This is a genomic window from Flavobacterium sandaracinum (assembly GCF_004349135.1).
In the GTDB taxonomy this organism is placed as follows: domain Bacteria; phylum Bacteroidota; class Bacteroidia; order Flavobacteriales; family Flavobacteriaceae; genus Flavobacterium; species Flavobacterium sandaracinum.
Window position 1 is genome coordinate 57,672 of the sequence record NZ_SMFN01000008.1, and the last position, 57,671, is coordinate 115,342.

The following is a 57,671-nucleotide window of genomic DNA, read 5'->3' on the forward strand; positions in this document are numbered from 1 at the left end:
TTGTCCTTAGGGATATATTCGACTCGATAAAACAACATTGAACCATAATCAATATAAACCAAAACGATACAAACAATAGCTATCGCAAATATTACGATGGAAATTTGATTGGTATTGAGCTTTATATTTTGAACGTTTATGATTTTGATCCGCTGCTTCGCTAAAGTAAAATACGACTTATTCAAAAAGGAATATATAAAAACGCCTATTAAAAAAAGTAAAAGCATTTTTATGTAAACTAAAAAGGTTCGGTTAAACTTATTTTTTCCAATAAAATCAAATTGAAAAAAATTAAATTTCTCATACCTAGGATAGAAATTATGATATAGAACCGTTGAAACTAAAACCCCAATAAAGAATAACACAAAAACATCAACAGGAGACAGCAAAAATATTTTTCGCTTCCAATAGAGCATCCCTACCAGCAAGAACAAAAAAAATAAAATTACGATCATCATTCTATGTTTTGGAAATACTAGCTTCTTTCAAGCGCTTTAATTGCAGCGTTTGTATTGTAAAAATTGGCTGTATGTCCTACAATATACATATAGAGCTCGCCCTCTTTCTCGTCCATTAAGGAAATTTGAGGACTCGATTCTGGTCCTTTGAATACTTTAATAGAATACGTTGGTGTTTTGTAAACTGGAATACTATCCGCATTTGTAGCTTCATACCATCCAGAAGCATTCTTTCCTACAAATACCTTTCCTGTTAACCGGTTTAAAACGACTAAGGTATACTCATTAGCCTCTACTTGATAGAGTTCCATTTGATATTTTTGTTTGTTTACAATTTCTTTTAGACTGAAAGAATCCGCTTTCTTTTCCTCCTCTTTACAGGATACTGCCAATACTAAAACAAATATCAAATAAATATACTTTTTCATTTTTTAGTTTTTTTTAATTCAGATTTTGTACAAATATAGTAGCTATTTTTAATTTTCATTATTAAAACACATTATAATCATCACCTTTTAAAATCGTTTCCTGTATCTTATTTTAGGTTCTAATTACAATAACGTTTTCTTTTTAATAGCAAAATAAAAAATAAGTAAAACCATAATTATATCAACACTAATACGAAGAATGACTAAATTTTTAAAACTCATTTGTCCCATAAAGTACAGCAACAATACTACAAAAATATAAATCAAACAAGAAAAAACAAGCGCGTAATTATATTGTTTTAATGCCCCAAAAGCTACTAATGAACAACTTCCTATGATGATGGAACTACTGATTACTGGTATCAATACTACCAATGATTTTAGTAAATAGGCATATTTCCCCATAGGAATCCCGCCAAAAAAGATCATTAATTCTTCGGAAAAATAATAAATACTTCCTGCAAAGAACAAAGCACTGCAGATTGTAAAAAGAACTAGTTTTTGTAAAAATAGTTTATTCCTTGTACGCACAATAGATGGAAAAACAGCTTGTTGAATGACTTCAAAAGGAAAAATAAAAGCGAAAATTATTTTAGAAGCTATGTCAAAACCGGAGACTAAATTTTTAGAACAGAAATAACCAATTAAAAAGATGGTGCCAAAATTTAAAAAAAGTGTTGAAAATCGTCCTAAAAAAAATAAGTAGCCTTCTTTTAGGTAAAATTTCAAAGTCGTTAGGGGAACGATTATGAATTTAAAGTTGGATACTTTTTTCAAGAAATAAAATCCCAACCCTCCCCAAACTAAGTTCGAAACTACCAAAATAAATATATAGACTAAGATATGATTTGCATTTTTCACAAACAGTATCGTAAGAATAACCAATAAAGATCTGGAAATAACACTTACGATGGCAATGGGTTTCATTTTTTCGATTCCTTGAAAATACCAAATTGGAAATAAAATTTCTCCAATTCCCATCAGTAACATAAAAAATAGCAGATGGATAACTTTTGCTATTTCATCATTAAAAGAAAATAACCCCAGCAGTAAAAAACCAAAGACAAATAATCCTGTTTTTATGGTTAAAATGGCAGAAATAATTTCGTCTATCTTAGCCTTATTTTGTTTGTTTTCAACAATATATTTTGCCACATACATGTCAAACCCAAAATTAACTAGTATTAAAAAGTATTGCGTAAATGAATCAACCCAAGTAAGAATGCCATAGCCTTGTTCTCCTAAAGTCCTTATTAAATAACCCAACAAGATATACTTTGAAAGTATATTGGTAAACTTAATAACACTAAAATAAAAAAAGTTATGTGCAACTTCATTACTTAATGATAGGTATATTTTTCTCCACATTTACTTTCAAATTAGTTGTGTTTCCTTAGACTAAATTGTTTCTTCCCATGTTTTAATTTCAATATCAAATGTCTTTTTGATCTTGCTTTTATCTAAAACACTGTAGCGAGGTCTGTACGCAGGGGTTGGATACTTAGAACTTGGTATTGGTTTTAAATCAATTTTGATGTTGTTGACTTCAAATATTTTTTGGGCAAAATCAAACCAGCTGCAGGCTCCTTCATTACTGAAATTGTAAATGCCATAGGTGTTAATTTCTGGGTTTTTATTAGTAAACAAAATAATCTGTACCAATACATTCGCTAATTCCACCGCATGTGTAGGTGTTCCTATTTGATCATCAACTACCGCTAATTCGTTTCTTTCTGTGGCTAATCGCAACATGGTTTTCATAAAATTATTCCCAAATTGCGAATATACCCAAGATGTTCTTACGATAAAATAGTCTTGTAAAATGCTTTGAATAGCTTTTTCTCCGTCTAATTTAGTTTGTCCATAAACGCTTTTTGGATTGGGAATTGCGTCTTCGGTGTAAGGTGTTGTTGCATTTCCATCAAAGATAAAATCCGTAGAGACATGAATTAATTTGGTTTTGAACTCTTTACAGGCTTCTGCTAAATTTTTAGCACCGGTCAAATTGATTGCAATCGCTTTATCAGGTTCACTTTCGGCCTTATCAACGGCGGTGTATGCAGCTGTGTTAATACAAAAATCAGGTTTAATTGTGTTGAAAACGGACGCTATTGCTACTTTTACAGTAATATCGAGTGCTTTAGAATCACAAAAAACAAAATCAATTTGAGGGTATTTATCGGCAACAAATTGAAGGGACTGCCCTAATTGTCCATTCGCACCTGTTACAAGCACTACCAAGCGCATTTCGCATTCTCTAAGGTTGGTAACAAGTGGTCCTTTTCAGAAATAACTAATTCCGATACCGGAAATTGCCAATCTATATTAAGTTGAGTATCGTTATAGCTAATTCCTCCTTCTGAATCCTTGTTGTAAAAATTATCACATTTATAAAAGAACGTGGCGGTTTCACTTAGTACTAAAAATCCATGCGCAAAACCCCTTGGCACAAAAAACTGCTTTTGATTTTCGCCAGAAAGTACCACTGAAATGTGCTGTCCAAAAGTCAAAGAATCCGGTCTAATATCGACCGCAACATCTAAAACTTCGCCTTGTAAAACGCGTACTAATTTAGCTTGTGCATGAATTCCAGTTTGATAATGCAATCCTCTAAGCACACCTTTAGTTGAAAAGGACTGGTTGTCTTGGACAAAATGAACTTCTTGATGGACTCCTTCTTGAAAGGTATTCTCGTTGAAACTTTCCATAAAATAGCCCCTTTCATCTTTTATGATTTTAGGTTCTATAATATAACATCCTTCGAGTGTAGTAGGTATAAATTTCATAAATTATTTTAAATAATATCTAACAAATGCGTGCCATAGCCACTTTTTAGTAACGGTTGTGCTATTGCTTTTAACTGTTCGGCATTGATATACCCCATGGTATAAGCAGCCTCTTCAATAGAGCCTATCTTGAGTCCTTGGCGCTCTTCAATAACCTGTACAAACTGGGATGCCTGCATCAAAGAATTAAATGTTCCCGTATCAAACCAAGCTGTTCCTCGGTCCAGAATGCTGACTTTTAGTTTTCCTCTCCTAAGATATTCCTTATTCACATCTGTAATTTCAATTTCTCCGCGTTGACTCGGTTTAATATTGGCTGCAATTTCAACAACGTCATTGTCATAAAAATAAATACCTGGTACTGCATAATTGGATTTAGGCACCAACGGTTTTTCTTCAATAGAAAGCACTTTACCATTAGTATCAAAATCAACTACGCCATAACGCTCTGGGTCATTGACATGATAGGCATAAATAATCCCACCTTCTGGATCATTATTAGCTTGCAGTAAATCAGACAAACCCGTTCCGTAAAAAATATTGTCTCCTAGAACCAGGGCTACTTTATCTTTGCCAATAAAATCCTTGCCTATGATAAAGGCTTCTGCTAAACCGTTTGGGTGTTCCTGAACAGCGTATTCAAAACGACAGCCCAACTTAGATCCATCACCAAGCAATTGTCTAAATAGTGGTAAATCATGCGGTGTAGAAATAATAAGTATTTCTCTAATTCCTGCCCACATCAAGGATGATAGTGGATAGTAAATCATGGGTTTGTCATAAATAGGCATCAATTGTTTGCTTACGGCTAACGTGAGTGGATGCAAACGGGTTCCTGATCCTCCTGCTAATATTATTCCTTTCATAGATTGCAACTTTAGTTTAAATTAATTTGCTTTTTGTTGTGCCTTTAACACTTGCTTTTTATAAAAAGCGATAAAAAATGAAGTAGAAATGAAAATAAAAATAAATAAAAACGGCAGTATTAATTTCATTTTGCCATTAATAGAGGCTGTATTTTCAATATTTATGGCGGTGCTATTCTCTTTTATGATTTTATCCGAAGTTAACAACGCAATTTTTAAGTTTCCAATTTCTGTAAGCAATGATTCTTTCGTTTTAATGACATCATTCAGTTGCGTATTTTCATTGTAGTACACTAATTTATCACTTTTTTGATTGTTTCCAGCTGTAGCATTCGAAAACTCGTTTAATATTCCGTCTATTTGAGAAACAATTCCCTGGTTGGTCTTTATCCTTTCTTGAATATTAATCACGGACGCTTTCTGAATTTTAGTATAGTAATCGCTCGTGTTCAAATAGTTTAAAATCGGTTGTATCCCCTTTTCATTATTAGTTATTCCCTTTGTTAAAAAAGTAATGGTATGAAAAGTATAATTCTTACTGGTGGTCGTTTCCTTCACAATGGATTTTAAATCTCCATCTTCTGCCATTAACTTTAGCAGTGCAAAATTTTGATCGCTGTTATTGATAAAACTATAAACGTCGACAATGGGTTCAATAGAAATTTTTGTTATTTTAGTTGGCTTTAGAATACCGATTGCTTTTAAAAAAACCGTATCTCTTTCTTTTACTTTAGCTGCTAATAAATCAATTTTTGCATATAAATAATCCGTACTGCCAAAATTAGGAGCTACAATAACCTCACTTTTATAACTCTTATTTCTTTGGTCTATAAAAAGTCCTAGGGCAAGACCAACTACAAACAAAATCAAAATTACTCGTACATTCTTTACAAAAAACCCAATACATCTGAATAAGAAAGTATTAAAATCTTGTAGCAAATTGCCAATTTTTTTTGAAATTTGAGTTAAATCTATTTCTTGTTCTTCTGAATTATTGGGCACGTTTGTACTCATTTATAGTATTATTTTGCGTTGAAAATTTGTTCCAATATTTTAATGGTAATCAAATAAGTTGGCTTTACACCCGTAGTTCCTAGTCCTCCTGAAGCTAATGTACTTCCGGTTTCCAAAGGATTATCAGAGGCATAATACGCATATCTTACCTTAACATCATGAGGAACACTCTTTCTGATTTTTGAAGCAGATTGAATTGCTTTTTGATAATAAGAACCTTCCATTTCCAATCCAATAATTCCCCAAGTCGATTCATGGAAAAACTTCAATAAATCTCTATTTTGCAATGAAGTTCCCAAAACGGTAACCATTGGTCCAGCAAAAACAGCAATGTCGTTTCCTTCAAACATTGCAGCAGTCAATTCATTTTCGAAAAAATAATTATCCGCCGTTCCTTCATTGATGTGTGCATTCGGAATCATAATGTCTCCTTTTCCACCTTCCAGAATTCCTGCTTTCCCCATGATAGAAACCGATTCCACATTCAATAAAGTGTCTTTTTTAAACGGTTTCAACAGCTCGTCAATGGTTTCATACGCTTGTTCTCCAAATGCGTAATCCATAACGATAAGCACTGGTTTTTTATCTCCTGTATTTGCCGTAGGAAATGACGTTTTTGCCCAATCCATTTTGGCAGTATCAAAAATTTGCACATCAATATTGGTTCCTGACGTATCCGGCAACGAAATCATTCCGCATTTCAACGCCACTTCTTCCACTTGGTTTCGAACCGCATTAGCGCCGGACTTACTCAATTCCTCATAAATAAAGAAATCCGATTTGTCTTTGAACTTGGTTTTCAACACTTCCGTTGCAAAAATAGAGTTCATCACACTGTGCATGTTCGCACTGATTACGTGAATTGGACGGTCTAAAAGTTGGTTTTCTTTCAAAACTTCCTTGATGTTAGTGGCCCAAATTTCCCCGTGAATGTGGTGTCCCAAACGCTCTCTTAAAATAGGACTAAATGTGATGGTTCTCTTATTATCGTCTACAATTTCTTCGATGGCTAGTTTTCCCAACCAAAAGATGACATGCAAGAAACGATCTGGCGCAGCAGCTGAACCAAAAGCATCATAGATATCCAATACTTCCTCAAACGTTCTTCCCAGAATATTAGCAGCATGGGAAATCGCTTTCTCTTTTTCTACCAAAGTCAGTTTCTTCTTTTGAGAAACTGCTTGTTCCAGTTTGAACCAGTCGCGGGAAACTTCACCGGCATCATCTAGTAAAACTCGGTTTCTAATTTTGTGTGATTCGATGAAAATAAACGTCAAATGCGTCAGAATATCATAAATATCCGAGCGTCCTCTTGTAATCTCCACATTCATTTGTTCCTCATCGATACGGTAACAATTACGACGTCTTTTTGGCGGTACAATCGCCTGAAAATGCGATTTAGAATAGCCTTCATCCGATGTTAAATTGATAAATCTACATTCTTCAATTCCAACTGGAAGACGTTCTATAACATATAAAAGTCCGTTCAATTCTACCTTTTCTTCGGCAATATTTCCATAAATTTCTGGTCGCAATGCTAATAATGCTTCTCGCAACGTATCCCCTGAAATTCCCATAGGTTTGTAAAATCCCCTATTGAAAAGGTGGCGCATTGTAATGTACATTTTTTCAATTGCTGCCGATGATTCTTGCGCTCTGGAACGTGATATATTTTTTGTTTCTTTCATTTTCTACTTATTTTCTAACCTGCAAAGGTAAGACATTTATTCTCTTTTTAACAAATCCACAATGTTTCTATCATTAGAAAGCCGCGGAATTTTATTTTGTCCGCCCAGTTTACCAATCGATTTCATATAGTCTTGAAAACCGTTTTTAACCACTTTGGTAACCACCACTTTTCGCAACACTTTGCCCACAATCAAATCATCATAATACATATTCTGTTTTCGCATAGCATTGTCTAGTGCTTCCGCAAAAGATACGCTGTCTTCCGGTTCGTTCTCAAATTCAATAAACCATTCATGATACGGCAATCCTTCTGCGGGAGTGATTTGTGGCGACACGGTAAATTCATTGATGCGAATATCTGTACCAAGAATTGCTTCCTGCAACGCACTTTCCACTTCTTTACCAATGACATGCTCTCCAAAAGCCGAAATATAATGCTTGATTCTTCCCGAAACAATGATTCGGTACGGTTTTAAACTGGTAAATTGAACCGTATCGCCAATATTATAACCCCAAAGTCCCGCATTGGTTGAAATGATCAAAACATAATTCACTCCCAATTCTACTTCGCCAATCGTATAACGTTTTGGCTTTTCATTAGAGAATTCATCCGATTTTATAAATTCATAAAAAATTCCGGAGTTTAAAAGCAGTAACATGCCGCGTTCCTTTTGCGAATCTTGGTACGCAAAAAACCCTTCCGAAGCCGGAAATAACTCAATACTGTCTACTTTTCGTCCAATAAGATTTTCAAATTTGGCGCGATACGGTTCATAATTCACGCCGCCGTAAATAAACAAATTGAAATTTTTGAAGATTTCACCCACTGGCTTCCCTCCTTTTTGATGCAATTTTTCAAAATACATTTGCACCCAAGAAGGGATTCCTGAAATGACCGTCATGTTTTTATCATAGGTTTCCTCCACAATTGCATTTACTTTGGTTTCCCAATCCTCAATACAATTCGTTTCCCATGAAGGCATTCGGTTTTTTTGAAGGTATTTCGGAACAAAATTGGCTACAATTCCAGACAAGCGACCTAATTTAACGCCGTTTTTTTCTTCTAATAATGGACTTCCTTGTAAAAAAATCATTTTTCCATCCACAAAATCAGCTTTTCCAGTTTCGTGAATATAATGCAGAATTGCATTTCGAGCCGCTTCAATATGATACGGCATGGATTCTTTTGTCAGTGGAATGTATTTGGCCCCAGAAGTCGTTCCAGAAGTTTTAGCAAAATAAAGGGGCTTGCCTTTCCAAAGAATATTTTCGGCACCTTTTACCACCTTATCTACATACGATTTTAACGCTTCATAATCGCGTACTGGAACTTGTTTGGCAAAATCCTTCTCGTTTTTTATTTGGTCAAAATGATGGTCAATACCAAATTGAGTGTTCTTCGCATCTTTGATTAATTCTTGTAAAACCTTCTTTTGAGTTTCAATAGGATTAGTAGCCCAAAGTTGTGTTTTCTTGTATATTTTTTGTGCAAATATTTTTGCTGCAATTGATTTTATTGACATTTTTATTTTTGTTCTTTAAAAGATAAAAAATTGTTTTTTTATTCTTTTTTTGATTTTTTAGAAAGCGAATTTTTTTCTTCTTTTGCTACTTGCTCCCTCAATTCTAGTTCTTGTTTGGATGGCGATAAATTAACTTGAGAAGAAACTTCATCTGCAGCTGAAAGTATTGAATCTTTACTGAATTTTGCATATTCTAATTCACCGGTTAATACTTTCTGAATGGATTGAATGTACGCTTCATTTCTTTTCAAGACTTTTGACAAAGAATCTGATTTTAAAGCCAGTTCCATAGCGTCTTTCTTTAATTTTGACGAAGAATAACCAGGTATAAATTCTCGTAAAGGAGTAAAAGCAATGATAAAAGTGGTAACAAATGTAATAATTATGGCTCCTAAAGTAGCTACTACAAAAACGTTCATTAGAGTCAGTTTTAATGAAAAAGTTTCTTCAAATGTATCTTCGTTTAGTATAATTAAACGTCGTTTATTGAATAAATTTTCCTTGATTTTTTTTCGTTTTTGTCTTTTCTTGGACATCTAAATTGATTATTGAACAAATATAACAATTATTGTCGTTGCTTGTGTTTACTTGTTTTTCTTGATTATTGCAAACCTACATTTATTTTTAATAAATTTTTAACGCAGTTGGAACCAAATAAATGCATCAAAATGAATTTCCGTAAACTAATTCTATATACCTTTGCTCTTTGGTTTATTACAAATTTGCTTCGGCAATAAATTATTCTATCATGGGAAGATTTGGAGTTACAGAAATCCTTATTATATTGGCGGTTGTTTTATTACTTTTTGGAGGTAAAAAAATTCCCGAACTGATGAAAGGTTTAGGAAGCGGAATCAAAGAATTCAAAAACGCTGCCAAAGAAGATCAGCCAGCTGATAAAAAAGAAGAAGAAACAAAATAAAAAAAAAGGCTTTTCATAATTTGAAAAGCCTTTTTTTTATGGTTTAAATAACCATCGTCAACTGAATTCGCTTTCTATCCTCATCGACTTCCACCACTTTTACGGTAACATGTTGGTGTAATTTTACCACTTCATTCACATCGCTGACAAAACCTGCTTTCAGCTGGGAAATATGAACCAAACCGCTTTCTTTGACTCCAATATCCACAAAACAACCAAAATTGGTAATGTTATTGACAATTCCAGGTAAAACCATTCCTGTTTTTACATCTTTTATCGTTTTTACATTCGGGTCAAATTCAAATACTTTAGCTGATTTTCTTGGATCTAATCCTGGTTTTTCTAATTCTTTGATAATGTCTTTTAATCCCAATAATCCTATATCTGGTGTAATGTAATTTTCTGGTTTGATTAAGGCTGTTTTTTCTTTATTGGTAATTAAATCATGCACTGTCAATTTCAAATCTTTCGCCATTTTCTCCACAATTCCATAGGCCTCTGGATGAACGGCTGAATTATCTAACGGATTTTTGGCATTAGAAATTCGGATAAATGCAACGCCTTGCTGGTATGCTTTTTCACCCAAACGCGGTACTTTTTTAAGTTGTTTCCGATCTGTAAAAGGACCGTTTTCCGAACGATAATTTACTATATTTTCAGCCAGCTTCTCTCCTATTCCACTCACATAACTCAACAAATGCTTGCTTGCAGTATTGATATTTATTCCAACTGAATTCACACACCGAATTACTGTATTGTCTAATTCTTCTTTGAGTTTGGTTTGGTCTACATCGTGTTGGTATTGGCCTACGCCAATGGCTTTCGGGTCAATTTTAACCAATTCAGCCAATGGATCACTCAATCGTCTTCCGATAGATACCGAACCTCGAACCGTAACATCATAATTAGGAAATTCGTCTCTGGCAATTTTCGATGCGGAATACACCGATGCTCCAGCCTCACTTACAATAAACACCTGAACCGGTTTATCGAACGCAATTTTCTTAATAAAAAATTCGGTTTCACGAGAAGCAGTTCCGTTTCCTATCGAAATCGCATCAATTTTATACGAATTCACCATCGAACGAATTTTTTTCATTGCCATTGCTTCCTCTTTTTGAGGTGCGTGCGGATAAATAGTTTCGTTGTATAACAAATCTCCTTTTTCGTCCAAACAAACAATTTTACAACCGCTTCTAAAACCCGGATCGATAGCCAGAATTCGTTTTTCACCCAAAGGCGGAGCCAATAATAATTGCCCTAAATTATTCGCAAAAACCTGAATCGAATTGGCATCAGCCTTGGCTTTGGCTTCTTGTAGTGCTTCATTGGAAATAGCTGGATTCAATAATCTTTTGTAACTGTCTTCTATAGCTAGTTGTACGTGTGGCGTAGTTTTATTTTGACCTTTTAAAACCAAAGTATCTATAATATCATACGCTTCATCGATATCGACTGCTACTTTAAACTTAATAAAACCTTCGTTTTCAGCACGAAGCATGGCTAATAATCTATGCGAAGGCGCTTTACTTAAAGGTTCTGACCAATCAAAGTATTGATTGAATTTCTGTGCGCCTTCGTCGTCTTTCTTCGTTTTTACAACTTTGGTGGTAATGGTAGCTTTGCGTTCGTACAATCGTCGGAGTTGCTTTCGAACATAAATATTTTCATTAATCCATTCGGCAATAATATCTCTGGCGCCTTGTAATGCCGCCTCTTCATTGATGACATTTTCGTTTAAATATTTTGTCGAAATAAAATCGACATCATCATTATTTTGCGCCATGATGATTTTTGCCAATGGTTCCAATCCGTTTTCGCGAGCTACATCGGCCTTAGTTTTCTTCTTCTTTTTATAAGGCAGATAAAAATCTTCCAATTCTTGTAAATCAAAACTTTGCTGTATTTTTTTGTCTAATTCTGGGCCAAGCGCGTTTTGTTCCTGAATCGATTTTAAAATTGCTTCTTTGCGTTTTACAATTACTTCGTATTCTTTTTGGAATTTGGCAATTTGCTCAATAAAAACTTCATCAAGATTTCCGGTTGTATCTTTTCGATAGCGCGAAATAAAGGGAATGGTACAATCTTCCTGTAATAGTTTTACCGTGTTTTGAATGTTTATGGCTGCTGTAGCAACATTTTTTTTGATATAATCGATGTTTGTCATAATGCTGACCGTTTTAGGCGTGTATAGATTTTATTGAAAAAACAAAAATACATTGTTTTTTAACCAATTTTAAGGTTGTTTAAAATATAATTATATTTTAATGTTGTGAATCATAAATTTTTCATTAATTTTATAAGTCCCTGATTTACAGATATTAAAACCTACTAACTATGAAAAGTAAGTAATCAATTAATACCTCACAAATATGGAAACTACTACTATTAAACGTTTTTTGCTAATTGGGTTAGCGTTAACATTTTTATCATTTGAATTACCATCTGGTTGGTTTAAATCTGGAAGTGATCCAAACAGTTATGACATGAGAGTTGAAAAAGGAGCTGGTTACGACGGTAAAAATGCCGCAACTATTCAGTCCATAATACCTAATATTTCTGGATTTGGTACGCTTATGCAAACTTTTGCAGCCGACAAATATTTAGGTAAAAGAATCCGCCTTTCCGGATATGTTAAAACAAAAGATGTTGCTGGTAAAGCTTGCTTTTGGTTGCGAGTTGAAAAAGCGAATTCTCAGCAAATATTATCGTTTGATAATATGAATAACCGCCCTATTATTGGTACAAATGATTGGAAAAAGTATGAAATTGTAGTAGATGTTCCTGCGACTGCTTCAAAAATTTCATACGGTGCATTAGTGAGAGGAACAGGAAAAATCTGGTTTGACAATTTGAGCTTCGAAATAGTTGATAGCTCCGTAGAAACAACCGGTAAGAAAATTGAAAAATTAGAAAAAATTATAGAACCTACTAATTTGAATTTTGATGAATAATAGTTCTAAATTTTTAATCCGATTAATCAAAAAATGAAATTCCAATCTCGACAAACTATGTTTTCAAGATTGGAATTTTTATTTTGAATAACTATTTTTTATGTTTTTAAAAAAAGTAAATCACAACCAATATATCGTATTTTTTAGGATAGTATTCTAATTAGACTATTTAATTTTGTTCGCTTTTAATGTTGCTAAAGCGCTATCTTTGGTTCAAAACCCCCTGTTTATGTCTTTTCTATTTTGGTATTTTCCACTTAGTAACTTAGTAGCTTTTTCAATAATTGGAATAGACAAACGACTGGCTGTTCAGCAAAAAAGGCGTGTTTCAGAACAAAATTTGTTACTTACAAGTGCAATAGGTGGTACGATTGGTTCCGGATTAGCGATGCTTTTTTTTAGACATAAAACGGCAAAAAGCTCTTTTTTATGGAAGTATTTTTTAATTGCTATACTGCAAATTATTATAGTGTATTTCTATGTTATAAAATCTAAATAATTACTCTTGTTTATTACTTCAAAAGTAGCCTCCGGATATGCTTTTGCGAAAGCAGCAGGGATTTTGACTTTTTTAGTTTCACTCCATTTAAACTCAAATCCAGCCAGTTCTTCTCCTATTTCTTCCAACCAATCGAGTTCTTGCTGATCATACGTTCTCCAAAAATAATTTTGAGCTTTTATCTTTTGATAATTTTGTTTTTTAACTCTTTCTGAAGCGAGATAATTTTCCCATAAATCGCCAATATCAGTCCTGGAATCCAAACGATTAAAGTTATTGATAATACCATTCCGAATGCCATTGTCATAAAAATACCAGCGACTGGATTTAACAATTTCCTTTCGGAGATTTCTGCTAAAACCTTCTACTTTGAAGACAATAAAAACTTTAGAAAGCAAATCTAAATAATTTGCAACTGTATTTTTAGACATGTGTAATTGAGTTGCCAGCTCCAACAACGAAACTTCTTTCCCTACCTGATACGCTATCAAGCGCAACAAATCGTATATTTTATCAGAATGTTTGATGCCATCAAATATCAAAATGTCTTTTAACAAATACGAATTGATGATTTCATACAAATACTCTTTTTTATCTTCCCAATCCACGTGTTGCTCTAGTTCCGGATAACCGCCAAAGAGTAATCGTTGCTCTAAATTTTCGGTAGTTTGTTTGTAATTTTCATAAGGAGCAAACTCAATTTGTGCCAATGGAAAAAGATATAAAGTGTTTTTTCGACCCACTAATGGCTCGCCCAAATTATTATTCAAATCAAATATAGAAGAACCCGTCGCAATGATTTTTATACCAGGAATAGAATCAACAATCAATTTTAAAATCAAACCGATATCAGGAATAATTTGAGCTTCATCTATTACTAATAAATCGATATTCATCAACAATCTTTGGTAATTACTCACGGAACGTTCCTTAAGTAAATTCGAGTCGTTAATGTCTTCTCCGTTAAGTTTCAAGTAACTTTCACTAGGAATGGTTTGAAGATAATTTGTTATCAGTTCCGTTTTTCCCACACGTCTTGCCCCTAATAAAATCAAGACTTTATTTGGAAGTAATTTTCGATTAAATTCTTGAACAATGGCTCTGTTAAAATAATTTCCCATATTATTGTTTTAGAAATCTAGAACAAATATACGTAAAAAACGTTAATTCGGTCAACGTACTGACCGAATTAACATTAATTCAGTCAGTGCGTTGACCGAATTACTATAAATTTAGTCATTGGAAATAAAAAATCGCCGAATTGTTTTGAAATAATTCGGCGATTTCTCTAAGACAATAGGTTGTAACGTCCTATTTTATTTTGTTTTCCTAACAGCTAATCTTGTCTACTCTTGTTTGGTGTCTTCCACCTTCAAAATCCGTGTTTAAAAAGGCTTCGACCATTTCTACTGCTTGCGGAATGGAAGTGAAACGAGCAGGAATACTAATAATATTGGCATCATTGTGCTGACGAGCTAAAACCGCAATTTCTTTCATCCAGCATAAAGCGGCACGAACTTTAGACTGCTTGTTTGCTGTCATTGAAATTCCGTTTCCGCTTCCGCAAATAACAATTCCAAAATCAGCTTTTCCTTCAGCAACATCTGTGGCTACAGGACGACCAAAATCAGGATAATCTACGCTTTCTACTGAATCAGTTCCGTAATTCGTTACTTCATGCCCTTTTGCTTCAAGCATTTCAACGATTGCTTTTTTGTAATCCGGTCCTGCGTGATCGTTTCCTATGGAGATTTTCATATAATATGTATTAAGTTGTGTGCTGCAAATTTAAATAAAGTAATCTATTCTGATGAATTTAAATCTTGCTTCTTTATTAGATTATTTTATTTAAAATGTACGTACAAAAATGAATGCAACAAACGCTTCTGTAACTATCAGATTAGTATTGAATTAGCAGTTATCAACAATTCTGTTAAATGTATAAATAGCTGTAAATCAATAATAAATTTATATAATAAATGTTAAAAATTTGCATTGTTAATAGCAAAAGTTAATTGCTTGATATTCAGTTAACTTTAAATTAACATACAATGTTCATAACTTTGAATAGAAAATAAGAACTATTTTTTGGTTGTATCGAAAAAAAAAGTAATCCAAAACCCAGTTTTTAAATCCTAATTTAGTTTGATGAATTTTTAGAATAGTTATCAATATTAAAAAGTAGGTTATCAACAAAAAGGAGTAGTGTGAGTTATTTACAAAACCAATAGTTATTCTGTTATCAACCATTGTTAATTAAAATATAAAAACCCTTTAAAACGAATACTTTATCCTAAGATAAGTATGTTAATAACTCCCAATAACATCTTTAAACTTGATTTCAATGCGTTTTAAAATAAATTTATTGCCACTATTAACAAGCTATAATAACAACCAAAAAATAATTTAAATTTAATTTTTCTTTTTGTTTATATTAATATATGTTGACAACTTTCAAAAAAATTAAAGTCAAAAAAATGATTTTAGATTGATTTCAGTTTCAAACAATTTTCAAATTGCTATTCAAATTATCTAAGAGTTCTTGAACTTTTTCAAAATCGTTGAAATGAATTTTGAGTTTGATTCCACCGTATGCGAAACTGCCAAAAGGATCGATGGATACCAACGTTTCATTTTCAAAAAAAAAGTTAATCTCTTCCTGCTCTAGCAAATGCTTTATTACTACAATTTCATGGGAATAATTGAAAATTGCAATGGTTTGAAATTCTTCCATTTTTGATACTTTTTATAAAGATACAACTATTCTGTAAAGTTATATTTTCTTTAAAACTGTGCTCTCTATACTGATAACAGTTTAGTATTTTGTAATTTTATACTTTTAAGAACAGATTTATGAGTAAAAGATTAAGAAAGCCGGTAAAAAAAGGGAAAGATTTCTCTGAAAAAATTATAAAAATATTATCGCAAAGTGCTAATAAAGCATTCAATTATAAACAAATAGGAGCCAAGCTGGAAGTTGATGATACTGAAAGCAGAAATCAAATTATAAAAGATTTGAAGATTCTGGCTTCGCAAAATAAGATTATCGAATCAGAACCGGGAAAATACTTAGTAAAAGCTGAAAGTAAAGAGTATTACGAAGGTAAGATTGACATGACAGGACGCAAAACAGCTTATTTTGTTTGCGCTGATATGGATGAAGATGTATTTATTCCTACAAATAACTTAAACCACGCTTTAGACAAAGACATTGTCAAAGTCTATGTTTATAATCGAAGAAAGGGAAAAAGACCTGAAGGTGAAGTGATTGAAGTTCTAGAAAGACATAAAACTGACTTTGTTGGTGTTATTGACATTCAAGCTAATTTTGCTTTTGTTTCTACCGCAAATCCAAAAATGTATACTGATATTTTTATTCCAAAGGACAAAATTGGCGAGGCGGAGCAAGGCGACGTAGTTTTGGTTCATATCGAAGATTGGCCAGCCAGAGCGGATAGCCCTTTTGGTTCTGTAATAAAAGTGTTAGGGAAACCAGGAGAACACGATACAGAAATCCATGCGATTCTTGCTGAATATGGTTTGCCGTCAGAATTTCCTATTGAAGTAGAAACGTTTGCACAAAAAATTGATACTTCGATAGAAGAAAGTGAAATTGCTAAACGTCGCGACATGCGAGATACATTGACTTTTACCATTGATCCAAAAGATGCGAAGGATTTTGATGATGCACTTTCATTCAAAAAATTAGAAAATGGTAATTACGAAATTGGTATTCACATTGCCGATGTTTCTTATTATTTGCAAGAAGGAACAATCCTGGATGATGAAGCGTATCAAAGAGCAACATCCGTTTATTTAGTGGATAGAGTAGTACCCATGTTACCGGAAGTGTTGTCCAATTTTGCGTGTTCGTTACGTCCAAATGAAGAAAAATATACGTTTTCGGCTATATTTGAAATCACAGAAACGTCTGAAGTGGTGAATCAATGGTTTGGAAGAACCGTTATTTATTCCGATCAGCGTTTTGCTTACGAAGAAGCGCAGTACATCATAGAAACCAAAGACGATGTGATTCCGGAAGAAATTTCGATTACAGGAAGTTCCTATCAAGTTTCAGAAGCAATTGTTGCTGCGACGCTAAAAATGGATGAATTAGCTAAAATTCTTAGAAAAAGAAGAATGGCTGAAGGAGCGATTACTTTTGATAAAGTAGAGGTGAAGTTCAATTTAGATGAAGCCGGAGAGCCTCAAGGCGTTTATTTTAAAGTTTCCAAAGATGCCAATCATTTGATTGAAGAATTCATGCTTTTGGCAAATAAAAAAGTAGCAGAATTCATTGGAAAACAAAAGAAAACTTTCATTTACAGGATTCACGATGAACCAAATGAGGATAAACTTTTTGCGATGCAAGCGGTTATTGCCAAGTTTGGACATAAAATTGATTTTAAACAAGGTTCTATTTCACAAGCTTTGAATAAATTAATGGAAGATGTAAATGGTAAAAAAGAACAAAATCTTATTGATACTTTAGCGATTAGAAGTATGAGTAAAGCCAAATATTCTACAGATAACATTGGACATTACGGCTTAGCTTTTGAATATTATTCTCATTTTACATCGCCAATCCGTCGTTACCCAGATGTAATGGTGCACCGATTGTTGCAGTATTATTTAGACGGAGGAAAATCAGTTGATGAGGAAACGTATGAAACAAAATGTTTGCATTCCTCCACAATGGAAGGTTTAGCAACCAATGCTGAAAGGGATTCTATCAAATACATGCAGGTAAAATACATGCAAGATCATCAGGATCAAGAGTTTTTGGGAGTAATTTCTGGTGTGACTGAATGGGGAATTTATGTAGAAATCATCGAAAACAAATGCGAAGGAATGTGTAGAATTCGAGATATAAAAGACGATTACTACACTTTTGACGAAAAACAATATGCACTAACTGGTGCAACTTCTGGTAAATTATTACAATTAGGAGATGAAATTTACGTTAAAGTAAAAAATGCCGATTTAGTTAAAAAACAATTGGATTTTAATTTTTTAAGAAGAATTGAAGAACCATTAAAATAAAAAAAATGAAGAAATTAGTGATTATTGCTTTTGTATTTTTAAGTCAATTTACAAATGCTCAAGTAACCAGAAACTTAGGTGATTTTGATGAAGTTAAAGTTTTTGATAAAATCAATGTCAAATTAATTGAAGCTTCAGAAAATAAGATTGTTGTAACCGGAGCACGTGCTGACGAAGTAGAAACGGTCAATAAAAATGGCGAATTAAAAATCAGAATGCCTTTTCCACAATTATTGTCCGGTGAAGATATTATGGTTAAATTGTATTTTAAAAACCTCGAAAGCATTGCTGTGAGCGAGGGAAGTTACGTATCCAGTGAAGAAGATTTCAAACAGACGAGCTTAGATTTAAATGCAAAATCTGGAGGAGAAATTAATTTAGATATAGATGTTGACAAAGTAAATGTAAAGGCGAATGCTGGTGGAATAGTTACTTTATCAGGGAAAGCGAAAAATCAAGATGTTGTAATAACTTCTGGAGGAATTTTAAACGCTAAGGATTTAGAGACTTCACAAACTACAATAAGCGTTGCTGCTGGAGGAAAATCTGAAATTCATGCCTCAACATTAGTTGATGCAAAAGTTCGTGCTGGTGGGTCTATATTTATCTACGGTAAACCAAAACAGATTAACAAGGAAGTTTTTATTGGTGGTACTATTTTAGAAAAATAGTAGTACTTTGGTTTAGATTTTAGCGTAATAAATTTAAATTTTTAATGATAAACGACATTTTAGCTGGTATTCCTTGGGGAATTTTCTTGAGTTTTATGATTGGTCCTGTTTTTTTTATTTTACTAGAAACAAGTATTATAAAAGGATTTAGAGCGGCTTTAGTATTTGATTTAGGAGTGGTTTTAGGGGATATTGTTTTTATTGGAATTGCGTATTTAGGTAGTTACCGCTTGATTCAAAGTTTAAAAGATCAACCAGCCCTTTTCATTTTTGGTGGAGTATTAATGTTGGCTTATGGTATAATTTCCTTCATACAGTTAAAAAAAGAACAGAAAATCAATACGGATATTATCGACAAGGAAATTGTAAAAAAAAACTACATAAACCTTTTCATAAAAGGTTTTTTGTTGAATATTATCAATATAGGCGTACTGGGTTTTTGGCTGGCAATCATTATTTCTGTTGGACCAAAATTAGAAATGCAAACTCCTAGAATGATCACTTTTTTTATCGCTGTTATTGGAACTTATTTATTTGTTGATTGTATCAAAATTCTTTTAGCAAAGCAATTGAAAACAAAACTAACACCGGTAAATATTCTAAAAATTAAAAAAGGAATCAGTATAGTAATGATGGTTTTTGGGATGGTTTTAATCACTCAAGGTTGGTTCCCAGAAGAAAAAGAAATGGTTAAAAAAGCATTTGAAAAGATTGATTGATTATTCACACAATTTTATTAATGCTATTTATAAGCATCTAAAAACTCTTTTTATATATTCTTTATTCTTGCTATTTGTCGCGCGGAAGCGTGCATTATTAATTGCTCAAAGTAGTAGGGACGCATCCAGCGTGACAAATTATAAGAATGTTAAATAAGAATTTTTTCTTAAAAATTTGACAAAAAAAAACCTCCAATTATTGCCATTGCGAGGTACGAAGCAATTACACTTACAGAATATAAGATGTGCAACAACTAGGATTGCTTTGTACCTCGCAATGACGTACAAAAAAACCTCCAAATTTCTTTGGAGGTTTTAGAGTTTTGACCGGATCCGAACCCTATATTTACTTAATTTTTCCTAAAAATTAGACATAAAAAAAGAGACACATTTCTGTATCTCTTTTAGAGGCATCGTCCGGATTCGAATCCTATATTTACTTAATTTTTCCTAAAAATTAGACATAAAAAAAGAGACACATTTCTGTATCTCTTTTAGAGGCATCGTCCGGATTCGAATCCTATATTTACTTAATTTTTCCTAAAAATTAGACATAAAAAAAGAGACACATTTCTGTATCTTTTTTAGAGGCATCGTCCGGATTCGAACCCTATATTTACTTAATTTTTCCTAAAAATTAGACACAAAAAAAGAGACACATTTCTGTATCTCTTTTAGAGGCATCGTCCGGATTCGAACCCTATATTTATTTAATTTTTCCTAAAAATTAGACATAAAAAAAGAGACACATTTCTGTATCTCTTTTAGAGGCATCGTCCGGATTTGAACCCTATATTTACTTAATTTTTCCTAAAAATTAGACATAAAAAAAGAGACACATTTCTGTATCTCTTTTAGAGGCATCGTCCGGATTCGAACCGGAGTAGGAGCTTTTGCAGAGCCCAGCCTAGCCACTCGGCCACGACGCCATCGTTGAATGGACGGCAAAAGTACTTAAAAAGATTAATGTTTAAAAGTTTAAAGTTTAAAAGTTTTAAAAAATGTTCAAAATCAACTTCTGTATTCCTCCAATTCAATAGTAACTGCTTCAACATCACCACCAATAGGAGGATTGAGCTTAGAAACTGCTACAATAATTCTGGATATTTCAGGTATTTCTTCAAATATTCTCGTTAAAATTCGGTGTGCCACATGTTCTAGTAAGTCAGAACGAATCGCCATTTCCTCTACAACAATACTATTCAAAAGCACGTAATCAACTGTATCTTTCAAATCATCCGTTATGCTGGATTTTCTAAGATCAGTCTTCACTTCTAAATTTACGGTATAATCAGACCCAATTTTTCCTTCCTCGATCAAGCAACCGTGGTAAGAGTAGGTTCTAATATTTTTAAGTTTTATAATGCCCATTTCTTTATTGTTTTAGTGAGAGTAATCATTTACTGAATTCAGTTCTAAAGAAAACGGTAAACTGTAAACTGAAAACTGTAAACTTTTTTATCTTTGCTAAAATAAAACAAAAAAATGTCAACTGAAGAAAAATCACTCCATTTTATAGAACAAATCATTGAAGACAGTTTATCAAACGGTTTTCCTCAAGATAAATTACGTTTCCGTTTTCCACCAGAACCTAATGGTTATTTACATATTGGTCATGCCAAATCGATCTGCTTGAATTTTGGATTGGGTTTAAAGTACAATGCGCCAGTGAACTTGCGTTTTGACGATACTAATCCCGCCAAAGAAGAGCAGGAATATGTAGATGCCATCAAAGAAGATTTGAAATGGTTGGGATTTAATTGGACGGAGGAATTGTATTCTTCTGATTATTTTCAGCAATTATACGAGTGGGCAATTGTGATGATTAAAAACGGTAAAGCTTATATTGACAGTCAATCGTCAGAAGATATGGCTGCTCAAAAAGGTACGCCTACACAACCAGGAGTTGATGGACCTTATAGAAACCGTTCTATTGAAGAAAACCTTACCTTGTTCGAAGGAATGAAAAATGGTGATTTTCCGGAAGGAAGTCATGTTTTACGTGCCAAAATTGATATGACTTCGACTAATATGTTGATGCGTGATCCATTGATGTACCGTATTTTACATCGTCATCATCACAGGACAGGCAATCAATGGAATATTTATCCAATGTATGATTATGCACACGGTGAAAGTGATTTTATCGAACAAATTTCGCATTCCATTTGCACCTTGGAATTTGTAATGCACAGAGAATTGTACAATTGGTTTTTGGACCAAATTTATGATGATTCAAAAGTAAGACCACATCAATACGAATTTGCTCGTTTGAACTTGAATTATACCGTAATGAGCAAGCGAAAACTGTTGCAATTGGTACAGGAAAATATAGTAAATGGTTGGGATGATCCAAGAATGCCAACTATTTCAGGATTAAGAAGAAGAGGGTATACAGCGAATTCTATTCGTAAATTTTGTGATATTATTGGTGTTGCCAAAAGAGAGAATATCATTGATTTCTCGCTATTGGAATTTTGCTTGCGCGAAGATTTAAATAAATCGGCTCCAAGAGTTATGGCAGTTTTAGATCCAATAAAATTAGTAATCACTAATTATCCTGAAGATAAAGAAGAATGGTTGGAAGCTGAAAATAATCAGGAAGATGAAAGCGCCGGATTTAGAAAAGTTCCTTTTTCTAGAGAATTATTTATTGAAAGAGAAGACTTTTTGGAGGATGCTCCTGCAAAGTTTTTCCGATTGAGTTTAGGTAGAGAAGTACGTCTTAAAAATGCCTATATCATTAAAGGAGAAAGCATTATTAAAGATGCTGCAGGAACTATTACGGAGATTCATGTAACGTATGATGAAGACAGTAGAAGCGGAAGTGGGAGCGAAGCCAGTCAACGTAAAGTGGCTGGGACCTTGCATTGGGTTTCTATACAACATGCGCTGGAAGCTGAAGTTCGTCTCTACGATCGCTTGTTTATTGATGAAGCACCAGACAGTCATAAAGAGAAAAATTTCTTGGAATTTATGAATCCTAGTTCGTTACAAATTGTAAAAGGATTTGTAGAGCCAGGTTTGGCAACAGTTCAAGCTGGGGATAAATTCCAGTTTCAACGTTTGGGTTATTTCAATGTGGATAAAGATTCAGCTGAAGGTAAAATTGTCTTTAATAAAACCGTTGGATTAAAAGATGCCTGGGAAGAAAAAGGAAAAAAAGAAGAAAATTTATTGATGAACACTCAAAAAGAAATCAATAAATATGTTAAGGAAAAAGACGAAAACAATGCCAATTTGATTTTAAATAGCATTGTTGAAAACATAAAAAGTATTGATAATTACAGTTTAATTATTCAAACTATTATTAAAAATATTAAGAATGATAATAATTCGTTGTTGTTTTCAAATATGATCTTACATCATTCCAATAAGGTACAAGTAAAAGATATTGAAGAAGAGGCGTTAACAAAATTATATACGATGTCATTAAAAAGTCAAATGGCAGCCGTTAGAATTTTAGCGATTGAAAATTTACAAAATGATTTGGGTAATTTCAATCTTTTTCAAACTCAACTTTCAGAAATTAAAAAAAATGAAAAAAATGAAAAAGTGTTGCAATTATTAAATGATCTTAAAATTTAATTTATATTTTTTAAATAGATTTTACCAATCAAAAGCTCTCTTTTTAGAGGGCTTTTCTTATTATTGTAATTTCTTATAAAAATACTTTTTTTAATATTTTTTTTCAATCGAAAATGACGTTCATAAATTGATTTTAAGACTGTTTTTTAAAAGAAATGAGAATATATATGGAATTTAAATAAACGTGGAACAGCTCGCTTTTATTTGTTTTTTGTCTTGTAAAATTACACTTTAACGAGTTGTTAACGGCTTGTTATTAATAAATCCGTATCTTTAGTAAAGAAATTTTAAAATCAACAATCATGTCGAATACTACAGGAAATACATTATTAGCTCTTTTGACTGGAGCAATTATTGGAGCTGGAATCGGAATTTTATTTGCGCCGGATAAAGGTTCTAGAACTAGAGGAAAAATTAAAGATGGTTTTGATGATGCTAAGCACGAATTAACAAATAGACTAGATCACGCTTCTGAAGAATTAAGAGACAAGTTCTCTAGTGCAAAATTAGATTTAGAAGAAACCTATGAAGATTTAGTTTCAAATATGAGTCACAAGACTGAAGATGTAATATCTTTTCTAGAAGAAAAATTAGCAGAGCTGAAGAGTCAGAACGCTAGACTTCAAAAATAAATTTTATTTACCTATTGCATTAAATCCTAAAAACTGATCCATGGCTTTTGAAGAACTAAAAGAAAATACCGAAAACATTCAAGAACAAGCTAAAGTGTATATTGAAAGCACTGCAGCTTATTATAAATTATGGGGTTTCAAGGTAGCGATGAAATCAACAACAATGATCATAAAATTTTCATTGGTTTTATTGTGTTTCAGTATGGTTTTATTGTTTTGTTCTGTAGCAGCAGCATTAGCTATTGGTATTGCCTTAGGTAGTTATGCTTTGGGATTTTTAATAGTTGGTGGTATTTATCTTGTCATAACAGGAATTCTATTTTCTATAAAAGATAAAATCGTTGAAGGACCAATTTTAGAGAAATTTTCAGAAATCTTTTTTAACGACTAACTTATGGAAAGCAAAAAATATTCTTCGTACGCTCAAATTGAAAGAGAACTTGAAATTTTAAAGATTGAAAAAGAAATTAGCTATCAAAAATTGGCTTATGGTTTTCAAAAAACGAAAGAAAGCATAACGCCCATGAATCTTGTAAGTGGAGTTGTAGGTTCTTCGTTAACTGCATTTTCAGGCTCCTATGGAACGATCTTAAACATTGCTTTACCCTTTGTGATCAAATGGATTAAAAAAATAAAAAGAGGCAATTAAGCCTCTTTTTTTATGATTTAAGTAACTATTCTTCTGAATCTGAAGGTTCAGGCTCCTCGGGCAATTCAATAGCATTTGCTCTTCTCGAATTCCCTTTTCCATTAGTTTTTTTCATCATTTCACCTACTTGGTTGGAAGCGCTAAAGGATGCAATCATGTTATTAAGCATGTCACTTCCGGCTTGTGGAGAGTTCGGTAATAATATCAAATTAGAATTAGCATCAGCACCGATAGCTTGCAGCGTATCATAATGTTGTGTTACTACAATTAATGCTGAAGCTTCCTGAGAATTGATTCCAACTCTGTTCAAAACATCCACACTTTCTACTAAACCTTTGGCAATTTCTCTTCTTTGGTTCGCAATACCTTGTCCTTGTAAACGTTTGCTTTCCGCTTCAGCTTCGGCTTTAGCTACAATTCTAATTCTAGATGCTTCTGCTTCAAATTCAGCTACTGTTTTTTCTCTGTCAGCAGCATTTATTCTGTTCATCGCATTTTTCACTTGAATGTCTGGATCGATATCCGTTACCAAAGTATTGATAATCGTGTACCCATAAGTGGTCATGGCTTCGTTCAATTCTCTTTTTACCGCAATGGCAATATCATCTTTTCTTTCAAAAACATCATCCAGTTTTAATTTTGGAACTTCGGCACGTACGACATCAAATACATAAGAAGTAATTTGATCGTGAGGATATTCCAGTTTATAAAAAGCGTCATAAACTGTTTCTTTGATAACCATAAATTGAACCGAAACTTTAAGCTTTACAAAAACGTTGTCTTTTGTTTTTGTTTCGATAATAACATCTAATTGTTGAATTTTTAGATTAACGCGTCCTGCAATTCTGTCGATCAACGGAATTTTCAAATGTAAACCAGATTGTCTGATGCTTAAAAATTTTCCAAATCGCTCTACAACAACAGCAGTTTGTTGTTTTACTGTAAAGAAAGACGATAGTAAAATAAAGAAACCAAAGACCAGTAAGATAATTAATGCAATATCCATATTGTTTTTTATTATTAGTTAAAATTTATCTCACAATTTACAAAAAAACTTTAGGTTTGTCTTTGTAAATTTCAATTATATGAAAAAGATAACACTTGCTTTATTTTTTGTTTTACTATCGATAACGGCATTTTCGCAATATAAATACCGAGATTCAAATAGAATCGGAATCAGTTTTGGAGTTAATCAATTTACCTTAAACACAAATAATTTTGAAACAAAGCCTGATATGGGTTGGAACGCAGGACTTTCCATGCGAGGAAATTTCTATAATAATTGGGATATGGTTTATGCCATTCAATTTAGTGAAAACAACTTTTCTGTTGCAACAAATACTTTGACTTTAACTAATGAAGCTGTAAATTATAAATTGGCTTCCGCCCAAATTTCGCTACAAGCAAGTTTAAAAATTATCGAAAGTCATTTGAGTATTGAGTTTGGACCGATAGTTCAAGTCAATGGAAAATTAAACTTAGATAACGCTGATGAAAACAATGTCATTTCTGGTACAACGTTGCTAGCCAAAGATATTAGGGAGATTTCAAATTTTAATTTTTATCCAACAGTTGGAATCACATTTGGAGTGCGTCATTTTAGAGCTAATGTTTCGTATCAATACGGAGTAAATAACATTTTGGAAAACTTGAACAACAAAAATTTAGGAGTCAATTTTAAAGGAAATCCAGGGATACTAAATGGGAATTTGATTATTTATTTATAACCAATTACTTAATGAATAAAGTTAGAAGGCTCAAAGTTTACTTAATGAAGTGAACTTTGAGCCTTCTTTGTGAAGTTTGTGTTTAAAAACTATAAAGTAGCTATTGCTTTTTGAATTCTGCTAATCGTTTCGTCTTTTCCAATTACTTCAACGATATCAAATAGGTGAGGGCCTTTAAGCGCGCCAACCAAACTCAAACGAAACGGTTGCATTACTTTTCCCATTCCAATTTCGTTTTTTGTCATCCAATCTTTGACAATCGTTTCGATATTTACAGAAGTGAAATCAGGAATTTCCTCCACAACAGAAATTAATTCCTGCATTAATGCCGGTGTTTCTGCTTTCCAGTTTTTGCTAGCTTTTTCATCGTACGCAGTTGGAGCCACAAAAAAGAAATCACTCATTTCCCAAAATTCAGAAACAAAATGTGCGCGTTCTTTGATTAAAGAAACGATTTTTATAAGTTTTTCATCTGTCGTATCGAGCGCAGTCGAGATACCCTTTTCATTCAAAATAGGAGCATAGGCTTTCGCCAAAGTGGCGTCTTCTTGCTTGATTAAATACTGGTGATTGAACCATTTGTTTTTTTCAGGATCAAATTTAGCTCCAGATTTATGAACTCTGTTCAAGTCAAATGATGCCACTAATTCTTCCAAAGAAAATAATTCTTTTTCTGTTCCGTCATTCCAACCTAATAAAGCCAGGAAGTTGATAACTGCTTCAGGGAAAAATCCTTTTTCTCTGTATCCCGACGATTTTGTCATGCTGGAAGCATCGGTCCAGTCTAATGGAAATACAGGAAATCCCATTTTATCACCATCTCGTTTAGACAGTTTTCCGTTTCCTACAGGTTTCATAATCAATGGTAAATGTGCAAACTCAGGCGCTTCCCAACCAAATGCTCTGTACAATAAAACGTGTAAAGGCATCGATGGCAACCATTCTTCACCACGAATTACATGTGATGTTTCCATTAAATGATCATCCACAATATTAGCCAAATGGTAGGTTGGCATTCCGTCACTTTTGAACAATACTTTATCGTCTAAAAGGCTTGTTTCAAATTTTACATCACCACGAATAATGTCATGCAAATGCAAGGTTTCATTCACCGGAGTTTTAAAACGGATGACATAATGCTCGCCAGCAGCAATTCTTTTAGCAGTTTCATCTCCTGAAATTACTAGAGAAGTATCTAGTTTTTCTCTGTTGGTGTGATTGTATATAAAGGTTTTTCCTTGTTCTTCTTCTATTTTTCGTGCTGCCTCCAAAGCTTCGGCAGTATCAAAAGCATAATAGGCGTTACCGGAATTGATTAATTCAGCTGCATATTGTTGGTACAACTCTTTTCTTTCGCTTTGACGGTATGGACCAAATTTTTCGTTTTTACCAATAGTCTCATCTGGCGCAATTCCTAACCATTCCAGTGCTTCCATGATGTATGCTTCGGCGCCTGGAACAAAACGGTTTTGGTCTGTATCTTCAATTCTTAGGAAGAAAACGCCGTTGTTTTTTTTGGCAAACAAATAATTGAATAATGCGGTACGCACTCCGCCAATATGTAAAGGTCCAGTTGGACTTGGTGCAAAACGCACCCGAACTTGTTTAGACATTGCTGTAAATTTTTTGCGAAGATACAAATTCGATTTCTCATGTTATTATCTGAAAATGAGATAATGTAAGATTAATGAGTTTGATGATTTTTAACATTTCTTTATTCATATAAATTATTACTTTTATTGGTTACAAAAACAAAGCATACATTTTGGAAAATCAGCAATTTATATATCAAAAATTAGAAGCTTTCATCAGAAAGTTTTATACCAACGAATTGATACGAGGAACTATTTTCTTTATCGGTTTAGGACTGTTGTATTTTCTACTTACACTTTTTGTAGAATATTTTCTTTGGCTCAAGCCAATGGGAAGAACCATTTTATTTTGGACTTTCATAGGAGTAGAAGTCTATTTGTTGTTCCGTTTTATTTTGTTTCCCATTTTTAAATTATTCAAACTCCAGAAAGGCATCGATTACAATCAGGCTTCCGCAATTATTGGAAATCATTTTACGGAAGTGAGTGACAAGCTGACTAACTTTTTACAATTGGCAGATTCTGATATCCATCAGAATAAATCGGAATTATTAGCCGCTTCGATTGAACAAAAAGCCAATGCGTTGCAACCAATCCCTTTTGGGAATGCTATAAACTATAATGGAAACAGAAAGTATTTTCCTTTGGCATTAATTCCAATGCTTTTATTTGCTTTCTTTTATTTTTCTGGAAACAGCAGCATGATTTCTCAAAGTTTGAATAGAGTAGTGCATTTCAATTCGGCTTTTCTGCCACCGGCTCCTTTTAAATTCGTAGTTCTAAATTCGAATTTGCAAACCGAACAAGGAAAAGATTTTATCCTTCGAATTAAAACCGAAGGAAAAATAGTTCCTGAGAATGCGATGATTTTCATTGATGATGAAAGTTATTTCATGGAATCGAGTAAAGCGGGAGAGTTTCAGTTTAAGATCGCAAAACCTTCAGAAAGCATTTTGTTCCACGTGGAGGGAAATGCTATTGCTTCGCCAGATTATGAATTGAAAGTAATAACTGTTCCTTCGATAGCTAATTTTGAAATGCAGTTGAACTTTCCGTCGTATTTGAATAAAAAGCCAGAAACCATCAAAGGAACAGGAAATGCGGTTATTCCAGAAGGAACACGTGTGACTTGGAAAATGATTACACAAGCTACTGAAAATGTAATGTGGCTCGACGGAATTACTAAAGCTACTTTTTCTAAAGCAGAAAACACCTTTATTTTATCTAAAAACATACTTCAAAACACAGATTATCAAATTCTTACTTCGAACGATAAGGTAAAAAACTACGAAAAACTCAATTATCAGCTTACAATTGTCAAAGATCAGTTTCCAATGATCAATGTGAACCATGCACCGGATAGTTTGAAGGTCGCTAAGAACTATGTTTTAGGTCAAATTTCCGATGATTATGGTTTGTCTAAACTTCAGATTGTGTATTACGAAAGAGAGAAACCACAAACTGCTAAACGTGGAACAATTGCTATTAAGAAAAGTGCTTTTGACCAGTTTGTGTTTTCGTTCCCAAGCAATCTTCCGGTAGAGCAAGGTGTGTCTTATGATTATTATTTTGAAGTTTTTGACAACGATGCCACCCATAATTTTAAAAGTACGAAGTCTTCGGTTTTCTCTAATCGTGTTGCTACAGATGAAGAAAAGGAAGATCAAATTTTGCAACAGCAAAATGATAACATCAACAGTTTAGAAAAGTCTTTAAAAAATCAGGATAAGCAAATTTCTGAAATGGAGAAGTTGCAAAAAACTGGAAAAGAGAAAGAAAATCTGGATTTCAAAGATCAGCAAAAAGTAAATGATTTCATCAAACGTCAAATGAAACAGGATGAGATGATGAAGGAATTTACTAAAAAAATGAACGATAATCTGGAGCAATTCAAAACGGATAAAAAGGATGAATTAAAAGATGAGCTTCAAAAACGAATGGATAAAGCCGAAAAGGAATTGGAGAAAAACCAAAAGCTTTTATACGAGTTGAAAGACCTGAACGATAAAATTCAGAATGAAGAGTTGTTGACTAAGTTAGATAAATTCAAACAAAATAGTAAAAACCAAACTAAGAATTTAGAACAGTTGGTAGAGTTGACCAAGAGGTTTTATGTAGAAAAGAAAGCAGAGCAATTAGGAGATAAACTGGATAAGCTTTCTGAAAAACAAGATAAATTATCTAATGATGAAAAGGAAAACAAACTAGATAAACAAGAAGGTATAAATTCTGAGTTTAATAAAATTCAAGAAGATTTAAATGATTTGGAAAAAGAAAATCAGGAATTAAAATCACCTTTAGATATTCCTAATGATGATGCTAAAGAAAAAAGTATTGATGAAGATCTAAAGAAAGCATCTGAGGAATTGAAGAAAGACAAAAAAGACAAAGCTAAGCCAAATCAAAAAAGCGCTTCCAAAAAGATGAAAGAGATGGCGCAAAAAATGTCTGAAAGCATGGCAGAAGGTGAGATGGAACAGTTGCAGGAAGATGTTGCCATGTTGCGACAAGTATTAGATAACTTATTGGCTTTTTCTTTGTCGCAGGAAGACTTAATGAATCAGTTCAAAAAACACAAATCAGGTTCTCCGGCTTTTAATAAAAACATCAAAATTCAGCAAGATTTAAAACAACAGTTCAAGCATGTTGACGATAGTTTATTTGCTATGTCGTTGCGCAATCCAAAAATAGCAGAGGAAATTACTAAGGAAATTGGAAATGTGATTTATAACGTCGATAAATCTTTGTCCAGTTTAACCGATGCTCAAGTTCCAAAAGGGTTGTCGCATCAGCAATACACCATTTCAGCAGCTAACAAATTAGCAGATTTTCTAAGTGACATGCTTAACAATATGCAAATGCAAATGTCGGGAATGAGTTCCGGAAAACCAAAACCAGGTCAAGGTCAAGGAATGCAATTACCGGATATTATTAAAAAGCAAGAAGGATTGGGTGAGAAAATGAAAGACGGAATTAAAAAAGAGGAGAAACCTGGCGAAGGTCAAAAAGGACAAAATGGCAAGCAAGGTAAACCTGGAGAATCAGGTCAAGAGGGTGATGGTGGCGAAGGTGATGCGCAAGCTATTTTGGAAATTTATAAAGAGCAAAAGCAATTACGTGAAGCCTTACAAAATGAATTGAACAAACAAGGATTGGGCGGTAACGGACAAAGTGCTTTGGAACAGATGAAGCAAATCGAAAAACAATTATTGAACAAAGGTTTTAAGAATGAAACGCTTCAAAAGATACTGAATGTGAAACAGGAATTATTGAAGTTGAATTCGGCTATTCAGCAACAAGGAGAGGAAAATAAACGTCAATCTGAAACCAATAAAAAGGAGTTTAATAATCAATCTAATGCGTTGCCAGCTGCTTTATTAGATTATTTGAATAGCATAGAAATATTAAATAGACAATCCTTACCTTTGCGCTCGAATTTTAATCAAAAGGTTCAAGAATATTTTAATAAAAAATGATCAATTTTAATTACGAAACCGACTTTAATTTAGACAACGAGGAAGCAACTGCTGCTTGGTTGGGAAATGTTATTGTATCGGAAAACAAGAAAGAAGGGGAGATAAATTACATCTTTTGTGATGATGAATATCTACATAAAATCAATGTGGAATATCTCGATCATGATACACTAACGGATATTATCAGTTTTGATTATTCTATGGGTAATGAATTGCACGGAGATATTTTTGTTTCTGTCGAAAGAGTGAAAGACAATGCAGCTGACTTTAACGTTTCATTCGAGGAAGAATTGAAGCGTGTATTGGTTCATGGGATCCTCCACTATTGTGGTTACAAAGACAAAGGTGAAGCCGAAGAGTTTTTAATGCGTTCTAAAGAAGATGAAAAAATCGCTATGTTTCACGTGGAACAATAGATTTCGGATTGTAGATTAACGAATGCAGATTTTAGATTTGTTTCATGTGAAACACATTTAACTCTATAATCGTACTCAAGTTATTGTTTCACGTGGAACAGTCACTTTTTGATTTTTATTTACACCTGTAGATCTTGAATCAAACCTATTTGTTTCACGTGGAACAAAACCAATTAACACAAGAAAAGATTTAGAGATTAGGTGTAAATCTGAAATCTGAAATCAAAAATTTAAAATCAAAAATCAAATGTTTCAAAATGAATATGATGTGATTGTTGTGGGCGCAGGACATGCGGGTTCTGAGGCTGCTGCTGCTGCTGCAAATTTGGGGTCCAAAACTTTATTGGTAACCATGAGTTTGCAGAATATAGCCCAGATGTCATGCAATCCAGCGATGGGCGGAATTGCCAAAGGACAAATTGTGCGTGAGATTGATGCGCTTGGTGGATACTCGGGAATTGTTTCGGATAGGACTGCAATTCAGTTCAAGATGCTGAACAAATCTAAAGGTCCAGCAATGTGGTCGCCACGAGTTCAAAGTGATCGAATGCGTTTTGCTGAGGAGTGGAGAATGATGTTGGAGGGAACTCCAAATCTTGATTTTTATCAGGAGATGGTGAAAGGGTTGATAATTGAAAACGGAAAAGTATTAGGTATAAAAACCTCTCTTGGTCTTGAAATTCGTTCCAAATCAGTTGTGCTAACGAATGGAACATTTCTAAATGGATTGATTCATATTGGAGAAAAACAATTTGGAGGAGGAAGAGCAGGCGAGAGTGCTTCGCATGGAGTTACCGAAGATCTAGTCGCTGCTGGTTTTGAATCAGGCCGAATGAAAACAGGAACACCTCCAAGAGTGGATGGACGTTCTTTGGATTATTCCAAAATGAACGAAGAAAAAGGAGATGCTAAACCGGATAAGTTTTCTTATTCGGATGTAACTACTCCATTAATTCATCAGAGATCGTGTCATATGACGTATACTTCTTTGGATGTTCACGATATTTTGAGAGAAGGTTTTGATCGTTCGCCAATGTTTAATGGAAGAATAAAAAGTATTGGACCAAGATATTGTCCTTCGATTGAAGATAAAATCAATCGTTTTGCTGATAAAGAAAGACACCAACTATTTGTAGAACCAGAAGGATGGAACACGTGCGAGGTTTATGTAAATGGATTTTCCACTTCGCTTCCTGAGGATATTCAATTCAAAGCGTTAAGTTCTGTTGCGGGATTTGAAAAAGTAAAATTCTTTCGCCCCGGTTATGCCATTGAATACGATTATTTTCCGCCGACACAATTGAAACACACTTTGGAAACAAAATTAGTTGAAGGATTGTATTTCGCTGGACAAATAAACGGAACTACTGGATATGAAGAAGCGGCTTCTCAAGGATTAATGGCTGGAATAAATGCGCATTTAAAAGTACATGAAAAAGCGCCATTAATCTTAAAAAGAGACGAAGCCTATATTGGAGTTTTAATTGATGATTTAATCACGAAAGGAACAGAAGAGCCTTATCGAATGTTTACGTCACGAGCAGAATACAGAACGTTGTTACGTCAGGATAATGCCGATTTCAGATTAACTCCAATGTCGCATGAAATTGGTTTGGCTTCTGAAGCGCGTTTGCGTAGAATGGAACACAAATTAAATGAATCTGAAAAAATGGTGGCTTTCTTCAAAGAAACGAGCGTTTCTGTTGCGGAAGCAAATCCTATTTTAGAATCAAAAGATACGGCGCTCATCACACAAGGGGATAAAATGTTCAAAGTGTTTTCTCGTCCGCAAATTGATTTGGAAGACATCATGAAGTTTGAAAAGGTTGTAGATTATATTGCAAACAATCAAGTGGATCAAGAAATTCTGGAACAAGCCGAAATTCAAGTAAAGTATTCAGGTTATATCGAAAAAGAAAGAAACAATGCAGATAAATTGCTTCGATTGGAAGATGTAAAAATCCCTGAGAATTTTGATTATGAAAAAATCAAATCCATGTCCATTGAAGCAAAACAAAAATTAAGCAAGATTCGACCAGTAACAATTTCTCAAGCATCAAGAATTAGTGGAGTTTCTCCAAGTGATGTTTCGGTATTGTTGATTTATATGGGACGTTGAGAAAGTGGTCAGTAATCAGTCGCAGTGTTCAGTAAAAAAATGAATACTCAACGATACGTTCCACGTGAAACAAAATTAAATTTGTATTATATATAAAGGGATTCAGCTGCAAACTGCGACTGGAAACTGAAAACTAACAATATGGACATTTCAAACCAACAGCCTTTTTTAACCGTTAAAGATTATTCTGTTTCTCAGGAAATTTTCGACTTATATCATGATGTCAAATTTGACATGCTGATTACGTCTCCACAACCGAGTTTAGAAAATTTAGGAAAGTATTACGAAAGTGTGGATTATATTTCGCACACGGATAGTAAAAGGTCTTTATTTGAAAAAGCCTATCATTTTGTAAAAAGCATTGCGCTTAAAAATAAGTTGAGTTTAATCAATTCATTGCAACCGAATAAAGGAAGTATTTTAGACATTGGTGCAGGAACTGGAGATTTTTTATCTGTGGCCAAAGATAACGGTTGGCACACGATAGGAGTGGAGCCAAGCGAAAAAGCAAAAGCGATTGCGAAAAAGAAAGGGGTTTCCTTTGTTGGAGAAACCAGCGAACTAGACAGCCATTCTTTTGATGTGATTTCGATGTGGCATGTTTTAGAACACGTTCCAAATTTGGAAAACCAAATCAAGGAATTGAAACGATTATTAAAACCCGAAGGGACTTTAATTATTGCCGTTCCAAATTTCAAATCGTTTGACGCAAAACATTACGGAAAGTTTTGGGCCGCTTATGATGTGCCGATTCATTTTTGGCATTTTTCTAAAACGGCTATAAAAATGCTTTTCGAAAAAGAAGCAATGAGTTTAGAAAAAGTGCTTCCTATGAAATTCGACTCATTTTACGTGAGCTTACTTTCGGAAAAATACAAAACCGGAAAAATGAATTATATAAAAGCCTTTTTTGTCGGATTGCAGTCGAATTGGGAAGCGAAGAAGAATTTTGAGTATTCTTCACACATTTACATCCTAAAAAACAATCAAAAATCATTTTAAGCTAATTTAAGCGCATTTTTTAATGAAATTGAATGTGATTGTCGGACTTTTAAACTAATTGGTTTATTTAAAAGATATGAAGGTCGTTTTTAATAGACATACATTATACATTCAATAATTATAATAATAAAATCTTATATCATAAAAAAGTAGCATTTTTAAAACTTTATGTCAATACTATCTATTTTTTTATATTTTTGTCACCAATACTTAAATATTAGAAATTAACCAAAATGAAATCGAAGATTCACGAATACCAAAAAAGAAATATTAAAAATATGAGTACAAAAGCATTAGTAATTATCGCATTATCAATTTCTCTATTTGCTTGCAACAAACCAGCCGAAGCAGCTAAAGAAGTAAAAACAGCTTACGTAGACACTTCTGAATTAATGAAAGAATATACAGAGGCAAAAGACCTTGAAGCAAAATACAAAACCAAAGCAGAGGAAAAAGGCAGACAGCTAGAAGCAGAAATCGCAAGGTTTAAACAAGAAGCAGCCAGTTTTCAATCGCAAGCACAAGCGAATGGTCAAGAATGGGCGCAAAAAAAAGGAGCTGAATTGCAAAAAAGAGAACAACAATTAGGATATGCACAACAAGTATTATCTCAGGAATTACAGGTTGAAAGTGGAAAAGAAATGGATTCTTTAGTAAGTGGTGTGAAAAAATTCATCAAAGCGTACGGAAAAGAAAAAGGATATGCCTACATCTATGGAACAGGTGACGCAGCATCAATATTATACGCTGAAGATAAATTTGATATCACAAAAGAAATCATTAAAGGCTTGAACGATAAATACAAAGCACCTGCTAAAACAGAAGAAAAAGCAGAAGCTAAGAAATAATTTATTTTCTATTAATTCAAAAAATTGCCTTCGTCTATCTTTAGATTGAAGGCTTTTTTTTTGAAGCTATTTACTTCGTCAGTTCGCTTCGCTCGTGTCCCGCTATACACTGTAATCTCTTGGTTAGCAATTGTTTTTTCTACACCATAAAAGGAGCTTCTTGCAGTCGCTCTTTTCTGGCTAGAAAAAAATCACTTGCCAAACCTCGAGGATTTCCGTTGCTATCGTGGCTAAAAAAACCAAATCAGCAGACAAATAGTTTAGTAAACTATAAAATGTATTCCTAAAATTCAATACTTTAGCTTCATATATACACGCCTAATGCAAACTATCTCAGAAGCCGCCGCTTACACCTTACGATTCATCAATCAAACCCAACGATCTGTTTTCCTCACCGGCAAAGCAGGAACGGGAAAAACCACCCTTTTACGGGAAATTATTCAAACCACACACAAGAACACAGTTGTTGTGGCGCCTACGGGAATCGCTGCGTTGAACGCAGGTGGTGTCACGATTCACTCGATGTTTCAGCTGCCTTTTGGCGGATTTATTCCGGATAATTCTTCGCCTCAATTTTCTGAAAGCACCAAGTTTGAAACCAAAGCTACGTTGCGCAGGCATTTCAAAATGAGTGGTTTAAAGAAATCGGTGATTCGAAATATGGAATTGTTGATTATAGATGAAGTCAGTATGCTTCGTGCTGATTTACTGGATGCTATGGATTACATGATGCAATCAGTACGTAAAAGAAATACTCCTTTTGGCGGTGTTCAAGTCTTGTATATTGGCGATTTATTGCAGTTGCCTCCGGTAATTCGGGATGAGGAATGGCGCACGCTGAAAACCTATTACAAAGGAAAATTCTTTTTCCATTCGCATGTGGTGCAGCAAAATCCGCCTTTGTATATTGAATTGTCCAAGATTTTTCGCCAGACCGATGATACGTTTATTTCGGTATTGAATAATCTGCGCAACAACCAGATTTCGCAACAAGACATTCAAACGTTGAACCAATACGTAAAACCCGATTTTGATTTAAAAGCAAATAAAGGATACATCACATTAACCACGCACAACAACAAAGCTGATTCCATGAATGCTCAGGCTTTACAAGATCTGGAAGGAAAATTAGTATCCTATAATCCTGCAATAACAGGTGATTTTCCAGATAAAATTTTCCCCGTGGAACAAGAGTTGAAGTTAAAAGTAGGTGCGCAAATCATGTTTGTGAAAAATGATCTTTCGTTTGACAAGCACTATTTTAACGGAAAAATGGGAATTATCAAATCATTGGGAAGCCAAGAAATTTTGGTTCATTTTCCCGAAGAAAACAAAACCATAGAAGTCGAAAAATACGAATGGCAAAACATTCGCTACAAGGTAGATCAAACCACAAAGGAAATAGAAGAGGAGGTTTTAGGCACCTTTGTGCATTACCCCATAAAATTAGCTTGGGCCATTACGGTGCATAAAAGCCAAGGATTAACATTTGACAAAGCTGCGCTTGATGTTTCCCAAGTTTTTCTGCCGGGTCAAGCATATGTCGCATTGTCGCGTTTGCGTTCGTTAGAAGGGCTTATTTTGCTCTCTCCGTTGCGCATGAATGGCATTTCAAACGATCAGGATGTGATGGATTATGCGTTGAACAAAGCATCGGATTCGTTTTTAGCCAATGCGTTGCATTTTGAAACTAAAAATTTCATTCATAACTATTTAGTCAACACGTTTGATTGGAGTGACTTAGCGCAAGAGTGGCGCAATCACCGATTCAGTTACAACGAAAGCTCTGAAGTTTCAGGAAAATCCAAACATGCGGTTTGGGCAAAAAAGCAAGCGGAACAAGTAGATCAGCTTTTGGATCCATCCAGAAAATTCATTTCGCAATTGAACAAGCTTTTTGCTCCTGAAACAGTTGATTTAAATCATGTTTCGGAACGGATTCAAGCGGCTTTTAGTTATTTCTTGAAGCCAATGGATGACTTGGTTTTTGAAATTCTTTGGAAAATCGAAGAAGTAAAACGCATCAAAAAAGCAAAGATGTTTTATGAGGAATTGATTGTTTTGGAAGAGGTACAAACCAAAGCCGTATTGCGATTAATGAAAGCCAAATTATTGATAGAAACCGTTGTGGCTGGAGAAACCATTTCGAAAGAAAAACTTACCTCTTCAGAAATTAAGTCCTACATCAGCCGTAAAACGGAAGCGATTCAAAATCAATTCAAAGAACTAAACATTACCTTGATTGATGACGAAAAAGATGCGGAGCGCTATACTTCGAAAAAGGCAAAAACAACTGTACCAAAGAAATCTACCGTTCAGGAAACGTATGAACTATGGGTCGAAAAGAAGTCTATTGATGACATTGCGACCATCAGAATGTTGACCAAACAAACTATTTATTCGCATTTCGTCAAGTTGATACAAACCAAAGCAGTATCCATTTCAGCTGTTTTGCCTGCGGATAAGCTACAGGATTTGGCAGATGCTTTTGCTGGATACCGCGAAGAATCTCTCAATGCCTTAATGGAAAAACACGGACAAAAATTCTCCTGGGAAGAAGCGAGGATGTACAAAGCGAGTTTGAATTAAAATGATGGGGGTTTTACAAATGATTTTTTATCGATGTAAAAACGATGTTTTTGTAAGAATATTTAATTTTTTTTGAATAAAATATAGTGACACAAATCTTCTTTTATCTACCGAATAGTGGGCATATAATCGCTATAAATAAGTGAGTATGTATAAATTTGTTGCCATTTTAACTTAATACACAAATTAATAAGAATTTATAAGTATCAAAAATAATTTTAAAACCAACAAAAAAGCTATGACAAAGACAATTTTAATTTTTACACTATTATTTAATTTAATTTCTTGTGCTAAAACAACCAAAATTGAATCCCTAAAAAATGAAACTGAAATTATAAAAAATAATGTTGAACAAGAAAATAATGAAATAACAATTAAATATTCAACTCCAATTAAAGGTTATAATGTATCTGTAAAATGGCTGATTAGAGGAAAACTTGAAGTACAATGGTCAGAAAAATTTAGCGGTCCCGCAATATTAACTTTTGAAAACATAGATACTAAAGAAGAATCTTGGGTTTTACATCCTGAGTTTACAATAGACATTAATGAAGAAAATTTAAAATATCTTACTTTTAAAAATGGTGAATTTGTAAAAAACCAAAGTTTTACACAAATCTCTAAATATACAAAACCAAAACTTGAAAAAGTTGGAACTACGCACAAAGAAGAAGATGACTTAGGATACACATACATTCCTTTCTTTTTTCAAGATGTTGATTTTGATGGTATAGACGAACTTATTTTAACCTATGCCACAACTTATGAGAAAGGTGGTTCTCAAAATAAAATATTCAAAAGTCCTGGCTATGACAGTTTAGAATTTAGTGAAATGACAAATGAACCCTACACTAATTTTTCTGGATTTTACCAAGGTAATCCAAGTGCAGACGCATATAGCTATACGACTATAGATTACAAAAACAAAACTATAACTCATCACGGATTATCAGGTGCAGGAGGTTCTGGCTCAATAATTTATGAATTTAAAAAATCACAAACCGAAGATGATTATCAATTATTTAAAAAAACTGATACTAACAACTATGAAAATTGGGAAATAAATGAAACTACTATATACAAATATGATAATTATGGTAAAATTATAAATGTAGATAAAACAAAAACAACGAATGGCTAACAGTCCACTCTGGTGCTCGTTTGCAACGAGTACCTCCTTTCATTTAAAACACCAGATGTAGCGTTTGCAACGCGGCCATTGCATCCGTTTATCACGTCTTCCATTAATATATTATTTACTACACAAATTGATTGTGAAATGACTTAAAAACCACAATATATCTTGTGTTATGCAACTTCCTAGCCCAGATAGAAGTGAAAATCCTTATGCGCCAGGTTTTGGCGTATAAGATTGTAACGAATAGCTGGAATAAGCTCCTAAAAAAAATCCCCAATCAGCGTTTACTTTTTGGGGATTGATATATCAAGAATATTGTATATTTTTATAAGGATTGAATCAGAATCCAAGCTTCGGGATTGTGCTTTTCATTGATTTCTTTTTTGGCTTTCTCCGCTTCCGCAAAAGTAGCGTAGCTTCCGTATAACACCGGAAAATATCCGTTTTTGTTAGGAGCGATGCGTTTGGCATCATATCCTAAGCGGCTTAAAATGCGCAACGTTTTGTTAGCGTTTTTCTCTTCTCTATAAACACCTGCCATAATGTGGTACGGCATTTTTATTTCGGCAGTCGACTTTACAGCGAGAGTTACCGCTGGAACGGGACTTTCGATAAAGAATGTAGCTTCTTGAATCTTGTTTTGAACTTGTTTTTGAACGGCAGTTTTAACCAGCATCGTTTCTGAGGCAATTTGGTTTTGGTACATTGGATAACCCACACTTCCTGCAATTCCTAATCCCAATACAAAAATAGCGGCGTATTTTAAATAGGAATTGGCTGATTTGGTTTCCTCAGGAACCAAAGTGAAGATTGCTTTTTCTTCAATTGCTGCTACTTCTTTTTCAAAGATTTCTCTTTTTACCAATGGTGAAACAAAAGGAGCTAATCCAAAAGAACTTGTCAAATAATTGGTTTGATCGTACGGAGTGAAAACAATGTTTTTATCCGCGTTCAAACGAAGATCTCCAATATTTTTTATAGAAAAAAGTTCGTTTTCTTCTAAGGCTTTTTTCCACGTGAAAACTTCGTATTCAATTGCACTAACAGTATATTCATAAGATGTTTTCTCCGCTAAAGCGATATGATTGGCTAATAAACCATCATTGTTCTTTAGATTCGCATTGAAAGCAATCATTTTTTTGGGAGGAGAAAACGAATTCGAGCTTTCGTTTAGTTTAGCCGATTGAATTTCGGTCAAAAAAGCCCCGAAACCCGGAACGGTTACACATTGATAACGGTATAAAAGCTGCGCGATGTATAGTTCGATTTTCATACTTACAAAGTTATACAACCAAAATAGTTATCAAAATTTTATTCACAATTTTTATTAACAATCCGCATAAAAATTTATACATTTCACCTTCAAATAATTAGCATGAAAGAGCAGGATTTATTTTATTTATTGGCATTGCAAAGAATAGAAGGCGTGGGCGACATTATGGCCAAAAAACTGCTGAATCATTTTGGCTCTGCAGAAGCTGTTTTTACTACAAAGGCTTCACAACTTGCTGGAATTGATGGAGTGGGTTCCATTTTGCTGAAAAATTTAAAAGACAAATCGGTTTTTGATAAAGCAACGTTGGAGCTCGAATTTATAAAAAACAATGAAATTAATGTTGCCTATTTTCAAGACGAAAATTATCCTGAACGACTGAAACATTGTATTGATGGACCACTTTTATTATTCACCTCCGGGAATATTAATTTAAAAAACAGAAGAATCATCAGCATTGTAGGAACGCGCCAAATTACCTCATACGGAATGGAGTTTTGTAGAAAGCTGATTGAAGATTTAGCGCCACTCGATCCCATAATCGTAAGCGGTTTTGCCTATGGTGTCGATATTGTGGCGCATCAATTGGCAATGGAACATAATTTACAAACGATAGGCGTGGTGGCCCATGGTTTGAACCAAATATACCCGAAAACCCATAAAAAATATGTAGCTAAAGTGGAAGAAAACGGCGGTTTTATGACGGAGTTTTGGAGTTCCTCGAATCCAGATAAAGAAAATTTCGTTAGAAGAAACCGCATCGTAGCGGGAATGAGTGAAGCAACGATTGTCATTGAATCTGCTGATCGTGGTGGCTCATTAATCACAGCAAATATGGCGAATGATTACAACCGTGATGTTTTTGCGGTTCCGGGACGTGTTACGGATAAATACAGCCAAGGGTGCAATAATCTCATCAAAACTCAAAAAGCAAATGTGCTCACCAGTGCCGCTGATTTAGTCTATATCTTAAATTGGGATATCCAGAAGGAATCCAAACCAGTGCAGAAACAGCTGTTTGTTACTTTAGAAGAAGACGAACAAAAAGTATACGATTACCTCCTTAAAACAGGAAAAGAATTGATGGATATTATTGCGTTGCGCTGTGATTTCCCTATTTATAAAATCTCAGGAATGCTGTTGAATATGGAATTGAAAGGTGTGATACGACCGTTGCCAGGGAAATTGTTTGAGGCGATTTAAACGAAAATAAACCGCAGATTCGCAGATTTTAAGAATTCATAATCTGTGAATTTGCGGTTATTTTATGGATATAATTACACTTCAAATCCTAGTTTTTCTCTCACTCTAGCCAGTACACCATCGGCAACAGCCGAAGCTTTCTCAGCACCAATTTTCAAAAGCGCATCCACTTCAGGAAGGTTATTGATGTAATAGTTGTATTTTTCTCTTTCGGTTTTGAAGGTTTCACAAATTAATTCAAATAATGCCTGTTTGGCGTGACCGTAACCATAATTTCCACCTTCATAAAGTGCTCTCATGGCTGCGATTTGTTTTTCATTTGCCAACAAACAATAAATAGCAAAAGCATGGCACGTATCTGGATTTTTAGGATCTTCTAGTGGTGTACTGTCCGTTTCGATGCTCATCACTTGTTTGCGCAAAGCTTTATCGTCAAGAAATATATTGATTATATTATTGGCTGATTTACTCATTTTTCCACCATTGGTTCCTGGAATTAGTAAGCCGTCTTGTTGTACAATCGCTTCTGGAATTACAAAAGTTTCTCCCATTTGGTGGTTGAAACGGGAAGCGACATCGCGAGTGATTTCTAAATGTTGCAATTGGTCTTTTCCTACGGGCACAAATTCAGCATCATATAATAAAATATCAGCAGCCATCAGCATTGGATAGGAAAACAATCCGGCATTGACGTCCTCTAAACGGTCTGCTTTGTCTTTGAAAGAATGCGCTAATGTCAAGCGTTGGAACGGAAAAAAGCAACTTAAATACCAAGATAATTCTGCTGTTTGTGGCACATCCGATTGTCTGTAGAAAACTACTTTGTTCACATCTAAACCACAAGCCAACCAAGCAGCGGCGGTACTGTACGTATTGTTTCGTAAGGTTTTACCGTTTTTTATTTGCGTGATCGAATGTAAATCAGCAATGAAAAGAAACGATTCATTTTCAGGTTTATTCGATAATGCTATTGCGGGAATGATTGCGCCAAGTAAGTTTCCTAAATGTGGTGTTCCAGTGCTTTGAACGCCTGTAAGTATTTTTGCCATTGTATTTTTTTCTTACTTGCAAAGTTCGTAAAGTTTTCGATTTTTCTACAAAGTTTCCCTGATTTTTCTATATATCAAGAAATGGCAGCACTATCGAAGAATTTTTAAATGCTATTTGTTTGTTGCAAGTACAAAATTTGTTTAAAAAATGACAATGGTAATTAGTAGTTTATTGTTGTTGTTGCTGTTGATGGAGCAGTTCAATATAGTCCAATTGTTCTTGAAATTGTACGGAAACTTCTTCGAGTTGCACATCATTTATCTCTTCAAATTGCCTACCATCTTCATAGCCTATAGAAACGCAAACCGAAAGGGTTTGTTTAGCGAGGCCTTTAAATGTTCCTTTTACGGGAGTACAATCGTGAAAATTTTGACCAACAGATAGTTTTACATGATTGTCCATTGTCCAAATATTATTAGTGGGATCTAAACCGAGCCAGCCTTGGGTTGGAGTGTAAATTTCGATCCAAGCATGTGTGGCTCCTTCACCTCTAAGACCACTTTCATTGGGACAAATATACCCACTTACATATCTCGCTGGAATCCCTGCAGTACGAACGAGTTGTAGTAAGACATATGCAAAATCTTGGCAAACTCCTTTTTTCATTTCGAGAATTTCGTCAATAGTTGTTTCAATATTGGTGATTCCTTTTGTGTAAGTGAAATTGTTGAAAATGTATTCATTGCATTGTTGGGCAATTTCTATGATTGGCTTGTTCGTACAATCAATTTTTTCTAATATTGACAAAATCTCATTTTGTTTCACGATAGTTTCAGGATAACAAAACCGCAACAACAAGATGCTTTTTTCATTTTTTAAATCTTCAACCTTGGTAGCATCTATCGTGGGGATTTTTAAGGAATGATTTACCTTAACTAGCATTCTTGATTCGATGGTCATTTCTGTATGGGCGCCAAAAGAATTGAAATTTCCAACCCGATTTCCATAATAATCATGGGAAATGGTAACTTCGGGATTATTGGTGATCAAAAGTTGGTATTGCAGTACTTCCTGATTATCGAAATTATGTGGAAACAAGCGAATTTCATTAATGCTTTCTTTTATGGGCCAGTTATATTGGTATTTTGTAATGTGAACTATTTTGAAAAGTGCCATTTTTTATTAGGTGTAAGAGAAAAATAATTTAGAGAAATCTATCGAAAATTGATTCAATTGCGCCTTAGTATGATTCAATACTTCTTCTAATTGATGGTTACTAAGGTTATGATAATCAGTATATTCTAGATAACTTTTTAATCTTCCAAATTGATTATTTAATGTTCTTGCTTCGCTTAAATCATTGTCTTTGAATAAGTAATTTAAAGATATGCTAATCAAATCTAAAGTATAAATCACTGAATGAGCAAAATCTCTGTTGAAAATAACTTGTTGTACCACTTTGCGATTGTGGGGAATATTACTATAACTTTTTAAATACATCTCATATCCCGAAAGCGATAAGAGTAATCTTCTCCAATAAAGAAGATCTTCAGTTCCTTCCAGATTATAAGAAATAGGTGCAAAATAAGCCTGAGTCATCGTAATTGTTTGCAAACAGCGCTCAATATGTTTCCCAATTCCTGAAAAACACCAGCCTAATCCTCTGGGCATAGTTACTTGCAGAATACCGTTATAAAGCAGAAAATCTTTATTTAATTTAGTAACAATTTTTAAAGCCTTAGAGGATTCAAGCGCCTTGGGTAAATCTGGAGAATTTACAAAATGGTACAAAGAATTAATGTGTTCCCAAAGTTCTTTGGTTATTTTATCTTGAGAACCTCTGGCATTTTCTCTGGCTTTAATTATTAGATTTTTAACAGAATTATGGTTCTGATTGTCACAAACAATATATTTTAGGACAAAGTTTGTATCGTATTGAATCGCATTAATTTTTTCAGGAGACAAATCCGTGTAGTATTCTAATAAAGGCTTGTATCCTAGAGAATCATTCATTTCTTTGTCAAAAGACAAGATGTAAAAGGTATTTAAAGTCAGCAACATTCCATGCGTTCGTTCCATATATCGGTCAAGCCAAAACATTCCATCTGCTACCCGACTAAGCATATTCGTTTTCATATTTTAATTTTTTTGTCAGATTGCAAAATGGCATCTGTATTGATTTTCATTTATTTTAATATCCAAGTGTCTTTACTTCCGCCACCTTGAGAAGAATTCACGACCAAAGAACCTTCCGTAAGAGCCACTCTGGTTAATCCTCCAGGAACGATTTGTATGCCTTTTGGCCCACATAAAGCATAAGGCCTTAAGTCAACATGTCTTAATTGGAGTTTGCCATCGATTAAACAAGGGACAGTGCTAAGTTGAATTATCGGTTGCGCAATGTAGTTTCGAGGGTTCTTAACAATAGCTATTTTTGCATTTTCTAATTCTTCATCTGTTGCTTTATTTCCCATAATCATTCCATAGCCACCACTTTGATTGGTTTCTTTGATAACCATATTTCCCATGTCAGCAAATACCAGCTCTCGTTCTTCCTTATTCTCCATTTGGTAGGTAGGAATATTTTTAAGAATAGGCTCTTCGTTTAGATAATATTTGATCATAGCTGGAACATAGGCATAGACAGCTTTATCATCGGCAACACCATTTCCAACAGCATTTACTAAAGCCACATTTCCTTGTTTATAAGCGCTGATAAGTCCTGGAACTCCTAATGCACTATCTGGCTTAAAAACTAGTGGATCCAGATACTCATCATCTAATCTTCTATAAATAACATCCACCTGATGCAATCCAGAGGTAGTTTTCATATACACTTTATTGTTGTTCACCACTAAATCTCTTCCTTCTACTAATGGGATTCCCATTTGTCTTGCCAGAAAAGTATGTTCATAATAAGCCGAGTTGTAAATTCCGGGAGTTAATAAAACTACATTTGGATTCGATACATTTCGTGGCGAGAGCGAAACCAAAATATTATGAAAAATCATAGGGTAATTACTCACCATACTCACATGATTAGAAGTGAGCATTTTTGGAAATATAAGCTTTGTTATTTCTCGGTTTTCAAGCATATAACTCACTCCGCTGGGACACCTTAAGTTGTCTTCAAGTACGTAAAATTCCCCTTTTGCGCCGCGTATTAGATCTATTCCTGCAATATGAACATGAATATTATGTGGCACTTTTATTCCGTGAACCTCTTGAATATAATGTGGACATGAGGCAATTAATGAAGCAGGAATTATTTCATCTTTTATGATATTTTGGTCATTATAGATGTCTTCCAAAAATAAGTTTAGGGCTAACAGTCGTTGTTTTATTCCCATTTCTACTTCCAGCCAGTCTTTTTGCGTTATAATTCTTGGGATAATGTCAAAAGGGAAAATGCGTTCAATTCCTTGGTTGTTATCGCTGTAAACTGTAAAGGTAATTCCTTGATTCATGAATGAATCTGAAGCCTGCTTTTGTTTGGCATTGAGACTTTCTGGATCTAACTTTTGTAAAGTATCCAACACTTGTCGGTAACAATCACGAACTCCTTTCGTAGAAAACATTTCATCCCAACCATTACCGTTTAATTTAGGTATCAATTTCATTGTGTTTTGTATTATTAAAAAAGGTGTATATTAGATTATAATTTATAAAAAATAAGCTTTATTGGCTAATTTATAGTTTTATTATCTGTAAAATTAACTTTATATTAAATATTTGATAATTTATATAATATTCTTTTTTTGATAATAATCTATTTTTTACTTCGTTTTTTTGAAAATATAGTTTTATAAAACACTAATAATAGATCTGTACCCCATTAAATAAGGGGCTAAATACGGTTTTTGTTTAAATATTTTAATTTATACGACAATTATGAAAGGGGGGGTGCTTTAAAAAATATTTATTTTATGGCATTTTATCTTCTTTCGTGAATAAATTTTTTAAAGAGCAAGGTTGAATTAAGATAATAGTAATGGAAATTAGATTCATTTTTAGTAGTATTGTTGCATACTTTTTAATTTTTGATAAAAATTACACACTTTTACTTACTTTTGGCATCATGAAAGGACTAAAAATAATCTTCTGGACTTTGTGGCGGATGTGGTTTTATGTTTTATTTACTATCCCCATATTGATTATGCTTCCGTTTTTAGTAGCGTCAATCGTTTCTGAAAGAGGCTATCCATATTATTTTAAAATGGCACGTATTTGGGCAAAATTCATTCTCTTCGGAATGGGGTTCTACTATAAAATAGAGAAAAATCAAATCTTAGAACCAGATAAAAGTTATATGATTGTTGCTAATCATACCTCCATGACTGATATTATGCTGATGCTCGCCACGGTAAGAAACCCTTTTGTTTTTGTTGGAAAAGTCGAGTTGGCTAAGATTCCGTTATTTGGATTTTTCTATAAACGAACTTGTATTTTAGTAGATAGAGGCTGTTCTAAAAGTCGGTTGAAAGTTTTTAATGAAGCTCAGAAAAGATTAGACCGCGGTTTAAGTGTATGTATTTTCCCCGAAGGAGGCGTTCCAGATGATGAATCGGTAATGTTAGATACTTTCAAAGACGGTGCTTTTCGCTTGGCAATAGAACATGAAATTCCTATTGTTCCCATTACTTTTGCCGATAATAAAAAGAGATTTTCCTATACTTTCTTCAGCGGAAGCCCAGGAATTATGCGTGTCAAAATGCATTCACACGTAGAGACTTTAGGAAAAACTGGTGTTGACCGCAAAGAAATTCGCGAAGAAGTTCGTGAAGTAATATACAATCAACTGATAGATTTCGATTCAGATCCAATTAAAAGCTATAGCTGATTCCAGAGTACAAACCAATGAATAGTGGCTTGAAGTTGCCAGAATCATTTGAAAACGTATTAACTTGGTACTTGAGCATGGGTTCAAAATTGATTTGAAACGACTTTACAATTTTGTATTTAAATCCTAAACCAACATTAGTGCTAAAATGAATTTGATTTAAATTAGTGGCCTCACCTAATTCTAGATTCGTTTCCTCTGATACGAGCGATATTTTATTTTGGTTAAGAAACAAGGTGCTTACTCCTCCAATAATAGTAATTCCAAACTTCTTATCTAAAACGGAATAGGAAAGTTCCAAAGGAACTTCATAATAGCCCATTTTCTGGTTTAATGCCCCCGTATTTGTTTTTTGTATATCTTTTTCGAACGTAGATAACATGCTTAAAGCAGCTTCATTATTAATTTCTACTAAAGCAGTTGAAGTGTAAGCAATATTCGCCAAATTATTGTTGGCCAAGCCTGTTGAGTAGATAACGTTATTTGTGTTATATCCCAATGACAGTTTGTTTATCCCAGAACGCAAGGCTATTTTCTTAGAAACGGCATAATGGATTCCTACGCCAAAACTTAAGCTGTTTTCTGCTGTTTTTTGGTTTTCTGAAAATTGTGCATCAATAGCGGAACCGCCTGAATTTGAGTTCAGATAAACAGCCGCGATGTTAGGTGTAATTTGCCATTTGTCCTGCTGCGGTATCTTAACAACTTCTTTTTTTTGATCGGTTTTATTTTTAAGAATTTCATCTAATTCGTTTGGAATTGCACTAGCAGTTGAGGGTTCTTTTTTAGTGTCTTGTAAAGCAATTCTAGTGTTTTCAAGGGCAGTTATAATCGTTTTTTCTAGAGGTAGTTGTTGGATTTTCTCAAATAGGTCGTCTGTTTTTGCCTCGGTAACAGCTGTAGCTTTTTTGTTTTCAAGCGCTGTAGCGGGATGTTTTAGCGACAAATTATTTGTTTGCAAATAAACAACAGCTTCCTTTTGATTCTTTTCTTTGTTCGAATTAATTTTAAATCCAGTAGAATTTATACTCTCTTTTTCGTCTGATTGTCTTGTTTTACTAGTATTTTCGACTACTTGAGGAGTTGTTTTAATTTCTAATGAAGGTCGCTCTTTTATGGATTTATTAGGGATAGATTCCTTTTCATTTACGTTGGTTTTTGGAACTTTTGATTCGATAACCACAGGATTATTAGTTTTAACTTTTTCGTTTATAACAGTATGCAAGGCAAATATCCCCACAAGAAAAGCCGCTGCAGTTCCGGAGAATTTTATCCAGAGTGGCAGTACTTTTCGGTTCTTCTTTTCATTCAAAGCTGTTTGGATGTTTTTCCAAACTTCCTCATTCGGATGGGATTCAAAATCTTTGAATTGTTCCTGAAAAAACCGGTCTATATTTTTTTTATCGTTCATTTTGTTGCTGACTTTGTTTTAATTCGGGAATAATTTTCAATTTTTTCTTTTAAAATCATCCGAGCTCTGGCCAGATTAGATTTAGTTGTTCCAGTGGTTATTTTAAGCATTTCTGCGACCTCTTTATGGGAATATCCATCCAAGACGTAAAGATTGAAAACCAGGCGGTATTGATCTGGCAATTCCTGAATAATCTGCATTAAATAATCAATAGAGATGTTCTCATCATCGATTTCAACTTCTTCGTCAGCAACAGTGTCATCTACAATCTCCATAAACCGAACGTCTCTAAATTTTTGAAGGGCATTGTTAATTAGTATTCTCTTTGCCCAACCTTCGAAAGAGCCTTTAAAATTGAATTGTTTTATTTTGTCATAAATAATTAAAAAACCATCTTGTAAATTGTCTTCTGCGTCGGCATAATTAATGGAGTATTTTAGGCAAACTACAAATAGTTTTTTAGAAAATAGCTGGTATAGTTGCTCTTGTGCTTTAGGGCAGTTTTTTTTACAGTCAGTAATCAATTGGTCTAACCCCACAATTTTAGTCAAAAATTAGTTAGTAACAGGAACTTCCACTTCCTCAAAAATAGTAACACCATTGGCGTCTTTTCCTTTGTAAAACTTGAAAATATAGGAACCAGTGTTGGTTACGAAAAAATTAAAAGATACTTCTGATTCTGCTGGAAGGACTTGCGTGCACACCTGGTCCTTGTTTACAGCTGACTGAATGGCAATAGTTCGGATATTTAAATTCTTATCGTAATAGATTCCTTGAAAAGAATAACAATCTGAAGGTCTCTGGTACTTCAATTTTATTTCATAGGTTTCTCCTAATTTGAAACTTTGAGGCAATGTATAACTTGCTACAGGAAGTACTTCGTAAGTGTAGTTAGGAAGATCATTGTCCGTACTGCAAGATATAAGTGTCAATAAAAATAGGGTGAGAGCGATAAATTTTTTCATTGTTTTCATTTTTTAAGTTAATAAAACCCATTTTACAAGAAAGGGGTAAGAAGATTTATTATTTAGATACAATTTTTTTAAAAGGTTGCGTCAAGAATTAATTTTTAGTTAAATGCAGTAGTATTAAAGTACTAAATTAGTGTTTTTTAAGGGTTTGATTTTGCAAAAAAAGCTACATTATGTCCTTTTTTTTTAAAAGAAGCTATCAAAGAGGATAGCTTCTTCTTATTTTTTAAGTTGCTGAACTTATAACAATTGTTTGTGTGATAAATTCTGTAGCTGATTTTTTAAATTTAAAGATATACGTCCCTGCAACCGAAGATTTAAATTTATAAGTTGTCGTTTTAGTGACCGGCGCTGTACCGCAATCCGTACCTTCAAGGTTAGTTTCTACTTCAATTTCTTTTGTGTTTTCTGTAGTTGTTTCTGAAAATTTATTAAAAACACCACACTTGTTTTCGACATCATAAGCAACTATCAAAGCCAGTTCCTGATTTACTACTCCTGCCGTTGGTCCGGTAACGGCGCTAATAAACGCTTTTTTAGTTGCCATTTGGGGTTGGTCATTATCATTACTGCACGAAGCAAATCCTGATGCTACTACTAATGCCAAAGCAATCACCTTTAATTTCATTTTTTTAAAATTTATTGATTTATATTTATTTTATAAAAGATGATTTAAAATTAGAAAGGTTGCTTGCCGTAGGTCAATTTTAGAGTAAAAAATGAAAGTAAGGGTGAACTTAGAGTTTTTAAAGTTGCTCGTTATATTTAGGAACCATTTTTTTTAATGATTTGATTTTGAGTCAAAAAGCGTAAATGATTCTAATTTATCTTTAAAGAAATAGCTATAAGAAGGCTTCATTTTAGGCTATAAAAAATGCCGAAATAAATTATTTCGGCATCGTTTTTTTTACAAGTAAACTGGATTTACAAAGCAGCTAATTCTTTGATATGTGCTTTAATTTTTCCTTCTAATTCATCTGCTAATTCTGGATTATCTTTGATTAAAGACTTAACCGCATCACGACCTTGTCCTAATTTGGTTTCACCATAACTGAACCATGATCCTGCTTTTTTGATGATTTCAAATTCGACAGCTAGATCTAAAATCTCTCCAGTTTTTGAAATCCCTTCTCCGTACATGATGTCAAATTCAGCGATTTTAAACGGTGGAGCCACTTTGTTTTTTACCACTTTTACTTTGGTTCTATTTCCAAGTACGTTATCACCATCTTTAATTTGAGTAGAACGACGGATGTCTAAACGAACCGAAGCGTAAAACTTTAATGCATTTCCTCCAGTTGTTGTTTCTGGATTACCAAACATCACTCCAATTTTTTCTCTCAATTGATTGATAAAGAAAACCGTACAATGTGTTTTGCTTATTGTTCCAGTTAATTTACGTAATGCTTGAGACATCAAACGGGCATGAAGACCCATTTTAGAATCTCCCATTTCACCTTCAATTTCACTTTTTGGAGTCAAAGCCGCAACCGAGTCAATTACAACAATGTCAATGGCTCCGGAACGAATCAAGTTTTCCGCAATTTCTAATGCTTGTTCTCCATTGTCTGGTTGTGAGATGATCAAGTTTTCGATATCTACACCTAATTTCTCTGCATAATTTCTATCGAAAGCGTGTTCTGCATCAATAAAAGCAGCGATTCCTCCTGCTTTTTGAGCTTCGGCAATGGCGTGCAATGTAAGGGTTGTTTTTCCAGAGGATTCTGGACCATATATTTCGATGATTCGTCCTCTTGGATAACCACCAACTCCTAAGGCTAAATCGATACCTAATGAACCTGAAGAAATCGTTTCCACTTCTTCAATGGCTTTATCGCCCATTTTCATTACCGTACCTTTACCGTAAGTTTTGTCTAGTTTATCCAGCGTAAGTTGTAGCGCTTTTAATTTAGATTCTTTTTCTGTACTCATCTTCTCTTTTACCTTTTCTTTCATCTATTTGTATTATTTTATAACTGTAAGAAACTGACAGGATGACTAATTATCCTGAAAATTCCAATTGTGTGAGAATATTTGTTTTCGTAAAAATACTTCTTTTTTTAATGTAAATTTTCTCTTTCAAGAATATTTTAAAATAAAAATAACAAGCTAAAATGTTGCTACATGAACAACGCTTTTAATTCGGTTGCGTCATGCGGATTCATTTTTCCGGCCAAAACTAAACTTAATTGTTTGCGTCGCAGTGCGGCTTCAAAACGTTGTTTTTCCAGTTCGGTTTCTGGAACAATTTGGGGCACTTCAACGGGTCTCCCGGTATCATCCACGGCTACAAAAGTGTAAATCGCTTCATTGGCTTTGGTTTTATTACCAGATTCGCGGTCTTCCACCCAAATATCAATGTATATTTCCATCGAACTTTTGAAAGCGCGCGAAACTTTGGCTTCGACCGTAACCACACTTCCTAGTGGAATGGCTCTGTTAAAGGCGACGTGGTTTACAGATGCCGTAACCACAATTCTTCGGGAATGTCTTCTTGCCGCAATGCTGGCTGCACGATCCATACGGGCCAATAATTCGCCACCAAAAAGATTATTCAAAGGATTAGTCTCACTTGGTAAAACCAAATCAGTTAGTGTCGTTAAGGATTCAGAAGGATGTTTTGGAGTCATATTTTTATGTAAGAGGATAGTATTGTTTTGTATGCGGAAACTTTTTATTTTTAATTTAACCAATATACGGCTAATATCGCAGGGATAAAATAGATGACAATGGTTCTTGCGCCATCATAATCCTTAGCCAATCGTTGACCAAACAGCAACATTAATAGCGTGACACAAGAGAAAACAGCTCCGTAGAAACCAAATATTCTTCCGTTGTTTACCAGTAATTCGATGCAACCCACCACGCATAAAATTCCGGAAATTAATTCTAGAATTAAAATGTTTAGTAAAGCCAGTGGTACTTGATTTTTTAATGGTGTTTTAGCGAAGTGTCCTTTTAACCAATCTACATTGTCTTTCCAATAAAACAGTTTGTCATAACCGGATTGTAGAAAAGTAATGGCTAGGAAAATTAAAATCAAAATTGAAGTAATGTTGTTCATTTTTTTATTTTTGGTGAATTAAACGGGTTAGTTTTATTGATAAATCGGTTAAAATAATTTTAGGATTTCCGTTGCGCTCAATGTGATACATGGCGTCTGACAGTTCTTTAAAAATAGCATTGATATTATTTCCATTTACAAAAGGCGCAAAATTTTCGAGTTTGAACTTTTCCACTTGCGGTTCCATGTAAACCAAGCTTGGTGTTTGGTAATTCAGTAACAATGCTTGACGGAACATGTCGATACAAAAATGTAAAAATTTCTTTTGGGTTTCTCTTCCTAAACCAGCTATTTGCTCGCTCCATTGAATCAAATCCTGAATTGCTGCGGCGTTTCCTTTGGCTCTAAAAGCAGCCCGAACCCAATCGACAAACCATTTTTCAAAAAAAACGGATTCGCTGTCCGGTTGCAGTAATTGTAATGCTTTATTGAAATTTCCTTGTGCCTGATGCGCTATTTTTATGGCGGTTTTTGATTCTATATTTTCTTTTGAAACTAAAGCTTCTGCGATGACTTTTTCGCTTAATCCATTAAAATGTAGGACTTGACATCTAGAACGAATGGTTTGAATAATATCTTCTTCGTTTTCTGTAATCAGGATAAAAACCGTTCTGTCAGTAGGTTCTTCCAGTAATTTTAGCAGTTTATTAGATGCGGCGATGTTTAGTTGATCAGCCATCCAAATAATCATTATTTTGTATCCGCCTTCGTAGGATTTCAACGCTAGCGATTTCAAAATCTCCTTCGCATCATCGACCCTAATTTCTCCTTGTTTGTTTTTAACACCCAGCATTTGATACCAATCAAACAAACTTCCGTACGGATTATGTTCTAAAAACTGACGCCATTCTGTGATAAAATCAATGCTTTTGGGTTTCGTCTTTACCTCTTCCGTGCTTACCGTTGGGTATATAAAATGCAAGTCCGGATGTGAAGTTTTCTGGAATTTGAGGTTACACGCCTCATTTGATCCCGAGTTTTGATTGCTGCAAATAATGTACTGCGCATACGCAATCGCCATAGGTAAGGTTCCGCTTCCTTCAGGGCCAACAAACAATTGTGCATGTGGAATTCTACCCAAATCAGCACTTTTTGTCAAATGACTTTTGATGTGTTCTTGTCCTAAAATTTCTGAAAATTGCATGAAGCAAAGATAGTAGAAAATGGTTTAGTCTAAAATTTTAGCAAGCAAAGTTTCAGCACCAGCAACTGTAGTGAGGTGGTAATTAACGCACTTATTTTTGAAATTTAATTTGTGTTTATTTCGAACAAAAAACACATAAAGTATTAAAAAGAAACATTATTTATTAATTTACAACGATTTCGTTGCTTAAAATTTATTTTATATGGTTTTCTCTAATTTATTAATAATTTAAAAGTTCTATATTTGTTACTCTTTCAAAAAAAATAAACTAAAAAACATACTGATGAAAACGTTAAGTGATTTCAATTTTGCAGATAAAAAAGCCATAATCCGTGTTGATTTTAATGTGCCATTGGACGAAAATTTCAATGTAACAGACGCCACGCGTATCGAAGCGGCAAAACCTACTATTGATGCGATTCTTGCTCAAGGCGGAAGCGTGATTTTGATGTCGCATTTAGGCAGACCAAAAGGTGTTGAAGGCAACTATTCATTGAAACACATCCTAAAAACAACTTCAGAAGTGCTTGGAGTTCCAGTTCAATTTGCATCAAACTGCATTGGAGCTGAAGCTAAAGCAGCAGCTGAAAAATTGCAGGCTGGAGAAGTTTTATTATTGGAAAATTTACGTTTCCATAGCGAAGAAGAAGCGGGTGATGTTGCTTTTGCAAAAGAATTGGCGTCACTTGGAGATATTTATGTAAACGATGCTTTTGGTACGGCACACAGAGCGCATGCTTCGACTACCATTATTGCTCAGTTTTTTCCAACAGATAAATGTTTCGGATTGTTATTGGCCAAAGAAATCGAAAGCTTGAATAAAGTGTTGAAAAACAGTGAAAAACCAGTAACAGCAGTTCTTGGTGGCTCTAAAGTTTCTTCTAAAATCACCGTGATCGAGAATATTTTAGATAAAGTAGATCACATGATTATTGGTGGTGGAATGACCTTTACTTTTGTAAAAGCATTAGGCGGTAAAATTGGAGATTCTATTTGTGAAGATGACAAACAAGAATTGGCATTGGAAATCTTAAGATTAGCTAAGGAAAAGGGAGTTCAAATTCACATTCCTGTGGATGTTGTTGCTGCCAACGCATTTTCAAATGATGCCGAAACGCAAATTGTTGATGTAAAAGAAATTCCAGATGGATGGCAAGGTTTGGATGCAGGTCCAAAATCATTAGAAAACTTCAAAAAAGTGATCATGGAATCTAAAACGATTCTTTGGAACGGACCATTAGGCGTTTTTGAAATGGAGAATTTTGCAAACGGAACAATCGCTTTGGGTAATTTTATTGCAGAAGCTACTGCAAAAGGAGCCTTTTCACTAGTAGGAGGAGGAGATTCTGTGGCGGCAGTAAAACAATTTGGATTGGAAGATAAAGTGAGCTATGTTTCCACTGGTGGAGGAGCGATGCTTGAAATGCTGGAAGGTAGAACTTTACCTGGAATTGCAGCTATTTTAGACTAATGCAGTTGTTGAAAAACAAATACTAACGGTTCGATTTTAATTATTTAAATTAAAAAAACACTGTCATAATACAATGAAAACCTTAGCGATAAACTATTTATTGCTGAGGTTTTTTAATTTAAACTGTTAATTAGAATTATTAAAAACTTCAATTAATATTAAAAAAAATTAACTACATAGAAACACAGAAAAAAGAATCAGATAGCCCAATTCTTGCATTCACATAACTATGATTTCCTCTAATATAGTGAAACGCCTTCCAGAATTTTAAATCTATGTTTCTATGTGGTTAAAAAATGTAACGAATTGATTCATAAATAATGGATAGACTAATAATTATGAATCTGGATTGATAATTATTTTTATTATCAATTCAGGTGAAAATTCTTTGTAAATGCATCTAAGATTGCATTTTTAACAATATTTAAACAAATTTTTAGTTTAAACCTATTAAGTTTGTAAAAACAAGCTTTGTAATCATTTGTAATATAGGTCTTTGATCGTAAAAATATGAATATAAAAAATACCACATTATCACTTTTGCTGCTGTTATCGTCGCAATTGTTTGCTCAAGAAAGTTTCGAAAATAAAGAAACTTCAAGATTCGAAACAAAATTATCCTATTTAGATTCCATCAAAAAAACATTCGTAAAAGATGATTTAGCCGCCTGCGTAGATAGCTTGTGGATGAAGGAATTGACTAATTTAGATTTGTACAACACCATTTCGGATGATATTAAGAATGTCAATGCCGATGAGAAAATTGAGTATGAATTGTCAACGGAACTTCTCAAAGAAAGATTGGCTGCAATGGATGCGAAATCTCCTTTCAACATTGAATACAATCAAGGATTAGAAAACATTATCAAATCATTTTTGAAGAATCGAAAAAAATCCTTTGAACGTTTAATGGCGGTTTCTGAGTATTATTTTCCTGTGTTTGAAGAAGCTTTAGCCAAACAAAATGTCCCTTTAGAAATAAAATATTTAGCCGTTGTGGAATCCGCTTTAAATCCTAAAGCAGTTTCTAAAATGGGAGCAACCGGATTATGGCAATTTATGTATCAAACGGGAAAACAATATGGTTTAAAAATTGATTCCTATGTAGATGAACGCAGCGATCCTTTGAAAGCCAGTGCAGCCGCGGCCCAATATATGACTAATATGTACCGAATATTTGGTGACTGGGATTTGGTTTTGGCGTCCTATAATTCAGGTCCTGGAAATGTTTCAAAAGCAATTAGACGTTCCGGAGGTCAGCAAAATTATTGGAACATCAGAAAAAATCTGCCTAAAGAAACACAAGGATATGTTCCCGCTTTCCTAGCAACGATGTATATTTATGAATACCATAAAGAACACGGAATTGTTCCTAACAGAGCCACTGTGCAACATTTTGCTACAGATACCATAATGATTAAAAAGCAAATGACTTTCAAACAAATATCTGATTTGTTGGATGTTCCTGTAGTTCAGTTGCAAGTACTAAATCCATCGTATAAACTCAATGTGATTCCGTTTTATCACGACCAAAATCATTATTTAAGATTACCTCAAGAAAAAATTGCTGTTTTTGCGTCTAATGAGGATCAGATTTATGCGTACACACAATATGAATTAGACCAACGCGAAAGACCGTACCAAACTTCAAAAGCAGTGGTCAAAAACACTCCAAATACCTTTAGTCAAAGTAGTACAGCTGGTAAAATAGCGTACTATAAAGTAAAACGAGGAGATAATCTAACCAGTATTGCTTCTAAATATGGTGTTTCCATTTCCGAACTAAAGAAATGGAATAACCTTAATAGTAACGCGCTTGCTTATGGCAAAAACTTGAAGATTAGTACAGGACAGCCTTTAATTAAATCAACAACAGCAGAACCTAAAGAAAATAATAGCATCTTAAAAAGCCAAATGGTCTTGGCCGCCGAAACAAAAAATAATAAAGATGAAAAA

52 protein-coding genes and 1 tRNA gene (2 of these 53 cut by a window edge) are annotated in these 57,671 nt (G+C 33.9%); 22 read left to right on the forward strand and 31 right to left on the reverse strand.

From position 1 onward, the window contains the following. The 10 genes from E0F91_RS08505 to E0F91_RS08550 all read right to left on the reverse strand — a co-directional run. A protein-coding gene (locus E0F91_RS08505) for a hypothetical protein (RefSeq protein ID WP_132065961.1) crosses the window boundary here: on the reverse strand, window positions 1–227 show its 5' end (the start). Its footprint begins 832 nt before the window's first position; only the first 227 of its 1,059 coding nucleotides appear in the window; it begins with the start codon at window positions 225–227; its stop codon lies beyond the left edge, outside the window. 248 nt (window positions 228–475) lie between these two features. Next, window positions 476–886, reverse strand: a complete 411-nt coding sequence (locus E0F91_RS08510) for a hypothetical protein (protein WP_132065963.1) — start codon at window positions 884–886, stop codon at window positions 476–478. A gap of 123 nt (window positions 887–1,009) precedes the next feature. Then, a complete protein-coding gene (locus tag E0F91_RS08515; protein ID WP_132065965.1) occupies window positions 1,010–2,254 on the reverse strand; it encodes an oligosaccharide flippase family protein in 1,245 nt (414 codons plus the stop codon). 30 nt (window positions 2,255–2,284) lie between these two features. After that, window positions 2,285–3,133: a dTDP-4-dehydrorhamnose reductase gene (rfbD, locus tag E0F91_RS08520; protein ID WP_341825543.1), complete on the reverse strand. Its 849-nt coding sequence runs from the start codon at window positions 3,131–3,133 to the stop codon at window positions 2,285–2,287. Next, window positions 3,121–3,672, reverse strand: coding sequence for a dTDP-4-dehydrorhamnose 3,5-epimerase (gene rfbC / locus E0F91_RS08525; RefSeq protein WP_132065967.1), 552 nt, complete (start codon window positions 3,670–3,672; stop codon window positions 3,121–3,123). The genes rfbD and rfbC overlap by 13 nt, the downstream gene beginning before the upstream one ends. Before the next feature lie 8 nt (window positions 3,673–3,680). After that, entirely contained in the window at window positions 3,681–4,538 is an 858-nt protein-coding gene (gene rfbA / locus E0F91_RS08530; RefSeq protein ID WP_132065969.1) for a glucose-1-phosphate thymidylyltransferase RfbA, read from the reverse strand. A 21-nt stretch (window positions 4,539–4,559) separates the two neighbouring features. Beyond that, window positions 4,560–5,552: a hypothetical protein gene (locus E0F91_RS08535; RefSeq protein ID WP_132065971.1), complete on the reverse strand. Its 993-nt coding sequence runs from the start codon at window positions 5,550–5,552 to the stop codon at window positions 4,560–4,562. A gap of 8 nt (window positions 5,553–5,560) precedes the next feature. Further along, a complete protein-coding gene (locus E0F91_RS08540; protein WP_132065973.1) occupies window positions 5,561–7,240 on the reverse strand; it encodes a DUF6909 family protein in 1,680 nt (559 codons plus the stop codon). 36 nt (window positions 7,241–7,276) lie between these two features. Then, window positions 7,277–8,764 carry a GH3 family acyl-acid amido synthetase gene (locus E0F91_RS08545; RefSeq protein ID WP_132065975.1) on the reverse strand — a complete coding sequence of 496 codons (1,488 nt, stop codon included), beginning with the start codon at window positions 8,762–8,764 and terminating at the stop codon, window positions 7,277–7,279. 38 nt (window positions 8,765–8,802) lie between these two features. Further along, window positions 8,803–9,183 carry a peptidase gene (locus E0F91_RS08550; RefSeq protein ID WP_341825544.1) on the reverse strand — a complete coding sequence of 127 codons (381 nt, stop codon included), beginning with the start codon at window positions 9,181–9,183 and terminating at the stop codon, window positions 8,803–8,805. A gap of 329 nt (window positions 9,184–9,512) precedes the next feature. Between E0F91_RS08550 and tatA the strand changes: the two genes are divergently transcribed. Continuing rightward, entirely contained in the window at window positions 9,513–9,686 is a 174-nt protein-coding gene (gene tatA, locus E0F91_RS08555) for a twin-arginine translocase TatA/TatE family subunit (protein ID WP_132065979.1), read from the forward strand. 43 nt (window positions 9,687–9,729) lie between these two features. Here the strand turns inward: tatA and E0F91_RS08560 are convergent, their stop codons facing one another. Beyond that, a complete protein-coding gene (locus E0F91_RS08560; protein WP_132065982.1) occupies window positions 9,730–11,853 on the reverse strand; it encodes a Tex family protein in 2,124 nt (707 codons plus the stop codon). A 205-nt stretch (window positions 11,854–12,058) separates the two neighbouring features. Between E0F91_RS08560 and E0F91_RS08565 the strand changes: the two genes are divergently transcribed. Beyond that, window positions 12,059–12,640, forward strand: a complete 582-nt coding sequence (locus tag E0F91_RS08565; RefSeq protein ID WP_132065984.1) for a hypothetical protein — start codon at window positions 12,059–12,061, stop codon at window positions 12,638–12,640. A 229-nt stretch (window positions 12,641–12,869) separates the two neighbouring features. Next, on the forward strand, window positions 12,870–13,139 hold the full coding sequence (locus tag E0F91_RS08570) for a DUF1294 domain-containing protein (RefSeq protein WP_132065986.1): 270 nt from the start codon (window positions 12,870–12,872) through the stop codon (window positions 13,137–13,139). Here the strand turns inward: E0F91_RS08570 and E0F91_RS08575 are convergent. The 3 genes from E0F91_RS08575 to E0F91_RS08585 form a co-directional block, all read right to left on the reverse strand. Further along, window positions 13,118–14,260: an ATP-binding protein gene (locus E0F91_RS08575; protein WP_132065988.1), complete on the reverse strand. Its 1,143-nt coding sequence runs from the start codon at window positions 14,258–14,260 to the stop codon at window positions 13,118–13,120. The genes E0F91_RS08570 and E0F91_RS08575 overlap by 22 nt on opposite strands. A 208-nt stretch (window positions 14,261–14,468) precedes the next feature. Next, window positions 14,469–14,897 carry a ribose 5-phosphate isomerase B gene (rpiB, locus tag E0F91_RS08580; protein WP_132065990.1) on the reverse strand — a complete coding sequence of 143 codons (429 nt, stop codon included), beginning with the start codon at window positions 14,895–14,897 and terminating at the stop codon, window positions 14,469–14,471. Between the two features lie 742 nt (window positions 14,898–15,639). Beyond that, window positions 15,640–15,873 carry a DUF2007 domain-containing protein gene (locus E0F91_RS08585; protein WP_132065992.1) on the reverse strand — a complete coding sequence of 78 codons (234 nt, stop codon included), beginning with the start codon at window positions 15,871–15,873 and terminating at the stop codon, window positions 15,640–15,642. 119 nt (window positions 15,874–15,992) lie between these two features. On the opposite strand from E0F91_RS08585, the gene rnr reads away from it, so the two are divergent. Genes rnr through E0F91_RS08600 form a run of 3 tightly spaced genes read left to right on the forward strand, consistent with a single transcriptional unit; the run spans window position 15,993 to window position 19,572 of the window. Further along, window positions 15,993–18,182 carry a ribonuclease R gene (gene rnr / locus E0F91_RS08590; RefSeq protein ID WP_132065994.1) on the forward strand — a complete coding sequence of 730 codons (2,190 nt, stop codon included), beginning with the start codon at window positions 15,993–15,995 and terminating at the stop codon, window positions 18,180–18,182. 5 nt (window positions 18,183–18,187) lie between these two features. Next, the gene (locus E0F91_RS08595; RefSeq protein WP_132065996.1) at window positions 18,188–18,853 is read left to right on the forward strand and encodes a head GIN domain-containing protein; all 666 of its coding nucleotides are present in this window, start codon (window positions 18,188–18,190) and stop codon (window positions 18,851–18,853) included. A 44-nt stretch (window positions 18,854–18,897) separates the two neighbouring features. Then, on the forward strand, window positions 18,898–19,572 hold the full coding sequence (locus tag E0F91_RS08600) for a LysE family translocator (protein ID WP_132065998.1): 675 nt from the start codon (window positions 18,898–18,900) through the stop codon (window positions 19,570–19,572). Window positions 19,573–20,430: 858 nt separating this feature from the next. Here E0F91_RS08600 and E0F91_RS08605 read toward each other — a convergent pair. Together E0F91_RS08605 and folB are read right to left on the reverse strand one after the other, a co-directional pair. Next, a tRNA-Cys gene (locus E0F91_RS08605) sits at window positions 20,431–20,501 on the reverse strand. Window positions 20,502–20,583: 82 nt separating this feature from the next. Then, a complete protein-coding gene (gene folB / locus E0F91_RS08610; RefSeq protein ID WP_132066000.1) occupies window positions 20,584–20,943 on the reverse strand; it encodes a dihydroneopterin aldolase in 360 nt (119 codons plus the stop codon). A 114-nt stretch (window positions 20,944–21,057) separates the two neighbouring features. On the opposite strand from folB, the gene E0F91_RS08615 reads away from it, so the two are divergent. From E0F91_RS08615 to E0F91_RS08630, 4 genes are all read left to right on the forward strand, one after another. Then, window positions 21,058–23,160, forward strand: a complete 2,103-nt coding sequence (locus tag E0F91_RS08615; protein WP_132066002.1) for a glutamine--tRNA ligase/YqeY domain fusion protein — start codon at window positions 21,058–21,060, stop codon at window positions 23,158–23,160. Window positions 23,161–23,462: 302 nt separating this feature from the next. Further along, complete coding sequence (locus tag E0F91_RS08620; RefSeq protein ID WP_132066004.1) at window positions 23,463–23,792, forward strand: YtxH domain-containing protein; 330 nt, start codon at window positions 23,463–23,465, stop codon at window positions 23,790–23,792. Window positions 23,793–23,832: 40 nt separating this feature from the next. After that, complete coding sequence (locus E0F91_RS08625; RefSeq protein ID WP_132066006.1) at window positions 23,833–24,183, forward strand: competence protein; 351 nt, start codon at window positions 23,833–23,835, stop codon at window positions 24,181–24,183. A 3-nt stretch (window positions 24,184–24,186) separates the two neighbouring features. Continuing rightward, window positions 24,187–24,441 carry a DUF6327 family protein gene (locus tag E0F91_RS08630; protein WP_132066008.1) on the forward strand — a complete coding sequence of 85 codons (255 nt, stop codon included), beginning with the start codon at window positions 24,187–24,189 and terminating at the stop codon, window positions 24,439–24,441. A gap of 25 nt (window positions 24,442–24,466) precedes the next feature. On the opposite strand, the gene E0F91_RS08635 is transcribed toward E0F91_RS08630, so the two are convergent. Further along, complete coding sequence (locus E0F91_RS08635; RefSeq protein WP_132066009.1) at window positions 24,467–25,447, reverse strand: SPFH domain-containing protein; 981 nt, start codon at window positions 25,445–25,447, stop codon at window positions 24,467–24,469. Window positions 25,448–25,526: 79 nt separating this feature from the next. Here E0F91_RS08635 and E0F91_RS08640 point away from each other — a divergent pair, with 79 nt between their 5' ends. Further along, window positions 25,527–26,168, forward strand: a complete 642-nt coding sequence (locus tag E0F91_RS08640; protein ID WP_132066011.1) for an outer membrane beta-barrel protein — start codon at window positions 25,527–25,529, stop codon at window positions 26,166–26,168. Between the two features lie 89 nt (window positions 26,169–26,257). Here the strand turns inward: E0F91_RS08640 and gltX are convergent, their stop codons facing one another. Beyond that, window positions 26,258–27,781 (reverse strand): glutamate--tRNA ligase, encoded by a 1,524-nt coding sequence (gene gltX / locus E0F91_RS08645; RefSeq protein WP_132066013.1) that lies wholly within the window; start codon window positions 27,779–27,781, stop codon window positions 26,258–26,260. A 152-nt stretch (window positions 27,782–27,933) separates the two neighbouring features. On the opposite strand from gltX, the gene E0F91_RS08650 reads away from it, so the two are divergent. The 7 genes from E0F91_RS08650 (at window position 27,934) to E0F91_RS08680 (ending at window position 39,351) form a co-directional block, all read left to right on the forward strand. Next, window positions 27,934–31,236: a coiled-coil domain-containing protein gene (locus E0F91_RS08650; protein ID WP_132066015.1), complete on the forward strand. Its 3,303-nt coding sequence runs from the start codon at window positions 27,934–27,936 to the stop codon at window positions 31,234–31,236. Further along, window positions 31,233–31,652 (forward strand): rRNA maturation RNase YbeY, encoded by a 420-nt coding sequence (gene ybeY / locus E0F91_RS08655; RefSeq protein ID WP_132066017.1) that lies wholly within the window; start codon window positions 31,233–31,235, stop codon window positions 31,650–31,652. Before E0F91_RS08650 ends, ybeY begins: the two co-directional genes overlap by 4 nt. 247 nt (window positions 31,653–31,899) lie before the next feature. Continuing rightward, window positions 31,900–33,771: a tRNA uridine-5-carboxymethylaminomethyl(34) synthesis enzyme MnmG gene (gene mnmG, locus E0F91_RS08660; protein ID WP_132066018.1), complete on the forward strand. Its 1,872-nt coding sequence runs from the start codon at window positions 31,900–31,902 to the stop codon at window positions 33,769–33,771. Window positions 33,772–33,912: 141 nt separating this feature from the next. Next, window positions 33,913–34,773 (forward strand): class I SAM-dependent methyltransferase, encoded by an 861-nt coding sequence (locus tag E0F91_RS08665; protein ID WP_132066020.1) that lies wholly within the window; start codon window positions 33,913–33,915, stop codon window positions 34,771–34,773. Between the two features lie 233 nt (window positions 34,774–35,006). Beyond that, window positions 35,007–35,621, forward strand: a complete 615-nt coding sequence (locus tag E0F91_RS08670; RefSeq protein WP_243698864.1) for an OmpH/Skp family outer membrane protein — start codon at window positions 35,007–35,009, stop codon at window positions 35,619–35,621. A 321-nt stretch (window positions 35,622–35,942) separates the two neighbouring features. Then, on the forward strand, window positions 35,943–38,210 hold the full coding sequence (locus E0F91_RS08675) for a helix-turn-helix domain-containing protein (protein WP_132066022.1): 2,268 nt from the start codon (window positions 35,943–35,945) through the stop codon (window positions 38,208–38,210). Window positions 38,211–38,448: 238 nt separating this feature from the next. Continuing rightward, the gene (locus E0F91_RS08680) at window positions 38,449–39,351 is read left to right on the forward strand and encodes a hypothetical protein (RefSeq protein ID WP_132066024.1); all 903 of its coding nucleotides are present in this window, start codon (window positions 38,449–38,451) and stop codon (window positions 39,349–39,351) included. 322 nt (window positions 39,352–39,673) lie between these two features. Here the strand turns inward: E0F91_RS08680 and E0F91_RS08685 are convergent, their stop codons facing one another. After that, window positions 39,674–40,621 carry an HU domain-containing protein gene (locus E0F91_RS08685; protein ID WP_132066026.1) on the reverse strand — a complete coding sequence of 316 codons (948 nt, stop codon included), beginning with the start codon at window positions 40,619–40,621 and terminating at the stop codon, window positions 39,674–39,676. A 102-nt stretch (window positions 40,622–40,723) separates the two neighbouring features. Between E0F91_RS08685 and dprA the strand changes: the two genes are divergently transcribed. Next, window positions 40,724–41,824 (forward strand): DNA-processing protein DprA, encoded by a 1,101-nt coding sequence (gene dprA / locus E0F91_RS08690; RefSeq protein ID WP_132066028.1) that lies wholly within the window; start codon window positions 40,724–40,726, stop codon window positions 41,822–41,824. A 74-nt stretch (window positions 41,825–41,898) separates the two neighbouring features. Here dprA and trpS read toward each other — a convergent pair whose 3' ends face one another. From trpS to E0F91_RS08710, 4 genes are all read right to left on the reverse strand, one after another. Then, the gene (gene trpS, locus E0F91_RS08695) at window positions 41,899–42,873 is read right to left on the reverse strand and encodes a tryptophan--tRNA ligase (protein ID WP_132066030.1); all 975 of its coding nucleotides are present in this window, start codon (window positions 42,871–42,873) and stop codon (window positions 41,899–41,901) included. Window positions 42,874–43,042: 169 nt separating this feature from the next. Continuing rightward, window positions 43,043–43,990, reverse strand: coding sequence for a transglutaminase family protein (locus tag E0F91_RS08700; RefSeq protein WP_132066032.1), 948 nt, complete (start codon window positions 43,988–43,990; stop codon window positions 43,043–43,045). A 6-nt stretch (window positions 43,991–43,996) separates the two neighbouring features. Continuing rightward, window positions 43,997–44,950, reverse strand: coding sequence for an alpha-E domain-containing protein (locus E0F91_RS08705; protein WP_132066034.1), 954 nt, complete (start codon window positions 44,948–44,950; stop codon window positions 43,997–43,999). A gap of 50 nt (window positions 44,951–45,000) precedes the next feature. Next, window positions 45,001–46,434 carry a circularly permuted type 2 ATP-grasp protein gene (locus E0F91_RS08710; RefSeq protein WP_132066036.1) on the reverse strand — a complete coding sequence of 478 codons (1,434 nt, stop codon included), beginning with the start codon at window positions 46,432–46,434 and terminating at the stop codon, window positions 45,001–45,003. A 458-nt stretch (window positions 46,435–46,892) separates the two neighbouring features. On the opposite strand from E0F91_RS08710, the gene E0F91_RS08715 reads away from it, so the two are divergent. Further along, window positions 46,893–47,654, forward strand: coding sequence for a lysophospholipid acyltransferase family protein (locus tag E0F91_RS08715; RefSeq protein WP_132066125.1), 762 nt, complete (start codon window positions 46,893–46,895; stop codon window positions 47,652–47,654). On the opposite strand, the gene E0F91_RS08720 is transcribed toward E0F91_RS08715, so the two are convergent. The 8 genes from E0F91_RS08720 to E0F91_RS08755 all read right to left on the reverse strand — a co-directional run bounded on the left by E0F91_RS08720 (window position 47,638) and on the right by E0F91_RS08755 (window position 54,244). Further along, a complete protein-coding gene (locus E0F91_RS08720; RefSeq protein WP_132066038.1) occupies window positions 47,638–49,065 on the reverse strand; it encodes a hypothetical protein in 1,428 nt (475 codons plus the stop codon). The two genes, E0F91_RS08715 and E0F91_RS08720, sit on opposite strands and share 17 nt — an antisense overlap. Continuing rightward, window positions 49,062–49,604 (reverse strand): RNA polymerase sigma factor, encoded by a 543-nt coding sequence (locus tag E0F91_RS08725; protein WP_132066127.1) that lies wholly within the window; start codon window positions 49,602–49,604, stop codon window positions 49,062–49,064. The genes E0F91_RS08720 and E0F91_RS08725 overlap by 4 nt, the downstream gene beginning before the upstream one ends. A gap of 15 nt (window positions 49,605–49,619) precedes the next feature. Further along, on the reverse strand, window positions 49,620–50,030 hold the full coding sequence (locus E0F91_RS08730; RefSeq protein ID WP_132066040.1) for a hypothetical protein: 411 nt from the start codon (window positions 50,028–50,030) through the stop codon (window positions 49,620–49,622). Between the two features lie 232 nt (window positions 50,031–50,262). Continuing rightward, window positions 50,263–50,664, reverse strand: coding sequence for a hypothetical protein (locus E0F91_RS08735; RefSeq protein WP_132066042.1), 402 nt, complete (start codon window positions 50,662–50,664; stop codon window positions 50,263–50,265). Window positions 50,665–50,960: 296 nt separating this feature from the next. After that, entirely contained in the window at window positions 50,961–51,968 is a 1,008-nt protein-coding gene (gene recA, locus E0F91_RS08740) for a recombinase RecA (protein WP_073353354.1), read from the reverse strand. 188 nt (window positions 51,969–52,156) lie between these two features. Then, window positions 52,157–52,666, reverse strand: a complete 510-nt coding sequence (locus tag E0F91_RS08745; RefSeq protein ID WP_073353352.1) for an acyl-CoA thioesterase — start codon at window positions 52,664–52,666, stop codon at window positions 52,157–52,159. Between the two features lie 50 nt (window positions 52,667–52,716). After that, entirely contained in the window at window positions 52,717–53,100 is a 384-nt protein-coding gene (locus E0F91_RS08750; protein WP_091257439.1) for a DoxX family membrane protein, read from the reverse strand. A gap of 4 nt (window positions 53,101–53,104) precedes the next feature. Next, window positions 53,105–54,244: a DNA polymerase III subunit gene (locus E0F91_RS08755; protein WP_132066044.1), complete on the reverse strand. Its 1,140-nt coding sequence runs from the start codon at window positions 54,242–54,244 to the stop codon at window positions 53,105–53,107. Window positions 54,245–54,527: 283 nt separating this feature from the next. Here E0F91_RS08755 and E0F91_RS08760 point away from each other — a divergent pair, with 283 nt between their 5' ends. Together E0F91_RS08760 and E0F91_RS08765 are read left to right on the forward strand one after the other, a co-directional pair. After that, window positions 54,528–55,715: a phosphoglycerate kinase gene (locus E0F91_RS08760; RefSeq protein WP_132066045.1), complete on the forward strand. Its 1,188-nt coding sequence runs from the start codon at window positions 54,528–54,530 to the stop codon at window positions 55,713–55,715. A 510-nt stretch (window positions 55,716–56,225) separates the two neighbouring features. After that, window positions 56,226–57,671, forward strand: partial view of a LysM peptidoglycan-binding domain-containing protein gene (locus E0F91_RS08765; protein WP_132066047.1) — the 5' portion only. 597 nt of this gene lie beyond the right edge of the window; the window shows 1,446 of its 2,043 coding nt (coding positions 1–1,446); its start codon is at window positions 56,226–56,228; the stop codon falls past the right edge of the window.

What these genes read in the sequence shown, in the direction of transcription:
- E0F91_RS08510 (WP_132065963.1), bottom strand. Translation starts at nt 886, where the DNA reads ATGAAAAAGTATATTTATTTGATATTTGTTTTAGTATTGGCAGTATCC.
- E0F91_RS08515 (WP_132065965.1), bottom strand. Translation starts at nt 2,254, where the DNA reads ATGTGGAGAAAAATATACCTATCATTAAGTAATGAAGTTGCACATAAC.
- rfbD (WP_341825543.1), bottom strand. Translation starts at nt 3,133, where the DNA reads ATGCGCTTGGTAGTGCTTGTAACAGGTGCGAATGGACAATTAGGGCAG.
- rfbC (WP_132065967.1), bottom strand. Translation starts at nt 3,672, where the DNA reads ATGAAATTTATACCTACTACACTCGAAGGATGTTATATTATAGAACCT.
- rfbA (WP_132065969.1), bottom strand. Translation starts at nt 4,538, where the DNA reads ATGAAAGGAATAATATTAGCAGGAGGATCAGGAACCCGTTTGCATCCA.
- E0F91_RS08535 (WP_132065971.1), bottom strand. Translation starts at nt 5,552, where the DNA reads ATGAGTACAAACGTGCCCAATAATTCAGAAGAACAAGAAATAGATTTA.
- E0F91_RS08540 (WP_132065973.1), bottom strand. Translation starts at nt 7,240, where the DNA reads ATGAAAGAAACAAAAAATATATCACGTTCCAGAGCGCAAGAATCATCG.
- E0F91_RS08545 (WP_132065975.1), bottom strand. Translation starts at nt 8,764, where the DNA reads ATGTCAATAAAATCAATTGCAGCAAAAATATTTGCACAAAAAATATAC.
- E0F91_RS08550 (WP_341825544.1), bottom strand. Translation starts at nt 9,183, where the DNA reads ATGAACGTTTTTGTAGTAGCTACTTTAGGAGCCATAATTATTACATTT.
- tatA (WP_132065979.1), top strand. Translation starts at nt 9,513, where the DNA reads ATGGGAAGATTTGGAGTTACAGAAATCCTTATTATATTGGCGGTTGTT.
- E0F91_RS08560 (WP_132065982.1), bottom strand. Translation starts at nt 11,853, where the DNA reads ATGACAAACATCGATTATATCAAAAAAAATGTTGCTACAGCAGCCATA.
- E0F91_RS08565 (WP_132065984.1), top strand. Translation starts at nt 12,059, where the DNA reads ATGGAAACTACTACTATTAAACGTTTTTTGCTAATTGGGTTAGCGTTA.
- E0F91_RS08570 (WP_132065986.1), top strand. Translation starts at nt 12,870, where the DNA reads ATGTCTTTTCTATTTTGGTATTTTCCACTTAGTAACTTAGTAGCTTTT.
- E0F91_RS08575 (WP_132065988.1), bottom strand. Translation starts at nt 14,260, where the DNA reads ATGGGAAATTATTTTAACAGAGCCATTGTTCAAGAATTTAATCGAAAA.
- rpiB (WP_132065990.1), bottom strand. Translation starts at nt 14,897, where the DNA reads ATGAAAATCTCCATAGGAAACGATCACGCAGGACCGGATTACAAAAAA.
- E0F91_RS08585 (WP_132065992.1), bottom strand. Translation starts at nt 15,873, where the DNA reads ATGGAAGAATTTCAAACCATTGCAATTTTCAATTATTCCCATGAAATT.
- rnr (WP_132065994.1), top strand. Translation starts at nt 15,993, where the DNA reads ATGAGTAAAAGATTAAGAAAGCCGGTAAAAAAAGGGAAAGATTTCTCT.
- E0F91_RS08595 (WP_132065996.1), top strand. Translation starts at nt 18,188, where the DNA reads ATGAAGAAATTAGTGATTATTGCTTTTGTATTTTTAAGTCAATTTACA.
- E0F91_RS08600 (WP_132065998.1), top strand. Translation starts at nt 18,898, where the DNA reads ATGATAAACGACATTTTAGCTGGTATTCCTTGGGGAATTTTCTTGAGT.
- folB (WP_132066000.1), bottom strand. Translation starts at nt 20,943, where the DNA reads ATGGGCATTATAAAACTTAAAAATATTAGAACCTACTCTTACCACGGT.
- E0F91_RS08615 (WP_132066002.1), top strand. Translation starts at nt 21,058, where the DNA reads ATGTCAACTGAAGAAAAATCACTCCATTTTATAGAACAAATCATTGAA.
- E0F91_RS08620 (WP_132066004.1), top strand. Translation starts at nt 23,463, where the DNA reads ATGTCGAATACTACAGGAAATACATTATTAGCTCTTTTGACTGGAGCA.
- E0F91_RS08625 (WP_132066006.1), top strand. Translation starts at nt 23,833, where the DNA reads ATGGCTTTTGAAGAACTAAAAGAAAATACCGAAAACATTCAAGAACAA.
- E0F91_RS08630 (WP_132066008.1), top strand. Translation starts at nt 24,187, where the DNA reads ATGGAAAGCAAAAAATATTCTTCGTACGCTCAAATTGAAAGAGAACTT.
- E0F91_RS08635 (WP_132066009.1), bottom strand. Translation starts at nt 25,447, where the DNA reads ATGGATATTGCATTAATTATCTTACTGGTCTTTGGTTTCTTTATTTTA.
- E0F91_RS08640 (WP_132066011.1), top strand. Translation starts at nt 25,527, where the DNA reads ATGAAAAAGATAACACTTGCTTTATTTTTTGTTTTACTATCGATAACG.
- gltX (WP_132066013.1), bottom strand. Translation starts at nt 27,781, where the DNA reads ATGTCTAAACAAGTTCGGGTGCGTTTTGCACCAAGTCCAACTGGACCT.
- ybeY (WP_132066017.1), top strand. Translation starts at nt 31,233, where the DNA reads ATGATCAATTTTAATTACGAAACCGACTTTAATTTAGACAACGAGGAA.
- mnmG (WP_132066018.1), top strand. Translation starts at nt 31,900, where the DNA reads ATGTTTCAAAATGAATATGATGTGATTGTTGTGGGCGCAGGACATGCG.
- E0F91_RS08665 (WP_132066020.1), top strand. Translation starts at nt 33,913, where the DNA reads ATGGACATTTCAAACCAACAGCCTTTTTTAACCGTTAAAGATTATTCT.
- E0F91_RS08670 (WP_243698864.1), top strand. Translation starts at nt 35,007, where the DNA reads ATGAAATCGAAGATTCACGAATACCAAAAAAGAAATATTAAAAATATG.
- E0F91_RS08675 (WP_132066022.1), top strand. Translation starts at nt 35,943, where the DNA reads ATGCAAACTATCTCAGAAGCCGCCGCTTACACCTTACGATTCATCAAT.
- E0F91_RS08680 (WP_132066024.1), top strand. Translation starts at nt 38,449, where the DNA reads ATGACAAAGACAATTTTAATTTTTACACTATTATTTAATTTAATTTCT.
- E0F91_RS08685 (WP_132066026.1), bottom strand. Translation starts at nt 40,621, where the DNA reads ATGAAAATCGAACTATACATCGCGCAGCTTTTATACCGTTATCAATGT.
- dprA (WP_132066028.1), top strand. Translation starts at nt 40,724, where the DNA reads ATGAAAGAGCAGGATTTATTTTATTTATTGGCATTGCAAAGAATAGAA.
- trpS (WP_132066030.1), bottom strand. Translation starts at nt 42,873, where the DNA reads ATGGCAAAAATACTTACAGGCGTTCAAAGCACTGGAACACCACATTTA.
- E0F91_RS08700 (WP_132066032.1), bottom strand. Translation starts at nt 43,990, where the DNA reads ATGGCACTTTTCAAAATAGTTCACATTACAAAATACCAATATAACTGG.
- E0F91_RS08705 (WP_132066034.1), bottom strand. Translation starts at nt 44,950, where the DNA reads ATGAAAACGAATATGCTTAGTCGGGTAGCAGATGGAATGTTTTGGCTT.
- E0F91_RS08710 (WP_132066036.1), bottom strand. Translation starts at nt 46,434, where the DNA reads ATGAAATTGATACCTAAATTAAACGGTAATGGTTGGGATGAAATGTTT.
- E0F91_RS08715 (WP_132066125.1), top strand. Translation starts at nt 46,893, where the DNA reads ATGAAAGGACTAAAAATAATCTTCTGGACTTTGTGGCGGATGTGGTTT.
- E0F91_RS08720 (WP_132066038.1), bottom strand. Translation starts at nt 49,065, where the DNA reads ATGAACGATAAAAAAAATATAGACCGGTTTTTTCAGGAACAATTCAAA.
- E0F91_RS08730 (WP_132066040.1), bottom strand. Translation starts at nt 50,030, where the DNA reads ATGAAAAAATTTATCGCTCTCACCCTATTTTTATTGACACTTATATCT.
- E0F91_RS08735 (WP_132066042.1), bottom strand. Translation starts at nt 50,664, where the DNA reads ATGAAATTAAAGGTGATTGCTTTGGCATTAGTAGTAGCATCAGGATTT.
- recA (WP_073353354.1), bottom strand. Translation starts at nt 51,968, where the DNA reads ATGAGTACAGAAAAAGAATCTAAATTAAAAGCGCTACAACTTACGCTG.
- E0F91_RS08745 (WP_073353352.1), bottom strand. Translation starts at nt 52,666, where the DNA reads ATGACTCCAAAACATCCTTCTGAATCCTTAACGACACTAACTGATTTG.
- E0F91_RS08750 (WP_091257439.1), bottom strand. Translation starts at nt 53,100, where the DNA reads ATGAACAACATTACTTCAATTTTGATTTTAATTTTCCTAGCCATTACT.
- E0F91_RS08755 (WP_132066044.1), bottom strand. Translation starts at nt 54,244, where the DNA reads ATGCAATTTTCAGAAATTTTAGGACAAGAACACATCAAAAGTCATTTG.
- E0F91_RS08760 (WP_132066045.1), top strand. Translation starts at nt 54,528, where the DNA reads ATGAAAACGTTAAGTGATTTCAATTTTGCAGATAAAAAAGCCATAATC.